Origin of the sequence: Nostoc sp. UIC 10607 (assembly GCF_047228265.1) — a bacterium.
In the GTDB taxonomy this organism is placed as follows: domain Bacteria; phylum Cyanobacteriota; class Cyanobacteriia; order Cyanobacteriales; family Nostocaceae; genus Nostoc; species Nostoc foliaceum_A.
The window spans coordinates 23,438-81,108 of the sequence record NZ_JBIQNW010000018.1; the positions used below are offsets into that span (position 1 = coordinate 23,438).

Annotated in this window: 44 protein-coding genes (1 of these 44 cut by a window edge); 16 read left to right on the forward strand and 28 right to left on the reverse strand. The window is 40.5% G+C overall.

The window, feature by feature from the left end; all coding sequences use genetic code 11:
- The 3 genes from ACEYW6_RS17265 to glcD form a co-directional block, all read left to right on the forward strand.
- On the forward strand, nucleotides 1-829 hold an 829-nt coding region (locus tag ACEYW6_RS17265), incomplete at its 5' end, for a WD40 repeat domain-containing protein (RefSeq protein WP_412980669.1).
- 5 nt (nucleotides 830-834) lie between these two features.
- Nucleotides 835-1,848 (forward strand): AAA family ATPase, encoded by a 1,014-nt coding sequence (locus ACEYW6_RS17270; protein ID WP_412980670.1) that lies wholly within the window; start codon nucleotides 835-837, stop codon nucleotides 1,846-1,848.
- Nucleotides 1,849-1,936: 88 nt separating this feature from the next.
- Complete coding sequence (gene glcD / locus ACEYW6_RS17275; RefSeq protein WP_196511773.1) at nucleotides 1,937-3,409, forward strand: glycolate oxidase subunit GlcD; 1,473 nt, start codon at nucleotides 1,937-1,939, stop codon at nucleotides 3,407-3,409.
- A gap of 745 nt (nucleotides 3,410-4,154) precedes the next feature.
- On the opposite strand, the gene ACEYW6_RS17280 is transcribed toward glcD, so the two are convergent.
- A complete protein-coding gene (locus ACEYW6_RS17280; RefSeq protein WP_412980671.1) occupies nucleotides 4,155-5,948 on the reverse strand; it encodes a WD40 repeat domain-containing protein in 1,794 nt (597 codons plus the stop codon).
- 385 nt (nucleotides 5,949-6,333) lie between these two features.
- Nucleotides 6,334-6,729 (reverse strand): hypothetical protein, encoded by a 396-nt coding sequence (locus ACEYW6_RS17285; RefSeq protein ID WP_412980672.1) that lies wholly within the window; start codon nucleotides 6,727-6,729, stop codon nucleotides 6,334-6,336.
- Nucleotides 6,730-6,926: 197 nt separating this feature from the next.
- On the opposite strand from ACEYW6_RS17285, the gene ACEYW6_RS17290 reads away from it, so the two are divergent.
- Nucleotides 6,927-7,910 carry an alpha/beta hydrolase family protein gene (locus ACEYW6_RS17290; RefSeq protein ID WP_412980673.1) on the forward strand — a complete coding sequence of 328 codons (984 nt, stop codon included), beginning with the start codon at nucleotides 6,927-6,929 and terminating at the stop codon, nucleotides 7,908-7,910.
- An 11-nt stretch (nucleotides 7,911-7,921) separates the two neighbouring features.
- Entirely contained in the window at nucleotides 7,922-8,599 is a 678-nt protein-coding gene (locus ACEYW6_RS17295) for an SDR family oxidoreductase (RefSeq protein WP_412980674.1), read from the forward strand.
- Between the two features lies 1 nt (nucleotide 8,600).
- Here the strand turns inward: ACEYW6_RS17295 and ACEYW6_RS17300 are convergent, their stop codons facing one another.
- The 6 genes from ACEYW6_RS17300 to ACEYW6_RS17325 all read right to left on the reverse strand — a co-directional run bounded on the left by ACEYW6_RS17300 (nucleotide 8,601) and on the right by ACEYW6_RS17325 (nucleotide 14,233).
- A complete protein-coding gene (locus ACEYW6_RS17300; protein WP_412980675.1) occupies nucleotides 8,601-9,653 on the reverse strand; it encodes a Rieske 2Fe-2S domain-containing protein in 1,053 nt (350 codons plus the stop codon).
- A gap of 178 nt (nucleotides 9,654-9,831) precedes the next feature.
- Nucleotides 9,832-10,269, reverse strand: a complete 438-nt coding sequence (locus ACEYW6_RS17305) for a secondary thiamine-phosphate synthase enzyme YjbQ (RefSeq protein ID WP_190892247.1) — start codon at nucleotides 10,267-10,269, stop codon at nucleotides 9,832-9,834.
- 106 nt (nucleotides 10,270-10,375) lie between these two features.
- Entirely contained in the window at nucleotides 10,376-11,545 is a 1,170-nt protein-coding gene (locus ACEYW6_RS17310) for a pyridoxal phosphate-dependent aminotransferase (protein WP_412980676.1), read from the reverse strand.
- A gap of 154 nt (nucleotides 11,546-11,699) precedes the next feature.
- Nucleotides 11,700-11,918 carry a hypothetical protein gene (locus ACEYW6_RS17315; protein WP_412980677.1) on the reverse strand — a complete coding sequence of 73 codons (219 nt, stop codon included), beginning with the start codon at nucleotides 11,916-11,918 and terminating at the stop codon, nucleotides 11,700-11,702.
- Nucleotides 11,919-12,092: 174 nt separating this feature from the next.
- Nucleotides 12,093-13,115: a tetratricopeptide repeat protein gene (locus tag ACEYW6_RS17320; RefSeq protein ID WP_412980678.1), complete on the reverse strand. Its 1,023-nt coding sequence runs from the start codon at nucleotides 13,113-13,115 to the stop codon at nucleotides 12,093-12,095.
- A 689-nt stretch (nucleotides 13,116-13,804) separates the two neighbouring features.
- Nucleotides 13,805-14,233 carry a COG3650 family protein gene (locus tag ACEYW6_RS17325; protein WP_412980679.1) on the reverse strand — a complete coding sequence of 143 codons (429 nt, stop codon included), beginning with the start codon at nucleotides 14,231-14,233 and terminating at the stop codon, nucleotides 13,805-13,807.
- Nucleotides 14,234-14,685: 452 nt separating this feature from the next.
- Between ACEYW6_RS17325 and ACEYW6_RS17330 the strand changes: the two genes are divergently transcribed.
- Complete coding sequence (locus tag ACEYW6_RS17330; protein WP_412980680.1) at nucleotides 14,686-14,883, forward strand: DUF2795 domain-containing protein; 198 nt, start codon at nucleotides 14,686-14,688, stop codon at nucleotides 14,881-14,883.
- 197 nt (nucleotides 14,884-15,080) lie between these two features.
- On the opposite strand, the gene ACEYW6_RS17335 is transcribed toward ACEYW6_RS17330, so the two are convergent.
- The 3 genes from ACEYW6_RS17335 to ACEYW6_RS17345 all read right to left on the reverse strand — a co-directional run bounded on the left by ACEYW6_RS17335 (nucleotide 15,081) and on the right by ACEYW6_RS17345 (nucleotide 16,936).
- Nucleotides 15,081-15,509, reverse strand: coding sequence for a hypothetical protein (locus ACEYW6_RS17335; RefSeq protein WP_412980681.1), 429 nt, complete (start codon nucleotides 15,507-15,509; stop codon nucleotides 15,081-15,083).
- Nucleotides 15,510-15,581: 72 nt separating this feature from the next.
- A complete protein-coding gene (locus ACEYW6_RS17340; protein ID WP_196511791.1) occupies nucleotides 15,582-15,809 on the reverse strand; it encodes a hypothetical protein in 228 nt (75 codons plus the stop codon).
- Between the two features lie 734 nt (nucleotides 15,810-16,543).
- Nucleotides 16,544-16,936 (reverse strand): MAPEG family protein, encoded by a 393-nt coding sequence (locus ACEYW6_RS17345; RefSeq protein WP_412980730.1) that lies wholly within the window; start codon nucleotides 16,934-16,936, stop codon nucleotides 16,544-16,546.
- 160 nt (nucleotides 16,937-17,096) lie between these two features.
- Between ACEYW6_RS17345 and ACEYW6_RS17350 the strand changes: the two genes are divergently transcribed.
- Nucleotides 17,097-17,501 carry a DUF4112 domain-containing protein gene (locus ACEYW6_RS17350; protein ID WP_412980682.1) on the forward strand — a complete coding sequence of 135 codons (405 nt, stop codon included), beginning with the start codon at nucleotides 17,097-17,099 and terminating at the stop codon, nucleotides 17,499-17,501.
- 49 nt (nucleotides 17,502-17,550) lie between these two features.
- Here ACEYW6_RS17350 and ACEYW6_RS17355 read toward each other — a convergent pair whose 3' ends face one another.
- Nucleotides 17,551-18,042, reverse strand: coding sequence for a DUF1499 domain-containing protein (locus ACEYW6_RS17355; RefSeq protein ID WP_412980683.1), 492 nt, complete (start codon nucleotides 18,040-18,042; stop codon nucleotides 17,551-17,553).
- Between the two features lie 320 nt (nucleotides 18,043-18,362).
- On the reverse strand, nucleotides 18,363-18,818 hold the full coding sequence (locus tag ACEYW6_RS17360; protein ID WP_412980684.1) for a DUF2214 family protein: 456 nt from the start codon (nucleotides 18,816-18,818) through the stop codon (nucleotides 18,363-18,365).
- Nucleotides 18,819-19,068: 250 nt separating this feature from the next.
- Here ACEYW6_RS17360 and ACEYW6_RS17365 point away from each other — a divergent pair, with 250 nt between their 5' ends.
- Nucleotides 19,069-19,332, forward strand: a complete 264-nt coding sequence (locus tag ACEYW6_RS17365; protein ID WP_412980685.1) for a hypothetical protein — start codon at nucleotides 19,069-19,071, stop codon at nucleotides 19,330-19,332.
- 470 nt (nucleotides 19,333-19,802) lie between these two features.
- On the opposite strand, the gene ACEYW6_RS17370 is transcribed toward ACEYW6_RS17365, so the two are convergent.
- The 15 genes from ACEYW6_RS17370 to ACEYW6_RS17440 all read right to left on the reverse strand — a co-directional run bounded on the left by ACEYW6_RS17370 (nucleotide 19,803) and on the right by ACEYW6_RS17440 (nucleotide 39,122).
- Nucleotides 19,803-20,783 carry an aldo/keto reductase gene (locus ACEYW6_RS17370; protein WP_412980686.1) on the reverse strand — a complete coding sequence of 327 codons (981 nt, stop codon included), beginning with the start codon at nucleotides 20,781-20,783 and terminating at the stop codon, nucleotides 19,803-19,805.
- Between the two features lie 355 nt (nucleotides 20,784-21,138).
- Complete coding sequence (locus tag ACEYW6_RS17375; RefSeq protein WP_196511776.1) at nucleotides 21,139-21,690, reverse strand: hypothetical protein; 552 nt, start codon at nucleotides 21,688-21,690, stop codon at nucleotides 21,139-21,141.
- 247 nt (nucleotides 21,691-21,937) lie between these two features.
- A complete protein-coding gene (locus ACEYW6_RS17380; RefSeq protein ID WP_412980687.1) occupies nucleotides 21,938-24,130 on the reverse strand; it encodes a GumC family protein in 2,193 nt (730 codons plus the stop codon).
- A gap of 112 nt (nucleotides 24,131-24,242) precedes the next feature.
- Entirely contained in the window at nucleotides 24,243-25,406 is a 1,164-nt protein-coding gene (locus ACEYW6_RS17385) for a DegT/DnrJ/EryC1/StrS family aminotransferase (RefSeq protein WP_412980688.1), read from the reverse strand.
- 13 nt (nucleotides 25,407-25,419) lie between these two features.
- Nucleotides 25,420-26,433 (reverse strand): ATP-grasp domain-containing protein, encoded by a 1,014-nt coding sequence (locus ACEYW6_RS17390; protein ID WP_412980689.1) that lies wholly within the window; start codon nucleotides 26,431-26,433, stop codon nucleotides 25,420-25,422.
- 40 nt (nucleotides 26,434-26,473) lie between these two features.
- Nucleotides 26,474-27,814: a phenylacetate--CoA ligase family protein gene (locus ACEYW6_RS17395; protein WP_412980690.1), complete on the reverse strand. Its 1,341-nt coding sequence runs from the start codon at nucleotides 27,812-27,814 to the stop codon at nucleotides 26,474-26,476.
- A 23-nt stretch (nucleotides 27,815-27,837) separates the two neighbouring features.
- Nucleotides 27,838-28,521 carry a sugar transferase gene (locus ACEYW6_RS17400; protein WP_412980691.1) on the reverse strand — a complete coding sequence of 228 codons (684 nt, stop codon included), beginning with the start codon at nucleotides 28,519-28,521 and terminating at the stop codon, nucleotides 27,838-27,840.
- A gap of 592 nt (nucleotides 28,522-29,113) precedes the next feature.
- A complete protein-coding gene (locus ACEYW6_RS17405) occupies nucleotides 29,114-30,355 on the reverse strand; it encodes a glycosyltransferase family 4 protein (RefSeq protein ID WP_412980692.1) in 1,242 nt (413 codons plus the stop codon).
- An 84-nt stretch (nucleotides 30,356-30,439) separates the two neighbouring features.
- On the reverse strand, nucleotides 30,440-31,585 hold the full coding sequence (locus tag ACEYW6_RS17410) for a glycosyltransferase (RefSeq protein ID WP_412980693.1): 1,146 nt from the start codon (nucleotides 31,583-31,585) through the stop codon (nucleotides 30,440-30,442).
- 3 nt (nucleotides 31,586-31,588) lie between these two features.
- Nucleotides 31,589-32,842, reverse strand: coding sequence for a hypothetical protein (locus ACEYW6_RS17415; protein WP_412980694.1), 1,254 nt, complete (start codon nucleotides 32,840-32,842; stop codon nucleotides 31,589-31,591).
- Between the two features lie 121 nt (nucleotides 32,843-32,963).
- Nucleotides 32,964-34,367 carry an O-antigen ligase family protein gene (locus ACEYW6_RS17420; RefSeq protein WP_412980695.1) on the reverse strand — a complete coding sequence of 468 codons (1,404 nt, stop codon included), beginning with the start codon at nucleotides 34,365-34,367 and terminating at the stop codon, nucleotides 32,964-32,966.
- Nucleotides 34,368-34,406: 39 nt separating this feature from the next.
- The gene (locus ACEYW6_RS17425; RefSeq protein ID WP_412980696.1) at nucleotides 34,407-35,567 is read right to left on the reverse strand and encodes a glycosyltransferase family 1 protein; all 1,161 of its coding nucleotides are present in this window, start codon (nucleotides 35,565-35,567) and stop codon (nucleotides 34,407-34,409) included.
- 13 nt (nucleotides 35,568-35,580) lie between these two features.
- Nucleotides 35,581-36,879: a lipopolysaccharide biosynthesis protein gene (locus ACEYW6_RS17430; RefSeq protein ID WP_412980697.1), complete on the reverse strand. Its 1,299-nt coding sequence runs from the start codon at nucleotides 36,877-36,879 to the stop codon at nucleotides 35,581-35,583.
- Nucleotides 36,866-37,057 carry a hypothetical protein gene (locus tag ACEYW6_RS17435; protein ID WP_412980698.1) on the reverse strand — a complete coding sequence of 64 codons (192 nt, stop codon included), beginning with the start codon at nucleotides 37,055-37,057 and terminating at the stop codon, nucleotides 36,866-36,868. Before ACEYW6_RS17435 ends, ACEYW6_RS17430 begins: the two co-directional genes overlap by 14 nt.
- A 49-nt stretch (nucleotides 37,058-37,106) precedes the next feature.
- Entirely contained in the window at nucleotides 37,107-39,122 is a 2,016-nt protein-coding gene (locus ACEYW6_RS17440; RefSeq protein WP_412980699.1) for a polysaccharide biosynthesis protein, read from the reverse strand.
- 1,014 nt (nucleotides 39,123-40,136) lie between these two features.
- Between ACEYW6_RS17440 and ACEYW6_RS17445 the strand changes: the two genes are divergently transcribed.
- The 8 genes from ACEYW6_RS17445 to ACEYW6_RS17480 all read left to right on the forward strand — a co-directional run.
- Complete coding sequence (locus ACEYW6_RS17445) at nucleotides 40,137-40,289, forward strand: hypothetical protein (protein ID WP_412980700.1); 153 nt, start codon at nucleotides 40,137-40,139, stop codon at nucleotides 40,287-40,289.
- Nucleotides 40,290-40,449: 160 nt separating this feature from the next.
- A complete protein-coding gene (locus ACEYW6_RS17450; RefSeq protein WP_412980701.1) occupies nucleotides 40,450-41,400 on the forward strand; it encodes an RpoD/SigA family RNA polymerase sigma factor in 951 nt (316 codons plus the stop codon).
- A 1,097-nt stretch (nucleotides 41,401-42,497) separates the two neighbouring features.
- A complete protein-coding gene (locus tag ACEYW6_RS17455) occupies nucleotides 42,498-44,648 on the forward strand; it encodes a patatin-like phospholipase family protein (protein WP_412980702.1) in 2,151 nt (716 codons plus the stop codon).
- A gap of 56 nt (nucleotides 44,649-44,704) precedes the next feature.
- Nucleotides 44,705-45,796, forward strand: coding sequence for an isocitrate/isopropylmalate dehydrogenase family protein (locus tag ACEYW6_RS17460; RefSeq protein ID WP_412980703.1), 1,092 nt, complete (start codon nucleotides 44,705-44,707; stop codon nucleotides 45,794-45,796).
- A complete protein-coding gene (locus ACEYW6_RS17465) occupies nucleotides 45,780-47,489 on the forward strand; it encodes an aconitase/3-isopropylmalate dehydratase large subunit family protein (protein WP_412980704.1) in 1,710 nt (569 codons plus the stop codon). The genes ACEYW6_RS17460 and ACEYW6_RS17465 overlap by 17 nt, the downstream gene beginning before the upstream one ends.
- A 185-nt stretch (nucleotides 47,490-47,674) precedes the next feature.
- Nucleotides 47,675-48,067: a hypothetical protein gene (locus tag ACEYW6_RS17470; RefSeq protein WP_412980705.1), complete on the forward strand. Its 393-nt coding sequence runs from the start codon at nucleotides 47,675-47,677 to the stop codon at nucleotides 48,065-48,067.
- 325 nt (nucleotides 48,068-48,392) lie between these two features.
- Nucleotides 48,393-54,962: an amino acid adenylation domain-containing protein gene (locus tag ACEYW6_RS17475; RefSeq protein ID WP_412980706.1), complete on the forward strand. Its 6,570-nt coding sequence runs from the start codon at nucleotides 48,393-48,395 to the stop codon at nucleotides 54,960-54,962.
- Nucleotides 54,963-55,003: 41 nt separating this feature from the next.
- A protein-coding gene (locus ACEYW6_RS17480; RefSeq protein WP_412980707.1) for an amino acid adenylation domain-containing protein crosses the window boundary here: on the forward strand, nucleotides 55,004-57,671 show its 5' portion. 3,929 nt of this gene lie beyond the right edge of the window; 2,668 of the gene's 6,597 nt are visible here — the first part of the coding sequence; it begins with the start codon at nucleotides 55,004-55,006; its stop codon lies beyond the right edge, outside the window.

Below are 57,671 nucleotides of genomic sequence, written 5' to 3' on the forward strand. Positions count from 1 at the left end.
CACCCCTGATGGCAAGCGGGTGATTTCTGCTTCAAATGACAAGACACTCAAACTCTGGAATCTGGAAACTGGGGAGGATGAGCGGACTTTTAAAGTTCATAGCGGCTCGGTATATGCAGTAGCCCTCACCCCCGATGGCAAGCGGGTGATTTCTGCTTCATCTGACAACACACTCAAACTCTGGAATCTGGAAACTGGGGAGGATGAGCGGACTTTTAATGGTCATAGCTACTCGGTAAATGCAGTAGCCTTCACTCCCGATGGTAAGCAGGTGATTTCTGCTTCATTTGACAAGGCACTCAAACTCTGGAATCTGGAAACTGGTAAGGATGAGCGGACTTTTAATGGCCATAGCGACTGGGTAACAGCAGTAGCCCTCACCCCTGATGGCAAGCGGGTGATTTCTGCTTCAAATGACAAGACACTCAAACTCTGGAATCTGGAAACTGGGGAGGATGAGCGGACTTTTAAAGTTCATAGCGGCTCGGTATATGCAGTAGCCCTCACCCCCGATGGCAAGCGGGTGATTTCTGCTTCATCTGACAACACACTCAAACTCTGGAATCTGGAAACTGGGGAGGATGAGCGGACTTTTAATGGTCATAGCTACTCGGTAACAGCAGTAGCCCTAACCCCCGATGGCAAGCGGGTGATTTCTGCTTCAAATGACAACACACTCAAACTCTGGAATCTGGAAACTGGTGAAGAAATTGCCACTTTTACAGGAGAGGCTCCATTTCCTTGCTGCGCTGTTGCAGCAGATGGGGTGACAATTGTAGCAGGGGACTCCTCAGGGAGAGTACATTTTTTAAGGTTAGAGAATGTCTAAACAATATGAACACTTCACCTCGACCCCCAACGCCAATTAATTCTCCCTCCTACCCAACAGAATTTCAACAAGTCATTCTCGAAAAAAGTCAAAACTTTGTTGGTCGCGCCTTCGTCTTCACCGCAATATCCAACTTTCTCCAGCATTGCGATCGCGGTTACTTTACCATAATTGGCGCACCCGGTAGCGGCAAAAGTGCCATCCTCGCCAAATACGTCACAGAAAATCCCCAAGTTCTCTATTACAACGCCCAACTCCCAGACAAAAATCGCGCTGAGGAATTTATTACTACTATCTCCACGCAAATTGAGACAGAAAATTTTGCGTCTCTACATTCTCTGCTTCAGCAAGTCAGCGATAAACTAGAACCCCAGCAAAAGCTTATTATTGCTATCGATGCCTTAGATGCTGTTAACCACACCAACCAAACCCCAGGCTCAAATCTCTTTTATCTTCCCAGATATCTGCCGCGTGGCGTTTATTTCCTTCTTATCCGCCGCCCATACCTGCGAAAACAATCCGGTTTGTTGATAGAAACACCTTCCGAAATTCTCGATTTAGCAGCATACCCACAACAAAACCACGAAGATATCCAAACATACATTCGGCAATACGTCAACAATGACGAAGAACTCATAGCACAGCTAACCGCCAAAAGCGAAAACAATTTCATGTATCTTAGCCAGATATTACCTACTATCTCTAAGGAGGTTGACCGACTCCCCCCTGGTTTAGAGGCTTATTATCAGCAGCATTTGCACAAGATGATTCCCCCTAATTCGCCAAGCCAAGAGAAGGAATTTAAATCATCTGTGCTGAGTGTGTTAGTGCAAGTTTCATCAGTCATATCAGCAGAAAGCATCGCTAGTACAATTGATGCTGATGAATACGATGTTGAAGAAGTTCTGGAAAATTGGCGTGAGTTTTTAACACTCCAGGAAATTGATGGAGAAATCCGCTACAGTCTTTATCATTCCAGCTTCTGGGATTTCTTAAGCAAGCAAGCAAATTTTGGTTAACAGGAAAAGAGTTTGGAGTAGAGACTAATCCCTCAAAACTTGGGGATTGTTTTAAACTCTAAGTTACTAGAGCAAACTTTAAAAAACTATGCTTGCCCAAGATAAAAAACAACGCAACTGGAAACCCATTATCAAAGCATTCGAGGCTGTCCTTGGTAAAAATGGTGTGGTGCAACGCCGCGAAGAACTCATTACCTATGAATGCGATGGTTTAACTGGTTACCGCCAACGTCCGGCTGTAGTGGTGTTACCGAGAACTACAGAACAAGTTGCAGAAATTGTAAAGATATGCAACCAATACTCTATCGCCTTCATAGCACGCGGCTCTGGCACAGGTCTATCTGGTGGCGCTTTGCCACAAAAAGACTCTGTTTTAATTGTAACTTCCTTAATGCGGCAAATCCTGAATATTGATTTGGAAAATCAGCGGGCAATTGTGCAACCAGGAGTGATTAATAGTTGGGTAACACAAGCTGTCAGTGGTGCTGGTTTTTACTATGCTCCTGACCCATCTAGTCAAATTATCTGCTCTATCGGAGGCAATATTGCTGAAAACTCTGGTGGCGTACATTGTCTCAAGTATGGCGTTACCACTAACCACGTTTTGGGATTAAAAATTGTTACACCAGAAGGGGAAATTATTGATTTAGGCGGGCAAATCCCCGAAATGCCTGGTTATGACTTAACAGGTGTGTTTGTTGGTTCTGAAGGCACTTTAGGAATTGCCACAGAAATTACTTTACGAATTCTCAAAAGTCCAGAATCAATTTGTGTCTTGTTGGCAGATTTCACCAGTATTGAAGCTGCCGGAGCAACTGTCTCTGACATCATCAGCGCCGGAATTATTCCTGGTGGGATGGAAATGATGGATAACTTCAGCATCAATGCAGTTGAAGATGTTGTTGCAACAAATTGTTATCCCCGTGATGCTACTGCTATTTTGCTAATAGAAATTGACGGTTTAGAAGTGGAAGTTGTAGGAAATAAGCAACGAGTTACTGAAATTTGTCAAAAGAATGGGGCGCGAAATGTCACTTCTGCTAGTGACCCAGAAACCCGATTAAAATTATGGAAAGGACGCAAAGCAGCTTTTGCTGCTGCTGGGCATTTAAGTCCAGATTATTATGTACAAGATGGTGTAATTCCTCGGACTCAGTTGCCTTATGTTCTGCATGAGATTAAGACATTAAGTGAACAATACGGTTATCGGGTTGCTAATGTCTTTCATGCTGGCGATGGCAATCTTCATCCGCTAATTCTTTATGATAATTCTGTGCCTGGGGCATTAGAACAAGTAGAAGAAATGGGTGGAAAAATTCTCAAACTTTGTGTCCAAGTTGGTGGTAGTATTTCTGGTGAGCATGGCATTGGTGAAGAGAAAAAGTGCTATATGCCACAGATGTTTAGCCCAGTTGATTTAGAAACGATGCAATGGGTGCGGCAAGTTTTTAATCCTAAAGGGTTAGCAAATCCTGAAAAGATATTCCCTACACCGCGTACTTGTGGTGAAGCAGCAAATGCATCGGCACTCAAGCAATTTGAAGGTGTGGAAAGATTTTAAGAGTTAGAAGTTACCTCTCGTTTCCCGGCTCTTGCCAGGGAATGCACCTATCACACGTGTCAACTTAAGCTAAAACGCTTGTCCCATATACGCTTTACCCCTCCCCTTACCAAGGCTACGGTGTACACACATCTTTGTATAAAATCAAAATCGTTGAAGATCCCCCTAAATCCCCCTTAACCGAAAAGTATTGCCTTAAAAAGGGGGACTTTGAAGGGCTTTTGCCCCCCAATTTATCGGGGGGTTGGGGGGATCAAAAGCTTGTGGGGCAATGTTAAAAGACTTGTGTGTACACTGTATTGCAGTCCTTCTGCCCTCTGACTTCTGCCTTCTTCACTTTTTAGCCTGAAGGGCTGACAAAGGGGCTAAAGCCGATGGGTCAAAAACCAATACGGTTCAGTTAAGCGCTACTGGTATAAAATTTTGGGTTTTCGAGACGCGATAAATCGCCGTCTCTACAAGTGTTTTGGTCTTATCTGAACTGTATTGGGTAAAAAACAGCCGACAATCTCAGAACAAACACTGTCAAATGGGACTACAAAAATATGTTGGTCGTCTCAAGGAATTACAGCGATCGCAGCACATACATAGTGTTTTTGGGATCGGTTTGTATGGGCAGTTATGAGTAGGTACAATGGGGTTTTAGGCTAATTTAGCTCATGATTTGATGCGTCTCACACGAATATCAAAGACTGAATAATTACGAATTACGAATTACGAATTACGAATTACGAATTACGAATTATTAACTGCGTTGCCAAATTTTAATCGTCTTATCTAAACTCCCGCTAACCAACATCTCACCGGAAGCTGTGAAGGCTAATGCTGTGACTATATTCCCATGACCTGTAAACGTACCCAGCAATTCCCCGGTTTGTAAATGCCACAATTTGATGGTTTTATCAGCACTACCGCTAGCGATAATTTGACCATCGGGACTTAATGCGATCGCATATACTCTATCTCTATGTCCTTTAAGAGTATGAAGTAATTCCCCAGTCTCCAATTGCCAAACTTTAATTGTTTGATCCCAGCTACCACTCACCAGCATTTTACCATCTGCACTAATCGCCAAGGAACGAACGATGTGAGAATGACCCATGAGGGTATGCAGTGGTTCTGCGTCCTTTAAACTTTGGATACCCGTCTGAGGTAAGGTGCGCCAGACTTTAATTTTGCGATAGCTACCTGTAACTAAAGTTTCCCCGTCTCGACTTAAAACCAGGGAATGAGCAGCTGTATCATCTAAAGAGAGTGCGATCGCAACCTGACGTTGCATCAAATCCCAAAACAGAATTTTTCTATCATCTCCGCCTGTAGCTAACATTCTGCCATCTGGGGTGAAAGCAGCGCACCGCACTACCCCATTATGTTTGTGCAAAATATCTATCAAGTCTAAAGCGCCTACGTGCCAAAGCTTAATTGTGGAATCTGCACCGCAACTCACTAAAGTCTGTCCATCTGAACTAAAAGCCAGGGAATTCACTTCATCCACCAGCCCAGATATCACCCAAGGATACTCTGATAATGTCTCTATTAATTCACCCTTGCTTAAATCCCAGAGTTTCGTCTCTCCACGACTACCACTTGCCAATATGGGTAAGGCTTTGCCATTCTTACACCCGGAACTGAAAGCTAGGCAATTGATGCCTCTGTTGTGCCCTTGCAAAGTCTGCCAGCATTCCCAATCACCAACTATACCTTTAAGGCAATGCTCTGATGGTAGAGTCTGTATTGTATCTGCGATCGCTCTCTCATTAATTAATGGCGATGTGTCTTTTTTGCCAATAAGTGATTCTAAATACCAACTCAACCCCCCTGCATATAACAAGTTACTCGGATTAATGTATATTTTTGGTTCAGTAAGTTCAATTTGATTTGCAGGTAAAAAGCCTGTAATTATGCTCTGTTTTTCGTCGTATCCTAGCTTACCTGTAGATGGATAAAACAAACACAGAAAAATTAATGCTTGGTGCTTTCTTAAATCTTCTTGAGTAACCGACCACCTAATTTTGTCTTTCTTAATACCATTAAAACTTTCTCCGTCAGCAACATAAACTTGAACACTTAGCTGAGGATTATCTTTTAGTAGATAAGAAAATTTGCTTTCGCCACACAAATTTCCCTCATCATCTAAAACCATGTTTTGCAAGGTATCACAAGATACCTTTTTTACCAACTTCCCCAAGCGTTCAGTTATCACTCGGTCAACAATATGCTCCCGCAAAAGATAATCTTCCGCTTGTCGCTGGAAGTATTTGGGGAAAGGTATCGTCCAGTCGGGAGGCTCAGGATATTCAGGCGGTGTCGGCGGCGGGTTTTTGGCGAGAACTTCTGCTTGTTGGCGAGAAACTTCTTGGAGTCTTGCCAATGGCTCGCCCCAAAAAGCCATGATTTCAGTGTGACAGCCTTTTACTTGACTTTCCAGCAAAGATAAGTCATAAGTTTTAGGCTTTTTCACACGTTGAAGGAAATCAGCTTGTTGAGCTTTAAGTAAGCTAATCCAATCCATCTGCATTCCTGCGGCAAACTCTTGCATACCTACGGTAAACTATACCAATGCAATTACTCAAGTTTATAACCTTAGTTAATTAAAAATTCAGTAATGTTAGTAGTCTAATAAAACACAGCCATTGGCAGGTTTTTCCGGGAAAGATAGAGATGGATAGCACTTAGACATTTCATGAACTGATGCAGTTGAAGTATATAGAATTAAATGATGTCAGTCAATTCTAACGGAGATGGAGAACGAGATACTGTTTCCCTAGAAACATTTATAGCCGCAAAGGAAAGTTTAATGTAAGAGGAATTTCAAAGGTTGCCGTAACGATAAGGCAACAAATACCTACACAAAAATAACCTAGTAACGATGATTCTAGGGTTTATCATCTAAAATCGGCATAAATGGTGAAGATTAGCTAATTTTAACTTTTACGTTTTGGCTGTCTGGGCGTGGTACTTACATCAGATGAGTCGCCAAAAGTATCCCTTGCCTCAATCTGTTTAATTTTCATTTGCAAGTTCAAGTCATCACTGCTAACAATTGTTTCTAGATTCGCTAATCTCCGCTCTAACAGTTCTATTTGCTGCTGTTGCAAATAGTTAGTTTTTGATTTTTGCTCATCAGAACGCCAAACAGCAACTGTACCAACAGCTGCCCCACCAATTGCAACTAAAGGAAGAATAGCACCGCTTCTAGTCACTGCTGACAGTGGGACGCAAACTCCGAGAATGGCGACTGTAATTACCCAAATTCTTGTGGTGGCAGATAATCTAACATCTTGGTATGGTTCTATATTTGTTTGAGATTTTTTAGCCATAAGTAAATCCAAAGAAAAGTTATTTGCTAGATTGACACAATTGCTTACTAAAATACTTCCTACAATTGGGTTAAATCTAATTACTTACTACAATTTATGTTATTATTGCCACCACATTATTTCATATCACTAGATCGGCATTGCTAGGAGCAGTTCTGGGCAATATAAAAATTTTCAATGACATCAGGAACAACCAGATGACAGTTCGTGCTTTTTTCCAAGCTGCTAAAGTCGAGGGTTTCCAGTCTCCTTACGATACCATCCACCTGAAAATTTTCTATCCAGTAGAGATGTCAAGGCATAAGGGAGAAAGAAATAGGGAAATTTTGCCAGTTAATTTAGAAAAGGCACCTTTTCCAGTAGTGATTTTCTTCAACGGCTTTAACTGTGATGCTCAACAATATCAATGGTTGGCAGTTAAACTCGCTGAACGTGGACTAGTGGTGATTCTCTTTAACTGGATTACGGAAATGATACCAGGAATAATTAGTCTGAATCCAGGCGTTGATTTTGAAAAGATGAAACCAACAATTTATCGTACTGTTCCCACTGCTTTGGCTTTGCCAACACTGCTAGCGAAAGTGGAACAGTTACAGTCTGAGGGTATTTTAGCTGGAATGCTTGATCTGCAACGAATAATTTTAGGTGGACACTCCGCAGGTGGTAGAGTAGCAATCGAAAATGCTGATCCCCATTTTTTCCCTCAAGTTGCAGCATCTTTTGGTTATGGTTTACACACTATGGCAACGTTATTATTGGGGTATGAAGCAGGTACTATCTTACCCTTACCAGACTCCCTACCACTTCTACTTATGGGAGGAACCTGCGATGGAGTAATTGCGAACAACAGCGATCGCTACGGTGTAAGTCCTGGAAATACTACCACCCCAGTCATCCGTACATTCCAAGAAGCAATTACTGGAGGACGAAATGATAGCTATCTGATACTTTTGGATGGGGCAAATCACTTTTCAATAGTTGATCAGCTAGACTCCACTCTAGATACACCCTTGTTGGACTTTCCCGCCACCCAACCTCAAGAAAGCTTCCGTTTGCTGATGGGTGAAATCATTAGTTTGTTTATTGACACTTATGTTCGCCATCAACCAGAAGCATCTCAGTCACTTGAGCAATTATTAAATACTGGCAATCCTCTGATAAAATCCTTTGAGCGTAAATAGTTAAATTTATTATGACAAGTACATCTTATATTTTTCTGGCTGGGGCAAGTCGCGGTGTTGGTCGAGAAATTGCTCAATATCTCACAGCGCAACAGCTAAAGGTAAGAGCACTCCTAAGAACAGCATCAGTTACTACTGAACTAGAAAAAATCGGTATTGAGGTAGTTCTAGGAGATGCCTTGAATGTTGGCGATGTAGAACGCGCAATGCTGACAGATCAACCTATTCACACCGTTATCAGTACAATTGGCGGTTTACCATCAGAGGGAGAAAGGGCAGATTACCCTGGTAATAGAAATCTGATTGATGCAGCAGTTAAAGCTGGGGTGCAAAAGTTTATTCTTATATCCTCCATTGGTGCTGGCAATAGTGTTGTTGCTCTGTCACCCCAAGTTTTAGCAGCACTGGGAACAGTTTTAGTTGAGAAAGATAAAGCTGAACAACACTTAATTGCCAGTGGACTCACCTATACAATTATCCGCCCAGGTGGACTCAAGTCAGAACCAGCAACAGGTAACGGCGTTTTGACCGAAGATCCGCACATTAGTGGTAGCATCAATCGTGCAGATGTCGCGCAGTTAGTTGGTCGCTGTTTAAATAACGAACGCACCAATAATAAAATTTTGTCAGCGGTAGACCGAAATATGCTATTTGGGCAAAGAGAATTTGCAGAATTTGGCTTGGAGTAATTTAAGCACGCCAGCGGAGTATCTGATCCTTGACAGGGTTCACAAATTCTCGTCGTTCAGCGACAGACCGAGCATACTCCCGCTTTAACTGGTAGTACCACTGCGCCTGCATATCTGAGTCTTTAATCAGCCGTAGCACAGGATTATATTTAAGGCCAATCTGCTGTTTTTCCACAACCGTTCGGTCTTGACCAAGGAAAGTCCGCGCCAGCACATGTAGCAGTGGCTTGAAAAATCCCACCCAAGGAAGTGTCGAGTAAAGAACAAAATTTACCTCAGTTTCTGTGTCTGAAATAGGTGTAACTGCCGTTAAATTAACGACTCGATGCTTGCCAATTGTGGTTTCTTCTATTCTGACTCCAGGTAAACGAAAAGAAATCTCCGTTTCTGGCACACCACCGCCAATCAGCAAGTATAATCTACCCCCATTCGCTGGCAATCGGTGTCGTCGCATCGTGAAGCCGTAAGGCGAAGCATCGAATTGCTTCACTTCTTCATGCAGTTGCTCACTTCGCCACCACCAAGCGCGATGAACGTAGGGTGAATGAGCAGGGTCCATCAGACCTACCACTGCATGATCCACAAAACAGGGGAATCTCATCACCTCTATAAACTGGGGTGAACGCTCATCAAACCCTGGAATTACCGGAATCTCCATCTCAGAAGCAGGTTTAGAATTATCGGGATCAGCCATATATATCCAGATATTTCCTTGGGCTTCCCGGACTTCATAGGAATGTACGTCAAAGCGCCTCAAATCCATTTGCTGCTCCTCTACAAGAGAAGGTATCGCAGTACAGCGCCCAGCCGGATCAAAACGCCAACCGTGATAGCAGCATTCCACCTCCTGCCCATCGAATCTACCACAACTCAAGGGCACACCACGATGGGGACAAATGTCCGTCATTGCAGAAACTTTGCCATCCTGGCTGCGAACTAGCAGCACTGGTTCTCCCAAGAAAATGCGGCTGATCATCATACCTGGCTTGATCTGATTACTAGGCAGAGCATAGTACCAAGTATTACGTAATACAAAGTTATCGTTATTTTTCATAACTAATTGCGTCTGCCTTTGACACAACGAAAGTCTTGGTTTGTGGAAAGGAAGGTTATGCTGAGAAACATTCTTTCTTTAATTGCTGTAGGTAAATTCAACTGATCCGCTTGTTGGTCGTGTTCGTAATTCTCTCAGATTTGGGTTGTTCTGGGAGGATTGCAGGTGTGAAGTTGCATTATTCGCCAGAAATTTGGACAAATACCGTTCTTTTGCGCGGCCCATCCAACTCAAAAAACAACACAGATTGCCAAGTTCCCAAAGCTAATTTACCATCCACAATGGGAATTATCTCACTCGTGGTCAGCATCATTGCCATTAAGTGAGAGTGAGCATTAATCGGCTCATCTTCCGGGACATCTCTTAAATGCAAGTCATTATGCAAATAGCTGTCTGATTCCGGTGCTAATTTTTGCAAGAACACTTTTATATCTTCTAACAATCTGACTTCATTCTCGTTGATGGCTAAAGCTGTTGTTGTGTGTCGAGAAAATACTAAAACTTGTCCATTTTTAATTGATGTTGAAGCAATAAAATCTTTGATTTGTGGCGTGATATTATGAATATTAATTTTTGGTTCAGTTTCAATTTCAATTAACTTATTAATAATTGGCATCTCTGGAATTTGATATTTGGGATTGCGGACGAGGTACGTTAACACAGTCTAACGCCCTCATAAATTAAATATAAACTCTTAACTCCTAACTCCTAACTCCTAACTCCTAACTCCTAACGATAGTTTCCAAACCTTGCACTAATCTTTCTATACCTTCTTTTACCGTCTCTTTTTGCAGCGCACCATAGGCAATGCGTAGGTAGCATCCGTCATCTATGCCAAAGGTTGTACCTGGAATGACTGCTACTTTATGTTCCTGGATTAGTCTTTTAACTAATTCAAAAGCATCCATCTGAGTATTAACTTTGAGGAAAAAATAGAAAGCGCCATTGGCGGGTATAATGCTACATAAATCTTGTAGACGGTTAAGGGAGTTGAGTACTACTTGCCGCACTTGAGCAATCGCACCTATATTACTCTCCAAATACTCCGCTTTTGCTTGCAATGCCCCTAAAGCTGCATATTGGGAAATTACTGGCGGACAAATCAAAATTGTATCCTGGACTTTTTTGATGGCGACAAACAAGTGTTTGGGAATCACCATGTAGCCAATGCGCCAACTGGCAAAACCGTATGCTTTGGAAAGGCTAAAGAGAGAAATGGTGTACTCGCTACTACTCTCAAATGCAGCAGGGGAAACGTGTTTTACCCCGTTATAGGTAAAGTATTCATAGGCTTCATCGCTGATGTGGTAAATGCCATGATCGCCACAAATTTGATTTACTTGGTGCAATGCTGCTTTTGAATAGACAACTCCAGTCGGATTATTTGGTGAAATTGTCACCACAGCCCGTGTCTTGGGAGTAATTGCTTGAGCGATCGCTTCTGGGCGCAATTGGTAATTTTCATCCGTCGCCACTAACACCGGATGACAACCAGCCATTGCGATCGCCATTTCGTGGTTGAAATAGTAGGGCGTATTTAGAATAATCTCATCGCCTGGGTTAGTGATCGCAAGAATGGCATTCATAAATCCCATATTGCTCCCCGCTGTCACGACGATGCAGTTTTCCCCATTGATTTCAATACCGTTAAAGGCTTGCAATTTCTCTGCAAGTGCTGTCAGCAGCGGGGGAATTCCTTCAACTGATTTGTATAAATTATTAGCAGGCTCGGCTAAGAATTTGGGTAAAAGTTCTATCGCTTCCGGTGGCGGATTGTAATAAACAACACCCTGTCCTAAAGAGATTGTTCCAGGAGAGTTTTTAATCAGTTCCCCAACCATAGGAATAATTGGCGACTGTACCGCCTGCATACGAGAGGTTAGGGATTCCATATTTCTTTACCTATCTACTTGGCTTTAGTATCTCTTATATAGGGGAGCAACCGACTAGTACAGCTTGGTGAAAATAAACTACTCCCACACTGTATGCTTGCAACAATGTGGGAGTATGTGACCAAAATGATTAGCCTGATTTGCGATTACTCATTTAGTCAATCGAAATCTGTTGAGGCCCACTTGCTTTGCCATTGTGTCCGTCTGTTGCGGTGCTGGTGTAACTATTGGAGCGGATCTGTTGATCCAGCCAGCTTTTTACAGGATCGTCTGCAAGATTGAGCCGAAGCACACCAGAGAAGAACCCACCCACAAATGAGACTGGATGCTGGATAAATTCTCTGAATATAGGTGACAATTCATCAATGAACATTTAAAAGACTCCTGGCGGTGCCGTAACAAATTATTACTTCTTAATTGATCGTAACCTGTTGAGCAATATCTGGATGACGGTAACGAAGTTGCTAACTTTTTGAGCTTCAACTCGCACAAAAAAATTCCCCATTTCTTCTTAAAGAAGTGGGGAATCCGAGTCTGCTGCATCAAACTACAGAGAATCTATAAACTGCTGTACTTTTTCTAGGAGTGGCTGATGTTCGATTTGCTCTGCTAACTCTTGGGCGTTTTGGTAGCACGATCGCGCCATTTTTTTGCGTTTCGTTGTAGCGTAAAGGCTTCCCATATTCAGCAAAGTCGAAATTTCTCCAAGGCCATCGCCTAGTTGTTGATAAATCGCAATGGCTTGCTTATAGAACTTCATTGCTTGCCGATGCTCTGCCAGAGTGCTATAGGTAAAACCAATGTTATGAAGAGTTGTTGCCTCACCGGAGCGATCGCTGATTGCTCGACGTGTCAAAAGAACTTGATAGTAAAGCAATAACGCTTGTTTCGGTTTTCCTAAATCGCTATAGATTGAGGCAATATTGTTCAAAGTGGTTGCTTCACCAACCAAGTTCTTGACAGCTCGTTGAATTGGAAGGGCTGCTTGAAAAAATTCTAGAGCTTCCTCAAACTTGCCTAAGACGTTGTAAGCAAACCCAATGCCATTTAGGGTTGTTGCTTCACCAGAAAAGTCACCTAACAATCGCCGCATCCTCAAAATTTGGTGTTGTAGCAACAGTGCCCGTTTTGGTTCTCCCAATCGGGTATAAATTAGGGCTACATCATTAAGAGTAGAAATTTCACTTTGAGTATCTTGCGATCGCCTAAAGATTGGTAGTGCTTGGTCAAAATATTCTAACGCCTGCGAAAAGCGTCCAAGACGACTGTAGGTAGAACCCAGATTGCTAAGTGCAGTTGCTTGTGCTGGCGCGTTGCCAATTTCAACAGCAACCGAAAGCGCCTGATGAAAGCGCTCTAATGCTCTTTGAGGTTGCCAGCAACTGAGGTGAGCTAAACCAAGGTCGTTTAATGTATAACCTTCTCTGGCTCGGTCTGGAATTGATCTAGCCAAGTGTAAATTCTTGGTTGCAAGATCGAGAGACTCTTGGAATTTCCCCCGCTGGTAGTAGCGGCTTGCTTCATCACGACGTTGTTCCCACTCTTTGACTCGATTTAAAGATTGCGTCATCTGACCTCAGTTGCATTCTGCGATAAATAGGCAGGACATCTTTTAGGAATGAACCTCTCTTAGGTTTCCCAAATTTTAACCTTTATCTTCTACCTTTAGATATAAGACGTAAAGGGAGAAGTATGGTATTGTTTCATACTTACAGGTATAACAATGACGCAATTGATACAAAAAACATAATAGGGGCAGACATCTGTGCGTCCCTAGGAAATACCTATATTTCAAGTAATTGAAAGGCTCAGACTACCAACTTTTTAGAGAAGTCGGCAATTTTATTGTTATGTGTTGGGTGTGGACAAATCGAGGCAAGCTTTGTATATTTTGGCTGAAAACTGAGTTTTTAATTTAAAAAGCCCTGAAAAAAATTCAGGGCTTTGTTTTATATGCGGTTTATTAAATGCCAGCTAAAAATCTTTGCCAGCGCTTTCTATACACATAATCATCGCTCAATCGCTTGCTTAAAAATAGCGCGTAACTACCCAATTTTTACCCATATTACCTGGGTATCCCCTTAACAATTTCTTTAGATTTCCACACACCTCTATCGTGAAATCACTTATCTTCAGCTTACGTAATTCCTGTTAATGCATTTTTTACCGAGAAAATGGGTTTAAAGCCCCGTGCTTCTAGCACGGCTTTTATTTAACTTCCGAATCATTTGATTAACGGTCAGTTCTTGCATCAGGGCATCATTTTTTCTCAGCGCAACCTTCTAAAATTTTATTCTCCAAGATAAAAATTGCCGAGTAGGGATACTCTTGATCTGACATACCGTCGCTACAGGCATCGACTTTTTTGATGATTAAGATATTGTTGCCTTTGCCCTTAAGTCGATAGACCCGCACTAGGTCTGCGGGACGCGCCTCTGCTTTCAAGGGTGCAACATAAGAGAAGGTTTGCTTTTTTACATCTGGTGAAGAGTAGACAATTCCCCTCTTGCTCACAGTAACACTCCAAAAAGGTTCTGTACCCCTAGCGATGAATTCTTGATTACTAGCAGTCTCTGCAACAACAAGACTATTCCTAGTAATAGATGATTCATTGGCATTACTGGGACTGTTCGCTGGAAAGCTAGCGCCAAATAAGAGCAGAGCAACACAACAGGTAAAAGTTTTCATATATCGAGGTATAGGCTTTACTTTGTATGTTATCGGACAACTGTAACTATACGGGACTCAAAAGGCGGGGAACGGTTCTGCTCCATTACTTTTGGCTTAAGGGGGAAAACGGGAAAGAAAAAACCTTTAACCTTGTCCCCTGAACCCAATTCCGGGTTGAAAATCGCCAAATCATACTTAAGGAGAATGAATTGACGAACAGGTATGCCTCAAGCTGGAGATGGTAGACATGGGAATTTTATGTGCCAATGAGGCGAGTAAATACCTGATTGCGGCAACGAGAAGGCTTGCCAAGGAATAAGACCCTAAATCAAATTGATTCAAAAGCACATTGGCTGAGGATAGTCTTAATTGCTTTGTAACTAACTGTTTTCAATTGTTGCCAAGACGAGTATTAAACTCAATAACCATTTTGTTGAGTAAATATACAATATTAGACATGGAGGAGAATCATGAACGCTACAGTCAATTTATCAAAATTACAAAACAATTTGAATGAAGTTAATTACCCAATCAGCAGAAATGAATTGCTGAAGTATGCGGAAGAAAAAGGTGTTGATGAGGTTGTTTTGCGAGCTTTGAAGCAATTACCTCCAAAACAGTATCAAAACTTAAATGATGTCAATAAAGCTATTGGAGGCAGCGAATAAGTGTTAGTAAAAAAATTAATACTTATTGCATCGCGTCGAGCTTGGCAATACAGAGTGACTATTTGCCTCCCAATCCTTCTCTGATAAGTACTCTTCACCTCTGGTGTGATCCGGGAAAAGGGTAAGGGGTGAATTTAAACCCTTTCCCCTTTAACCGACAAGTATTAGATTGCCGCCTAGCCGTGACATCTTATAGACTATAATGCCTCAGAAATTGGCAATGGTAGTACAGCGTTATGAGGGAAAGCCCAGAAACGACCTTCAAATATAAATAAATCCGTCCATCCATATTCGTTACACCAGTTAGTAGAAGTTGCTAAAACATCACTATCAATTTGCTGTTGGAGGCGTTCTAAACCGTACTTAATTTTGATTTTTGCCAGGAAGGGAACGCGGACTAAATCACCATCACAAGCGCGAAGTTGTAGAGATTGTTGCCATCGCTGGCCTGCTTGGAAACAAGCATTTTGGTAAGTGCTTTGTTCTTGTTCTTTGATAGTCTTAAGCTCAATTAACTCTGTTAAAGAAACAGAGCGGGACAAAATTCGGCAGCTGGGTGGGTCGCTATCTTGTTCTAGCCAGCGTTGAATAATGTCAATGAGGATTTCATGTAATTCATCTATCATAACTCTTATCTTTTTTGGTTCTGATAGCCATAGGCTAAACCTATAAAATAGATGGAGCAGACATTTTAGAGCTTATTGATTTATCCAAAAAGGAATAGATCCTTGTTTGCGCTTAAGTTTATAAATTCTCACAGGAAAATCATCATTACTCCATCCTGGCTCGATTTCATAAGCTTCAATCAGCTCACGCAAAGCCTTGTCGAGAACACTATAACTACACTCAAGGGTATCTTTAAGTTCTCCGGCAGTTTTTCCCCCGGAACGCAGCTGTTCGAGGATAATTTTGTTGATATAATTCATAAATTCTCCAGTTGTAAAATGATAAATTAACTGGATGTAGCAATAAGTTCTTGTCTCAACAGGGTGCTGATGCGTGTAAAGTTGTCTATCTGCCTCGGTTTGTCGCAATCGTTGGGTGCATTCTGAGCAATAAGACTCTTCGCCCATCGAGTACACAAGATGACCACAGTTATTACAATGCTCAGTGTTGCCCAGTTCTGGATTATGTTGCCAATGGCACTGGGAACATATAGATGTATCTGTGATTGTTTTGCTGCGTGCATCAATGGCAGCAAGGGCTTTTTCTTCTGCTTCTACAAGTTGAGTCAGCTTGTCCTGAAGAGTGTTGCTTGCTCTCCAGATTCAGTATTGAGAAATACTAAAAATTTCATCCAGGAGTAATCTAGAACACCAATTCAGTAATCCTGAACTTTTCCCCCAACCCCTCGACCTTGGCGTAAGCCTGCCATTAGATAGCGGAGCGGGGAGTTTGGCGTTTTTGATTACTGAATTGATTCTCTAGCAGAAGTTGTAATCAATCAAAAACTAATAAGATAGCTTTGACTCCAAGATACTACCCTTAGCTCGTGGCTCTGGTTCTACTAAAGGGCATATTCTGTATTTTCTGTGGGAAATTTTTGGCGTACATATCCTGAATCAACTTTTTAATCGCGCGATCGCTCAAAGCCTTTGGACACAACCTCCAAAATATAATTTATCAATTGAATTGCGATCGCTCCCTCAATGCAAATGACTTATGGTCGCACCAAAGACAGGATGATGCCAACCAGCGAACCCAGGAGTAGCACCATACCGCTGAGGGAACTAATGCCAAAGCCAAGCATCCGCTTTTCGGCAGCCTGATAATATCCCCAAGCGTAGGTAATTCGACCAACAAGCCAGATAGCACCAACAAGCGCCCCCCACAATGGGTTGACGTAGAAAGAGAACAACCATAAAGCGGGTAAGAAAAGAACTAACTGCTCTAGGGTATTTTGCTGAACACGCAGCACTCGTTCAAAGCCAGCATCTCCTGTCATTTTAGGAGGTGCTACTTTATACTTAGCTCTGGCTCTACCAACATTAATTGTGATGACCAAATAGAGCAACAGTGTCAAAGCAGTTATAAGACTAATCCAGGGCGACATATTTTCTATCCACGCGTTACCAAAAAAAGTATACTGTATCATCCATTTATCTGCTTTTTAGGCAGTATTCAAGATTTTTATTCATACTTTTTATTTCTAACGGTACAAGACAAATAACTAAAAATAGTGCAACTTAAAAGTAGTGCAAATATCGAAAATTATGGACGCTGCCAAACGCCTTGCTACTCTAAATCGCATCCGCAAACTCAGCCGCTTGATGGATACATCTATACGCATCCCTCTAACAGGTTTTCACATTGGAATAGACCCAATTATCGGTTTGGTTCCAGGTGCTGGTGATTTAATCAGTACAGCGTTTTCAGCTTACATCATATTTTTAGCTACCCGTTTTGGTATTCCCCGTGAAGATTTAGCCAAAATGATTTTTAATGTTGGTTTGGAAACAGTCGTGGGTACTGTGCCTTTAGTGGGTGATTTATTTGATGCTTTCTATAAGTCTAATATTCGCAATTTGACTATTTTAGAGCAACATTTGACAGTGGTTGAACCAGAACTCAAAGAAGTGTCTGATGAACTTTATTCTCGTAAGTTGAGCCAAGTTTAAGTTGGTTGTTATCCATCACTAATCTTGGCACTCCTCACGGCTACTAAAATCAAATGTTTAAATCGCGCAGAGCCAGACGAATTTGCTCGACTCGTCTGCGGTTGACACCGAGATCCGATTCTCCCACGCGAGATGCCGATCGCAGATGAATTACTGATTCATTGGGAGGGAAATAAAACTCTACATCATCAACAAATTTGAAGATGCGGCTTTTAGAAAGAGCATGGATGTAATTAGGAGTCTGTTCTACAATTTCTGTACGGGGAACAACACCGAGAACTTTTAGTAAGATTTCTCTAGCTGTATTGCGGTCTAGATGATAAGTAATCGGGTCAATGGCGTGTTTGGCATCAGCATTTTGACTCACAACACAGTTGTCTGAAGCCGGGCAAGCAGTAAGATAACCATTATCAACTCCCAAGCTAGAAGAAGCAGCCCAAGTAGCCCCAGGAAGTATGAAACTACTAATCAAAGTTAGGAGTATTGCTAAAGTAATACTCCGCAAGAATCGCTGCTGGAACGCTTTTAGCAGATGAGACATGATAAATTTTCCCCTCAAGTTTTAAATAGCACTCATTTATTTTCGGTCATTTTGGGTGAGTGCTGCGCCTTATCGGTTCGCCATACACCGAATCATCCATCCAGCCGTATCCCAATGCACACGCGCAAAAAGAGCATTGTACCGGGCATAGGAGCCATTAAACATCTACGCACTGGGGAAGCTTTTGTATAGTACTAGTGTGCTATCCGTTCCAAGCGATCGCTCCAGGGGTGCAATTTTTTCCTCTCTATGAGATCCTGAATGCGATCGCTTGAATTTTTTAGGTGAGGCGATCTAGAGTGCAACTTTGACTGCCTAACCTAGTTTGTGCCTACTCCCCTTGCCATGATTGCTGCCAATAACGGAATTAGGGTAAAGCCAACCAGTTCAATTCTAATTAGCCAGATTAGACGATTTAGTTTTAGTAATTCCAGCTTGGGTGCTTGCCCCTGTTGCAGACTTTTCAACCAACCAATGAAAGAAAAAGTGGGATAGAGAGATAGCAAACCTACCACGATAAAAACCCCAACTTTGACGTAGAAAACTGGGTTACTCAAATAGTAAACTGTGCCTTTACCAAAGTAGATAACACGCAAAACCCCTGTAACAAGAACAACAGTTGCTGATATGCCATACACTGCATCAGCTATAACAATCTTCCAAGCCTCATTTAAACTCAATTCTTTTTTTAAATTGAATGCTTCTAACACCAGAGCGCCAAAACACAACATGAAGCTTAAATAATGTAAATACGCGACTATGGCACTTACCCACATATTATTTTTAGTTTTTGCTAGTTTACTGTTTTGATATTGGTTTTGAGGTGAAGACCCTCACCATCAAGCCCAAACTAGCACTAAGACAACTAGCCAAAAAGTGACCAATAATTCAGATTTTCATTGACTACGAACCCACAATCATTAGCAGGGGTTGCTACTGTATTCCCTGGTGATTCCAGCTTTTTATCGGTTAAATGGCTGGTATCGGCTTTGTTGTGGCCAACTTTAGAAAGTTTGATGGTTGTAGATGAACATAGGAATAATCGAGTCTTACAGTAACGGGTTTTTAGAAGTTGTACCAGAGAGCGATTATTGGCAGATTGTAGGTATACACATCAATGGCCAAGCCTACTGCCCTACTCCTCGGCTTTATCGTTCAGAAAGGGTAGCATTGGCAAAAGCTGCACAAATTTATGATTGGCTAGCTGACCACGAACACCAAATCAGTGATGGAGCTTACAACTGTTCTGAATTACAACTCATCCTATGGCAGCAACCGAAACTATCTTAGTTGACCTAAGTGTAGGTGCTTGCCTTGAGCAATACATATAGTATTTCTGTATTAATGATTGAGAGTAAGCTTATAGTCCCTGCCTCAAGTGTGGGGATTTTACGAGTCGTAAAGCTTGACTAATTCGCTTATATCGCTGGCTAAGGTCGGAGTGTCGCCACTCCGCCCTTAGGGACTTCCAAATAAAAAAATATACCATCGCTATAGAGGCAGGGGGCAGGGAGCAGGGGGAGGGATAGTCGTAGTGAAGTCCAGAAATTGGATAATTTAATTTCTGGAAGTCCCTTAGCCAGCGTTTTACGCATCACGACTCATAAAAAGCGATCGCACCTATCCCAAGCCTCTAAGTCACCAGAATGAGCCGCCCTTATTCTTAGATAAAAAAATAGAGGAGCATGGTTTACCGCCGCAGGCATTACCTACGCTCATCAAAAGCAGAATTTGAAAAAATACCCCAACACCTAAATGGATCAACGGTTAACAGTACTCATATCAGGGTAACGTTCGCCTGCTGCCACATCTTTTGGTGCAACTGCTTCAAGTCGATTCAACTCTTGTTCAGTCAGGGTAATTTCGGTAGCTGCAACATTCTCCTCCAAGTAAATACGGCGTTTTGTACCAGGAATTGGGACAATATCTTCTCCTTGAGCCAATAGCCACGCTAAAGCAAGCTGACTAGAAGTTACTCCTTTTTCGCTGGCAATTGCCTTAACTTGCTCTACTAATTGCAGGTTCTTATAGAAATTCTCACCTTGAAAGCGAGGAGAATTTCTTCGATAGTCATCAGGTGCAAGATCATCAGGGCTAGTGATTGCACCTGATAAAAACCCTCTTCCTAATGGACTATAGGGAACAAACCCAATTCCTAATTCCCGGACAGTCGGTAAAATTTCATCCTCTGGCTCTCGACTCCAAAGAGAGTATTCTGTTTGCAATGCAGTAATGGGGTGAACTGCCACAGCCCGTCGAATCGTGGTAGGAGCAGCCTCCGAAAGTCCCAAATAACGAACTTTACCAAGCTTAACTAACTCTGCCATTGCCCCTACAGTATCTTCAATGGGTACAGTTGGATCTACACGATGTTGATAATAGAGGTCAATCACTTCAACTCCCAGGCGTTTTAGCGAGGCATCGCAAGCTTGATGGACATATTCTGGCCTGCCACTAATTCCTTTCCAACCACCATCTTCAGTGCGGACATTGCCAAATTTGGTTGCTAACACTACTTGATCTCGGCGAGCTTTAATTGATCTGCCTACTAGTTGCTCGTTGGTAAACGGCCCATACATATCAGCAGTATCGAGAAAATTAACTCCAAGTTCTAATGCCCGATGGATAGTAGCGATCGCTTCTGATTCATCACGGCCACTATAGAACTCAGACATTCCCATGCAACCAAGTCCGATAGCTGAAACTTCTAACCCTTGTTTGCCTAGCTTTCTGGTTTTCATCAAATAATCTCCTAGTCAGTAATTGGTCTTAGGAATTACGTCTTTCAGTATTATCTTTTTCCCAATCACCAAGTCATCTATTATTAGAAGCATTTATTGATACAAGTAGGTTGATTTGCGAGTAATTGACATTTCTATTACCAGCCGTACTGAGGTAGCTTTCTTGTAAAGTAATTTAATTGGTAGCAGTGCGATCGCTCCACCCAATTCAAAGAGGAAACCAAGCGCTCGCCCAGCCCACCCAATCTTGACTCAGAGAACTAATTAAAAAATGCCCCTACTGATGCGATCGCAAAAGTTGTAAACATCGCTCATCAAAGTTTACCAATCGCGTTCAAGCCTAAAAATAAGCAATTTAACCAAGATAAGGATATTGTAGCGGTTTGATTTTCAATAATTCTGTCCAGTAACGTATAGCATTATGTTTGGTGGTTTCTGTGTCACGCGATTTGTGAACTCTGCCTATCTCTATAAGAAAATATGTAAGTTTAATAGCAGTAGGTAAGTGAATCAACCCTACCGCTTTAAAATGTTGTAAAAATAAATGTATCAACACTTGTACTTTCTGTCTGTGACGAAAATACATCCACCATTTCATTTGATGTATGGCGATACTGGTTTGATAAACTAATATAGTTTCTACTTCAGTTAATTTATCTTGAACTTGATGATAAAACTGTATTTCTTTGTCAAAATCACCTGCTTTCTGAGCAAAAGCAGCATCATCCGATAATTGATAAGCCTGACTAATTAAGTTACCTGCCGTTTCTGCCTGCTGTTGAGTATAACCAAGTTTTATATATATGGTAGCTGCTGCTGATGCCAATTCTGAAAACTTTTCAGCATCATGTAACCAATATATTTGTGCTTGTAGTTCCCCTAATGTAGTGGCTAAAGTCTCATTCATATTCAATCTAACTTTTCTTATATAGCGGTTCCCACTCAGATGCGGTACAACATTATATCGCCAAGTGTAGGGGCATGGCACTGCCGTACCTCACGTAAACGAGAACCGCTATAAGGCAATTTAGCAGTGATTGACCACGATATGGTAGCACTTTTGACTTTGTAACTATAGCTTCACTTGAATATTTTTCCAGATTTGGGGCAAACTTAACTGAATCAAACACCCAGTTTCTTAGCAAGTAAAAACTTTACCTTACTAGTGTTTTGGAAGATTCTTGGCTTACCTTTAAATCGTCATCCTCTCTAAAGTAGTAGTAGCTATGAGGTTCGTTTTTAGGAATTACACCATTCACTACCTGTCCCAAGACATTTTGACCAGATTTTTCTAAAAGTTCTTTAGCGAAAGCTGCATTAACCGAATCAACTACTCCTGGACGAACTACGAACAAAACACCGTCAGCCATTTGTCCGAGAGTAGCAGCATCAGCAGCAACATTTAATGAAGGAGCATCAATGATCACAAAATCGTATTTAGCAGCAAGAGTTTTCATCAATGTAGCCATGCGTTTTGAGTCGAGTAAGGATGCTGGACTAGGAGGAACTACTCCAGATGTGAGGACATCCAAATTATTCATTACTTGTTTAATAGCTTCCCTAGGTGTCGCCTGCTCAACAATTAAATTGCTTAGACCTTCATTATTAGTTATTTCCCAAATTTTATGTTGAACTGGACGGTGCAAATCTCCATCTACCAGTAAGACTTTATGCTCCATCTGAGCCATTACTACAGCTAAATTAGCTGCTACTGTTGACTTACCTTCTGTAGGTACGGAACTAGTGATCACGATAACTTTTAATTCCTTATCAGCACTCATAAACCTCAGGTTAGCCCGCAGCATTCGGTATGCTTCACTAACAGGCGATCGCGGAGCATTACAAACCACAAGTCTTTCACTATACAACTCCGGTTCTTCTTTCCAATGAATGGATTTGTTCGACTTACTAAAGGGAGGAATAATCCCTAATAAAGTCAACCCCAACAACTCTTTTGCTTCATCAACAGTCTTAACTGATTTATCTGTTACCTCCAAAATATATATGGCCGTAAAAGCTGCCATACTAGCCAACAAACCTGTACTTAAATACAAAAATATCCGCGAAGAACTTGGTTCTTCTGGAATTTCAGCTTTGGATATAATGCTGGCATTCCCTACATTTTGATTTTCAGCGATGCGACTTTCTGGCTGCTTTTGTAGCAGAAGTGAGTAGGTAGATTGAGCCGCTTGTACTTTACGTTCTAACTGGCGCTGTTGTTGCTCTAATCTGGGAAGATTGTTGAAGCGTTGCTTATAAGAAGTTTGTAACTTGGATAAAGTAGCAACTTGGCTTGCTAAACCCATACGGCTTGATTCAAATTCTACCAGCCTTGCTGAGAGTTGTTGTTGCAATTCTCCAAGTTGAAAGTTCTGATTTATTTGTATTTTATTTTTTCCTGTAACCTGTTCCATCCGTTTTTCTAACAGCCCATTTAAAGAATTTAATTTATTTTCTAAATCTATGATTTGTGGATGGTTATCCTGCAAAACAGTTCGCCTAGCTGCAAGCTCTGACTCTAGCTGTTGAGTTTCTTTGAGAATATCTTGTACCCCAGCAATTTGGCTGAGAGAACTCATCATCACAGCCTGTTGTGAGTTCATACTCAACTGCTTACGAATTTGTTTAGACTGTACATCGACATCAGCAAGTTTAGATTGAGCTTCATTAAGTTGTTTTTCTAACTCTGCAATCACCTCCACTGCTTTAGTTGCTTCTTCTTGTAGGGAAATAACGCGGTACTTTTCTTTAAAACTTGCTAGCTCTGCTTCTGCTTGTCGAACAATTAGTTCTGTATTTGGCAGTTGTCGTTCTATAAAATTACGGGCAGCCGCAGTTTCGGCTCTGAGCGAAAACAAGTTTTGCTCTAAATAGATATCCATTAAGGTATTAACAACCTGTGCAGCCCTTTCTGGATCTGAATCTTTATAAGATATTTTTAGAATATCTGTTTTACTAATAGCATTGACTGTCAATTTTTTCAGAAAATATTTTGGTTTTAAAGGTAATCCTTTACTATTACTCAGCTTAAGTTTCTTGATGGTCTTTTGTATAACTGGAAGAGAACGTAATACTTCTGCTTCTGTATCAAGAGGATTAGTTGCATTATCCTTAGATACTGGTTCTAATTTGCCAATTTCGGTTCCTAATCCTGTTAATGTCGAAGTAGGATTTATTCTATGAAAGCGTAACTTGCCTTCTGCTATATAAAAAGGCTTCTGTAAAAAATTTGACGCAATAAGTGAAATTAAAAAAACAGGGAGAAAGATATTTAATGCAGGGACAAAACGACGTCTTAAAACTTGCCAGTATTTGTCAAAGCTTGAAGAATTTTCTTGTGGTTCCATAATAAAAAAATGTTGATTTAGATTTAAGATAAATGTTGTATAGTTACAGTAGAATTAAGGCATGGCTGGTCATGAATCAAATTGACTCTATATTATCAAATGAATTTTCTAATTAATCTATGAATAGATGACGTTGATATTGTTCGGTATTATGGTGAATTGCTTTAATTCCATTAATAACTCTCTCTAAATCTTTATATGTAAGATTTGAACCAGAAGGCAAACAAAGACCGCGTGCAAATAAATCTTCAGCTACTGCACCTCCAACACTTTCGCACTCAGCAAAGACAGGCTGGAGGTGCAAAGGCTTCCAAACAGGACGAGATTCAATTTGTTGTTCGGCAAGTGCTAGACGGATTTTCTCTCGGTCTGCACCAAAAGCTTGGGGATCTATTGTCAAACAGGTTAACCAGCGAGTAGCGCGTCCATAGCTAGTTTCTGGCATAAATTCTATACCTGGCAGATTTTTCAAAGCAGAAGCGTAAATCTCAAAATTGTGTCGTCTTGCTGCAACTCGTTCACTCAAAACATACAATTGACCACGACCAATAGCAGCCAAGACGTTGCTGAGACGATAATTGTAGCCAATTTCTGAGTGTTGATAGTGAGGAGATGGATCGCGTGCTTGGGTTGCCAAGAAACGGGCTTTTTTTACCAATTGTGGATCTTCGGAAACTAACATCCCACCCCCAGAACTAGTAATAATTTTATTACCATTAAAAGAGTAAATACCAATGCGCCCAAAAGTTCCAGGAGCATGACCTTTGTAGGTGGCACCTAAAGCTTCCGCAGCGTCTTCAATTAAGGGAATATCATACTGATTACAAGCTTTTAGAATTGGCTCAATATCTGCACTTTGACCATACAAATGTACAAGTACCACCGCTTTAGGTAATTTGCCAAGATGGGCGCGTTTTTCCAATGCTTCCTCTAACAATTCGGGATTCATGTTCCAGGAAGTGCGATCGCTATCAATAAATACTGGTCTTGCCCCTAAGTAGGTAATTGGATTAGCGGTAGCTATAAAGGTCAGGGTAGAGCAAAAAACCTCATCTCCTGATTCAACTCCAACTAATTGGAAAGCTAAATGCAAAGCCGCTGTACCAGAACTGACAGCCGCCCCATAGCCGGCTCCAGTGACTTGACAAAATTCTTGCTCGAAAGCATCTACGTGTGGGCCAACTGGTGCAATCCAGTTGGTATCAAAAGCTTCTTTGACAAATTCTAACTCGCGATCGCCCATATGCGGAGTTGAAAGAAGGATTGGTTTATTCATAATTTTTTATTTTTTACCTACGAACAGTGACAAGGCGATCACATTTTGCACTCATTGTATTAGTTTGAACCTTCAGCCATTGCTCGTTAGAATTTTCCCCATTTGCCCAAGCGATCAAGGCTGCTGGAATATTTGCTCCTGCTACATGAGAAAATGGATATCCACCACCAAAACGTGGGTTCATTTCCAACACACACGCACTTTTTTGTCCCACAATTACATCACAGTCTAGGTTGCCAATATGTCCTATGTTTTTGCCTATTTTTTCACCTAGCTGTCTAAGACCTTCATTATCAACAGTTAATGCTCGATCTGTTTCTCCGGCTCGCATACCTAACTTGTGTTTAACAAAAGTAGTGATGTAATTTCCATCTAAATTATTAATAATATCTAAACCATATTCTTGTCCCAATATCTTTTCTTGAATCAGAATATACTCATCAGAATTTGTAGAGCTTATATCTGCCAAAAATGATTTACCTATCGTTTTTTTTACACGACGATATGCAAATTCCAATTCTTCATCATCTTCAGGATATTCAATCCCAATCGATGCACTTCCCCATCGAGGTTTAACGACTAAAGGAAAAGATATTTCTTGATGCTTTATGGCTTCTCTCACCTCTTTAATAGAAAGATAAGTTTTGGGAACAGAAATACCCAAATCAGTTAAAAATTTAAAAGTAGCTAATTTGTCAAAACAAATATCAATTACTTCTGAAGACGAAATTACTGGGATAGTCCCTATCTTGAGAAAGCGATCGCGTTGTTTTGCTAACAGGGGTAATTCTAAATCATTGAGTGGTATCAACAAACGAACTTGATGTTGTTCACAGATATAAAGTAGTTTGTCAAAGTAGTCATCGTGATTTACAGGTGGCAACAAAAAACTTTTATCTGCTTCCTGTAATGCTGGAGCCTCTAGGCTAGCATCCCCAACAAACACTAGACCTCGATTTTCTAAAGCTTCTTGAAAGAACTTTACAAGGTAATTTCGTCTTCCCACACAAGTCAACATGACATTCATAAATATCAACCCTCTGTAGCTGATGGTATTTCTGTAAAACTTAGGTATTAGATGAGGTCAATACCTCTTTTGAGGGATCATATAAGCTAACGATGTATTTTCGCTTGCCAGAATTCAAAACTGGAATTTCGTCAACGTAATCAATCTCAATTTGAGCATCACCTCCTAATATCTGCTTTAGTTTCTCAATAACAGATTCTTCTTCTGAGAATGTTTCGTTAACGCAAAGACGGAGGCGGTAGTGAGTTTTATCCTCCTGAATAAACTGAAACTGCTTCAACATACCTAACCTACTCAATGCCTCAAACATGTCATCAAAAATAAAGGAAACAAGCCGTCGTCCCGCAGTGTCATACACCGAATCAAGGCGACGGCCTTCCAAGGAATTAAGAATAGGAGTGGCAAATTTAGAGCAGTCATTGGGAACTATCGAGCCTATGTCACCAGTGTCATAGCGGATCATCGGCAGCGCATAGTTATAAAGATCGGTAACGACAATACGTCCTGGTGTACCTGGAGATATTGGTTCATCACGATCCAAAGCGAGGATTTCAAAGAAATAGTTAGCAGTGTTTAGATGGAATCGACCACAGGTAGGGCATTCGTAAGCAAGTACACCACATTCTTGGTTGGAGTACCTTGATAAAATCTGACAATCTAAAGCCTTGCGGATGGTATCCCGCATATTTGGGTAAAGTGGTTCTGCAAGACACAGAACTCCCTTCACTCCAAAATCTTCAGGGCTATTTCCTTGGGAGATTATATGACGAGCAAGGTCATAAATAACGGAGGAGTATCCAATGAGTATCTCAACGCGCTTGTCTTTGAGAAGTGTTAAGCGTTGTTGCTCGAAAGAGGTAACATCTTGGATGCGAACATCGAATTCAACTTCGTTTTGCATGAAGAGTTTGACCGAGCTTTTTCTGGAGTTAAACTCTATGGTTCGGAAAAAGGCGTGTCGGATGCCAATACTATAACCAACAAGAGAATTAAAGTAGATCAGTTCTGCCAAAACTCGTTGACGCTTACTTGAATTCTGAACGACTCGAAAAGGAGTTCCTGTCGAACCACTAGTCTCCATTACCTTCAGTTTTTTGCCCTTGAAGACTGTTGACTCAAACCGTTCAAATGATTCCCTAATAATATTCTTATCGACTACGGGAAAGTCTTCAAGCTGACCAGAAGCATCATAGTTTTTATAAAAATCTGTTGTCTGAACTGCATGGGTTAAGAGTGATTTTAGCTGCTGGGCTTGATGTTCACCTAGAAGAGATACATCTGCTGTCACCTGTTGAATATTGCAAAGGTGGGTGTAGATGGGTGCACCCTGCATATAATCTAGTCCCCAAAACAAAGCTTTGCGTGCACTTGTAGTGATCATACAGTCCTTATTTTCTGATTGTTTTAGTGCTTTAGCTCCAAATCTATAGGCTGTCCTAACTGCTGTTGACGGCACTTAGCAAAATCACCTTCTAGATTTGTATCAATATCAATATCGCTACGAACAATTACTTTCCAAACAGTCATGAACAAGATGTAAATATCTAATGCTAAGGACTGCTTCTCAACATACTGGACATCAAGTTCCAGCCGGTCTTCCCACAGCAATCTATTGCGTCCATTAATTTGGGCTAATCCAGTGATTCCGGGAAGAACTGAATGGCGCTGACGCTCTCGTGCCGAATAGTATGGTAAATAGTGAACTAGTAAGGGGCGAGGCCCTACAAAAGACATATCTCCTGTAAACACATTCCAAAGCTGTGGAAGTTCATCGAGGCTAGTTTTGCGCAAAAACTTGCCTAAATTTGTGAGCCTTTCAGCATCAGGTAATAACTCACCATTAGTCCCACGCGCGTTTGTCATTGTGCGGAATTTATAGCAGGTGAAAAGGCGAGTATCTTTACCGGGACGTTGTTGCGTAAAGAGAATTGGGCGACCCATACGAAGATAAATAGCGATCGCAACGCTCAATAGCACAGGAGAAAGAACAATTAATGCGATCGCTGCTGTGACTTTATCTAATACAGACTTGATGAGTCTACTATTCTTTGTTAAACGACGATGGACTGGGAAATTTATAGTATTCATAAATACACCCTTCGCTCCAAGAATCGAAATAAATAGGAAAGAAGATATGCTATACAGGATGAAGTGAAAAGCAAGTATATGCAGATATACACACTGGTTGTTTCAGGGCAAACACAAGTAAAAAATGAAACACTCGCTGGATAAGGATATTGATGAAAAAACAGCCTAAACTATGAAACTTCCAAACCCTTGCTATTAAGGGATTCTTGTATTTTAGATGCGTTTGCCATGCTGGTTGCTTTTTATAAGTTCAAAATTGCCGGAATAGTTTTCGTTGCAATTACTAATCTTGACTAATCATTTTAATGAATAGAAAGTAAGATATAAATTGCTTTATTTTATTTGCGGCGATTACCATTACTAATTAAGTAAGTGGGTTTGATTTTTTAAGCAACTTAAACCAAAAGCTGAATTGGTATTAGTAGTTTTTAGTTGTTAACAATTACAATTAATATAACTGAAATTAGAAAATAAGTGTTGCCAGTTTGGCACTATTCTTAGTTATAGCCAATTTAATTGGCTGGCACGATCTTATCCTAATTATTCTAAACTCAATTGATTTAAGAATCAATTAAGTTTAGTCAAAGATTTTTTAACCTGCTTTACCTACCACAGAATATGGGGTTGCTAAATTTTCTACAAAATTTGCATATTGCTGGTAGATTGTATTTCCATCCATATTATTCTTGGCATATTCCAAACCTACAGTTCCCATTTCATGTAATAACTTGCGGTTTGTATTCGATTGCAGTAATGCATCTGCTAATGATTTGGGATTTCCTGCCTCATACTGCAAGCCAAACTTATATTCTTTTAATATTTTCTGGAAATTACCTTTGATTGAAGAAATAACTGGAATACCCAGAGAAAGATAATCGAAAACTTTATTTGGAAAATTAGATGGCCAATCTGATGTAAATGGAACCAAACCTACATCAGAATGCCGCAAAATAGGTAGAGCAACTTCAAAGTTTAAACGCCCTTTAAAGTTAACATTTTTTACACCTAGAGTCTCGGCTAGCTGCTTAACTTTATCGTAGGTAGTCCCATCTCCAATCAGAGTAAACTTAATTGGCTGGTCAGCACAAATTTCTGCTGCTTTAATCACGGTTTCCAAGTCATAAAAATGACTAAAGTTCCCGATATATGAGACAGTTAAAGGCATTTCAAAGTTCTTTGGTTTCACCTCTGATATTTGTATAAAATTACTGTCAAACCCTAAAGGCAATACTAGAGAACCCGCCTGACCCTGGCACTTTCTAAAGTCAAGTAGATAATCTAAATATTCTGGAGAAACTGCGACTAGTCCCTCGGCAATATCAGCTGCCATTTTCAGATTTTGTTTTAAAGAATGAAGTAGAGTATCGCTTAAAAAATTCCTGATTGAGTGAGGGAATACAGATGTAATTGCCTTTGGCCAAGCATCTTGCATATCCACTATTCCTACAGCATGGGTTGCGGCACAGAATTCCATAGCAACACGAGATGATTCAATAGGAGGAATACTTGCTATAACTACATCAACTGGTTCTGATGCGTGCAGAGATTTTAAAGCCTGAGAAACTCCACTGGCATAGATACGATGGCTAATAATACGTTGCAGAGAAACGTTTTTATAATAAGGGGGCACATGAACAAAAATTACTTTTAAACATTGTCTGTCATCAGTTGTTATTTGGCTCCTATATTGTTTAGTACTGTGATCAAAATCAGCAACAATCCAACTTAATCTATGTCCTCTAATAATGAGTTCATCAACTAGCATAGTGTATCGATGGCGTCGCTTACTTTCCCAAGGTAGTGAATCAAATGGATTAACAATGACAATATGCATTTTTATCTCCTAAAGGTAATTTTTTGGGTTTTTCAAGAATTTATCCAAAATTCTATTGAGCAGCATCTCAACACTTATTTCTCATTAAATGTTTTCGTTGATGATACTTTTATACTCTTTTAGTAACTGCATACTAATGTGTGACCAAGAGTATTTTTTCTCAACTAAATTTCTTGCGGTCTGTCCACGGACTGAAATTTCTGATCGGGCAGCTAGAACGCTAGAAATACCTTCAGCAATAGCTGCTGGGTTTGGTTCAACCTTCCATCCAGCACCAGCGGCCTCCACCTCTTTTGCCATATTTGTCCCAGGCGTAAGGAGGCAAGGTAAGCCATAAGAAAGAGCCTCCAAAACTGCAATTGGATGTCCTTCAAAGCGGGAGGTGTGTATAAACAAATCTGTACTGCGGAAAACTTCTTGTTTTTTCTCCTGCCAAACTGGATCTTTCAGGTGGATAAGATCCTGAATTTGATAATTCTTGCTCATCTCCTGAAGTTTGATCTTACTTCCCCCAATATCAGAACCATATAAGAATATTTGAACTTTAGATACTCTCAATTGTTCTTGAATCATTGCACAAGCTTCTAACAATCGGTCTAATCCTTTATGGTGGATGTCGAGGCGGCCCAAAAAGACAAATTTTAATTCAGTTTTGCTACCAGGTTTAGCTAATAATTTATGGGGTGGTAAATCTACTCCATTACCAACTACAAATACTGGACGATTCCAGATTTTTCTGACATCAAATGCTTCTTCATCGGTTAAACAGTGTAGCGCTGCTGCATTTTGTACCATCCAATTAAAAAATAAAAGGTTACCTACCTTTTTCTTCAGATACTTCTGCTGTTGTGCTCCCTGCGTCATCCCACCGTGAGGCGTAATTACATAAGGGATTTTTCTTTTCACAGCCTCATAGGCCAGTAGAGTATGCTCCCAGATATAGGTACTATGGAAAACAATCAGATCCGGCTTATTCAAAGGTTGAGGCATTGATGCGATCGCAGGGTAACGCGGCAGATGCCGGATAGAATTAACTGGATAGAGTTCAGGCTTTTCGTAATACCCGTGTGTAGAAGTAGTTAAAAGCCCAGTTTGTATACCTAGATTTAGAAGGCTATTAATAGATGGAGGTATAGCAAATGCTAATCCTGAAATCTGATTGTGAGTAATAGGTGCAATGTGTAGGATAACAGTTGACTGCATTTGTCGTTTCTCAACGAGAAGACTCATCAGTTACTCCTTTGATAATTGGTAGATATGGACATCTCCTGCTTGAATCAACCCACTCAGCTTTCCATCTTCAAAAACCATCCCTGATGGTCGTCCTGGGAATACTGGTTGTGCCAAACCTCTTGCTTTAGTAGGAATCATAATGGAAGCATTTATACTTTCTTTTGGAGAAGTATTGAGTACCACAACATAAACTAAGTTTCCGTATACCCACTCTCCTACGTACAAATCATCAACTTTGGTATCAAGCTGAGTTAATTTTCCTTCTAGGAATACTGGACTGAGTTGTTTGATTTCGGGTACTAACGACTTCATTCCATTCCATAAATCAGTATTTTGCGATAAGTCCCATGAATTTTCTCCAATAAAAAAAGAGTAATAAATAATGCCTTTGACACCAGTGACTATTGCTCCATAAGTCATGTTGTATATTTCTTTAAAGGTAGGAGGACGTGAATTTTCCCAACTAAAAGTTTGTAGATTTGCAATAATGGAACGATTGTGTGGCGTACCATCTTCATTTTTAGTGGCATTCAACATATTGTAATAATTGCGACGTAATGGTTTTTTATCATTGGGATTGTTAGATATCGGATAAGATTGAAAACCAACGACATCCACAGAGCCAATAAAATCTATAATCCTATCAGAAAAACCACTAATATATGTAATATGATTTGTATCCAATGCCTTGATTTTATTGTGCAATTTTTGTATTTTTTGAGGAGTATAAGCATTGGACGGAGCATCTACATCATCTGCAAGATACCATCCTAACAGTGCAGGTTTGTGCTTATATTTATTAACAATATCTAAAAATTTTTGATTATTAATCTTTGGATGAACATAATGTGGGAGAACATAAAGTTGCAACCGTTCGGCTTCATCCAGAACTATTAGTTCATCATCATAATCGTCAGTGATGTCAGCATGAATAACATTGAATCCAGCGGCAGCAATATTTTCTAAATCGGTTAAGCGCTTTATCTTATTAGCAGAATACCAATCATGATAGAAGCCTAATGGAAAAAATGGTTGATCATTAACCATTAGTGTAGCATCGCTTCGTGTATAAATATGAGAAATATTGCTCCTTGTGTTTATCAAGCTATTTGATGCTATTTCTGGTCTACTATTATCTGCAATAACTTCAGCTAAAAACCTATTGTCCATATAATTAGCTAGCTTGTAAGTAAGTGTAATCAATATGCTTAAAAATAATGCGATTACTATTATATTTTTCCAGCTTATCTTCATGCTTGCTCTTTTTGAAATATTAAAAAGTTCTAATTTATATATGCTTTAGAGATGGATGCAATTAATCAGAGATAAATTGCTAACTGTAAAGAATGTAAATGTTATAAGTAATTTCTGAATACTATATAATTTTCATATTTTTCAATTTGTTAGTTTCAGAATTACGCAGAGCGATGGCTACAGAACACAGATACAATCCTAGAAAGTGACCAAAAGCAGGAACTGGATAAAATGTTTCTTGCGTTGACGAAGAAAGTAACAGCCCAATTGTCGACCAAAAAATTGCTTTTTCTGCAATTTCATATTTGTATAATAAGTAGAGTATTTTATAAAACAAAAAACAAAATATGAATAAACCTAAAATGCCATTTTCTATAATTACATGGAGAGGTAACATATGAGCGCTCTCTCCCGATCCCCAATAATCCCATGCTGCTCCAAAGCCTATTCCAGTTATCGATAACATAGGCTCTTTGCTCAAAAAGTTAAGGCGTTCTTGCCAAATTTCGTCTCTTCCGCTTAAGTTATCTGCATTGCTAGCATCTAATATTGTTGATTGGCGTTCCAAAACTGAGCTTTCAGTAGCGTTCAAACCCACCAAACTTATATTTGGTGAACTAAGAACAAAACCAAAACTTATAAATATTACTGCTGTTATCGTAATTAAAATGCCAGTATAAGCTGGTTTTTTCAGCATATATATTGTTGCAAATATTAAAATTGTAAAAAAACCAGCACGTGATTCACTGAAAAAACAGCATATTAGTGATAATAATAGTAAACAAAAGTTCAATATTACTTGTTTACCTTGCGCTAAATGTATTCTTAAAGTTACTAACATGACTACCTGAACTGCTACATAAGCATGGTTATAACCTATAGTTCCCCAACCTTTTCCTCCTGCCTTTTCTGCCAATACATAGTAATACCACGGGCCAGACCCATCGAGACTTTGAGGTAAATGTGCAATCAAAAGCCCCATAGGAAAAATCCCAGAAAAGGTAAGTAAAATTGACAAACAAACAAATATCAAAATAAAGGTAGTAATTTGCTTTAAAAGCTTAATTCTTTCTGTTGTTAAAGGAATCTTGGATGTTGCCCAAAATATACACACAAATTGCACTAGACGATATATTTGATAAATACCTAATTTTATTCCAAATGCATCACCATCTACTAAATTACTAAGATACCCAAGATGTGACCAAATACTCAACACCAAAATTACAATTAAAATCTTAATTAGCTGCTGATTACTGCTTGAAGCAAGGAGATTTTTCTGATTAATATTTAGTAAAAATGTTAATACTATTAACAGTACGCCCAAATCGGAGAAGTTTGGCCAAGTTGCCCAAGGGCCAATTGGTAATATGGGAATTGTAAAGCCTTGGGATATTAAGTAAAAACATAAAGCAAAAAATAACCACCTAGTTTTTTTGATCTGCCACTGGAAAATATCAGAATTCTTTTCCCCTTGGGGATAATTTATGTAATTCTGGTTTGCTTTTTTGATTTTTTTTAACATATTTTTCTTGTATTTGTTAACACGATAAAATTGAAAAAGTTATATCAGATAACCATATTTTTGAGGCAGCTTTAAATAAAAATTCTCTAATTCTCGACCATTTTTTTGAATGTTAAATTGGCTTTGCTCAACCAAACTGAAGGCTTCCGTATGCATAATTTTTAACTTTGCCTGTCTGGCAGCAAGAATTACTTCAGCCCAGTTAACAGATGGTTGCGATAGAGAAATTCGATGCATCAAAGGCTTAATCAAATCTGCTTCCTTCGGGACAATATCCGATAAAACACATGGTACTCCTGCCGCTTGTGCCTCAATTAACACTAGTCCCAATCCTTCATAAAGGGATGGAAAGAGAAATAAATCCATAGCGCCTAGCATGAGTCGAGGTACATCAGTACGAACGCCTGTGAAAATGACACGGTTTGCTAAACCTATCTGAATAACTTTTCGCTCAATTTCTGGTCTTAGAGAGCCATCGCCTACTAATAAAAGGTGCATTTTTGGTTCTCGCTTGGCAATCTCTGCGAAAATCTCTAAAAGAAATTGATGATTTTTTTGTTGCTCAAATCTGCCAATATGACCAATTACGAGGGCATCTATCGGTATACCAAGTTCAGTACGCACAGTAACTGGATCAACAAGAGCCTGGAATGGTTTTAAGTCAACTCCACAGTAAAGAGTTCGCCAACGTGGATCAGTTTGCCAAGCAAGACCGAATAAGTCTGCGGCTGCAATGCTACTAGCTGCGAGTCCTGTTGTTGCGTAGCGGGCAATCCACCGTTTCATTAAATCTATATAAAACCGCTTTTTCCATCCTGCTTTAGCCTGAATTGAGGAGGTATCAAGGTGGCTATGGGCAATGCGAACAGATACACCAGCTTGTTGTGCTAGACGAAGGACATACCCACTAAAGTGATGAACATGACTGTGAACAATGTCATAGGGGCCATAATCACGTAATATACGCTTGAAATTATGAGCGTATAACCAGGGTCGTGATGGATGAGGACAGGAAATTACTTTGCTACCAAGGGCGCAAATTTCTTGATCGTAAGCGCAGGGTTGGGTTGTGTGAACTAAGAAGTCCATCTGGAAGCGATCGCGATCTATGTGCCGTAAAATATGCATCAGCCAAGTTTCAATTCCACCTCGATTCATCTCACCAACGACATGAAGGATTCGCACTGAAGGTTGAACCATTTCTTGATCCTGCTTATATGCTTTGCTTATGTCTGCGGAAAATTTGTAAAGCATGAAAAATTACTCCCAAGGTTAAAATTATGCGAACTATTTCCGCTATCATCATTACGATCGCTGCTCCTACTAGTCCATTTGTAGGGATCAACCAAAAAGAAGCGATCGCACAGATACTAGTGACTATCACAAATAAAGGGATTTGAACGCGGAAGTATCTAGCAGCTGTCATTCCCTCTCCTAGAAAGGAGGATATATATCCAATCCCAGCAGTAACCATGAGCCAGATCAAAATGTCTGCATATTTGGCATACTCTGGTTGGTAGACAATGCTCAGGATTTCCTGACCAGCAACATAAGCCACTAAGATGCTCGCCAAACCCAACAGGCAGCCAATCCCTACCAACTGGAGAAGAAGTTTTTGGTATTTGGTAACATTCCCCGCAGCGTAGTATTTTGCCAGCCTAGGACGAGCCGCACCGCCTAATGCACTGACTACCATGTTTCCTGCCACTATCAGGTAGGCAAGGGCAGCAAATACGCCCAGTTCTCTTGTGCCCAAATATTTCTCCAGAAAATAACGGGGAATATTAGCATTCAAGGAAATCAACATCATCACTAGACCTAGAGGTAAAGCCAGCCATATTAAATTTCTGACTGTTTTTAACTGCCAACGAGGTCTTAATGTCATTCCTTTCAGGGAATCTGCTATTTCACCCTCTGATGTACATTTATTAATTAGCCATTGACAACTAGGGATATCCCAAATAAAGAGAACAAAAGCCCAGGCAATTACTAATCCCACTACTCCCCACAGAACACTACCTGATATGTAAATGCCCATACTAAGCATTAGCAAGGATAGAAGACCTTTCATCATTACGGATAAGGCCATGCGATCCATTTGTTCGTGTTGCTGGAGTAGCCCATAAAAAACATCACTGATTGATTCTATTGCCTTACCTAAGCCAATCAGGATTATGACTAGCGCTGTCTCACCTCGATATCCTGTAGCCAAAGTAATTCCTACAATTGTGGGCAATGCTAACCCTGTCATCATCAGTCTTAAACCCAAGTAGTCGCTGAAAAGATAATGATTTCTAGCATCTGTTGATTGGATATTTCGTAGTTGTAGGTTGGTTAACATCACTATCGGTGCTGTTACTGCCAGTCCCAAGGTAAACTGCCCCACCATTGCTGGACTACCAAGTTTAGCCAAAACCACTAACATTCCCCATTGGCAACCTGAATAAACTAAATTACCAACAAAAGTCCAATAAAAATTATGACGTAGGGCTATGGGCTTATTTTGTTGCATTGGCTTTAGTCATGATTTGAATTTGCTTTTGGTGCTCCATACCAAACACAAAAATTATTTGACAACCATCTACATAGGCCATCCATTTACTTAATAAAGAAAAGTATTTTCTTTCTAGTAAATCCCGCCGATTTGATTTCTGCATTTTATTGTGATTAGGCTCATGAATTCTATTCATGTGTTTATCCAGTTTAAGTTAATGAATAGCAGGCACAGTAATTCTAAAATTATGCCCCTTTTGTTTTTAACTTAGACATCACAGTTAATTGTGCAGTTGACATGTTGGCATATTTGATGGGACTTTCCAAAGATTTATGTTTGTAACCTGGCACCACTTGCAAGAGTAATAGCATAAGTAAATCAGTATCATTTTTTGATGCCGCTCTTAACAAGGCTTCTACAGTATTATGCAAATTAGTGGGAATGATTTGGCTTGCATTTTTGACAAGAAATAATTTTTCATGCTCGGTATTTTCATAATTTTCCCCCTCAATAAATAGCTCTTCAAACAGTTTTTCTCCAGGGCGTAATCCTGTAAATACAATATCTATGTCTTTATTGATTTCATAACCAGAAAGACGAATTAATTCCTTCGCCAAGTCAACAATTTTCACGGGTTCGCCCATATTTAGCATCAATACTTGACCACCACGATTCAATACCGCAGCCTGTAAAACAAGTTGCACTGCTTCCGGGATGGTCATGAAATAACGACAGATATCGGGATGGGTAACGGTTACTGGCCCACCTGAAGCAATTTGTTTTTTGAAAGTGGGAACTACACTACCGCGACTACCCAAAACATTACCAAAACGTACAACAACATAGGGTTTACCGCTTTCTCTTGCAGCTTGCAGCACTAACATTTCAGCAACTCTCTTACTAGCACCTATGACATTAGTGGGATTAACAGCTTTATCTGTGGAAATCATCACAAAATTTTGAACATTGTATTGCAGCGCCATGTCCAATAAGTTTTTTGTTCCAAGCACATTGTTAGTGATTGCTTCTGGTGAATTTAATTCCATCAAAGGGACGTGCTTATGAGCAGCCGCATGAAAAATCACATTAGGTTGAAATTGTTCAAAAGCTTGTTTTAGGCGATCGCTATAACGAATATCGCCAATGAAGGTACAAATACGAGGGCTGTATCGCTGTGCTTTACGATCATTTTTGAGTATTTGGATCAGTTGTTCTAATTCTTGTTGGATATTAAATACAGAATTCTCCCCGTGTCCCATAAGTATTATTTCCGCAGGATGACACTTGAGAATTTGACGGCAAAGTTCACTACCAATTGATCCTCCTGCACCTGTAATCAGTACTATCTTACCTTTGATAAATTTATGCACTTGCTCAATATCAGTTTGTATGGGTTCTCGCCTGAGCAAATCCTCAATTCTGATATCTCGAATGCTATCTACCCGCACACGATCATTGAGGATTTCGTATATTCCAGGTAAAGTACTAGTTTGTGTTCCAGTTGCTTTGCAAATATCTACGATTTCTCGAATGACATGACCAGCAACCGTAGGCATAGCAATGATAATTTTGTGGATTTGGAGAGATTTTAAAGTATCAGGAATTTGGTAGCGATCGCCTACTACTGGGATACCACGAATTTGTACATTTAATTTCCGTGGATCGTCGTCAATGAAGGCAACAGCATGAAAGCCTAGTTTGGGGTTGCTTTGCATGTCTTGCACAAGGGAAACTCCGGCACTACCAGCGCCAATAATCAATACCCGTTCCCGTGGATTAAATACTCCTTGACGTTGGATAAATCTTTCCACAACTCGAAAACTGAAACGTAGCATTCCTATGAAAATACACGACAATAATCCATCAATTAATGGCAGCGATCCCGGTAGTGTATCTATTACAAAAGGCAATATGTGATAAAGAACATTAAATGCCATGTTTTGGATGACTATGGCAGCTACCATCAACATAGCTATATATGTCAGTTCCTCAACACTGGCATAGCGCCAGTAGCGCCTATAAAAACCGAAACTCCAAAATACAATTAGTTTAACTACTAAAAATAGTAGAGTTGCAATTCCTAGTTGTGATATGTGTGCTTGAAGAGCGAGAGAACCGTCTAAACGGATAATCAGCGTTAATAAAGGAGTAATTGAAAAAATAATGATATCAAAAACTAACAAGTGCGTATTTTTTAGCTCAAGCAGCTTTTTCAATAAATTGTGAATAAATTTTTGAAAGATTCTAAGTAAGAGTTTCATATCTTCAAAGACCTCCTAAGCAAGCTACAGAATCATCTTTTTTATGCCTAAATATTCCTTTAGAGAATATTTAATCTCGTCAACCAACTTAAAAACGATGTTTGTATGCCTGGAACGTACTATTGAATAATCCTTTCTAATCCAAAGAATTCAAAGCGGTAAATTTCTTGGTCATTTATTAATTTATAAATGAAAAATAATTTAATTTCTAAATCAATTCTTAGCTTCTAATTTTTATCACTATATTACAGTTTCTTTGTCTATCAATGGACATAGTTAATAATCAAAGAAATACCCATGCAAACAATTTAGTTCAAGATATGTACAACCTTAATGCAACAGATATTCCAATGATTTGAAGGGACAGAGAGGATTTGCTCCTAGCTACGGGACTTAGCTGGATGCATGGCGCAACTCGGATATTTGCACTAGTTTGTATTTATGCTTGAGTTGTCTTAAGCAATTGTTTAATTGTTAGAGTTTACCTTGGTAATTCTAGACAAGTTATGTCCTGAAAAATCGGATATTTAAACTAATCACTTCTGGTATCGAGCACCACACAGTAGTTTTGATTGATTATTTGTTTTGCAAGTTATTGACAACATTATCTTCATGCAAAGGTGAATATCATATCTAAAAATGTATACCTAATAACACGACATCGATAATTGAGAAGAGTTCAAATTTGTGTAACCTAAAACTTAAAACTAGTAATAACTACTTTGTATATAAGTAAACGTAGCTATTGTTATTACTATATTGAACTATAAAATCTATACCAAATTTTAGTTGCATACGTCATGCCAAGTTGGCACAACTTTCATGGGAAACGCATTTAATTTTTTTTTTGAAAAAATGTAACTTATATGATATGAATGGAAAAAAAAGGGAAGTATTTTCAGGTTAGTATCAATGTAATAGATAAATAAACGGAACTATTATCAGGTTAGTATCAATGTAATAGATTTATGCAAAGAAGATTTGATTATTTACTCCATTAAGATAGATCAAGCTATGCCTAGGTTAGGTTACGCCTACGTGGGCACTGTTCGAGTCCATGTTTCAACAGTGGAACGGACACGAGAGAGATTTGTCATCGGTGGGCTAGATTTTGCCCTTAAGGATGAACCTCATCCACCAAAGCTTCGTAGAAAGGAAAAAGCGTAACTGAAAAGCTACAGCTTGTTCTGAACCACCGTCCGGAAGCTTACCTTGTGGTGAGATCCGGGCAATTCGCATTATCCCATCCATTTAAATCAAAAAAATTGATTCGATTATTTGATTTATACTTTTAAATTCGTCTAATTATCAAAAAAAGTTAAGTTGTATGTCCAGCCTGAGTTCAGACATGGTTCGTATCTATTTGCAAGAGATTGGTCGTTACCCAATGCTAACCGCAGACCAAGAAATTGCTTATGGCAGGCAGGTACAGCAAATCATGGCAATTGAGCAAAGAAAAAATGAACTCACCCAACAACTAGATCGAGAGCCAACAATGGTCGAATTAGCTGTTGATATTGACAAAAGTGAAACCGAAATAGCTCAAATACAAAAGCTTGGTCAACGAGCCAAACAGAAAATGGTAACAGCAAACCTGCGTCTGGTGGTTTCGATTGCCAAAAAGTATCAGAAGCGCAATCTCGAATTCTTGGATTTGCTGCAAGAAGGGGCCATAGGTTTACAAAGGGGTGTGGAGAAATTTGACCCCAATCGCGGCTATAAGCTTTCCACCTACGTATACTGGTGGATTACGCAGTCAATCACACGAGCGATCGCAGAGAAATCCCGTACTGTACGCTTGCCAATTCATATCACCGAACAACTCAACAAAATTAAGAAAGTACAGCGAGAACTATTTCAGACACTGGGTCGTCCAGCCAATGTTGTAGAAATTGCTGAAAGTTTAGACTTACAACCAAGCCAGATTAGGGATTTTCTCAGCAACTCTCGTCAGCCAATTTCTCTAGATGTAAAAGTCGGAGATAACCAAGACACAGAACTCAATGAACTTTTACCAGATGAGGGCATATCTCCAAACGAACATATCACCAAAGAACTTCTGCGCCAAGACATGAATAATTTGTTAGCATCACTTAAACCAACTCAGCGTGAAGTATTAGTTTTGCGCTTTGGATTGGAGAATGATCAAGAACTAACTTTGGCTCAGATTGGAGAGAAGTTGAATGTGAGTCGAGAACGAGTTCGCCAAATCCAACAGCAAGCAATCACTGTTCTACGTCGTCAAAAAACTGAAATTAAACAGTATTTATTTTCCTGAAAGATGCCTATTAACGAATATTGCCTAATTCACAGGTTGCAAAATTTTTCTCCCCACCAGACCAAGATGATTTGTCACCTTTAGCACCCAATTTCAATTACCCTACCGTATATGCTGTACTTGATCCTAAATCTTTTGTGAGCAAGCTTTTCAAGGCTTAACGGGAAAAGTCAAATTCTGTGGACAAATGCTTGATCGCAATCGGGTAACGGTTCAAACATGGTTACGACCATATTGCGATCAAGCAATGGAAGAGTTGTAAGAGAAAAAGCGATCGCTAGAAAGACCTAGAACAATACCAACTTAGGTACAACAGGTACTCGACAAGCAATTAAAAAACTCACAAGGGTTTGATAGTTACGGTGCAATCACAAACAGTTAGGAACAGTTTTGGACACTAGACTGTCTGGAAGGCACTATAGATAGAGGCTTCTACCCTTTCAAGCGCCATCGTGTAACACGTCAGATATCACAAATTTGTTACCAAGGCAATTGAGATAGTGGAATATCAACGTTTTCACTGCTAATGCACTGACTGCGGTATTGTTTGTGCTATCGAATGGAGCTATGAAATAATACCTAGGCAGTTTGGTTACTTCAGTATTGTATGCCGCTCCATGTGCTAATAATCACTCATACTAAACAGATTACTAATTGTGCGGCTCTCTACATATAAAGAAGTTACACTTGGTAATTATTTTTTATTAACTGTTTTAATTATTTTAAATATTTTAACTATTTGCTTAACTGTCTTAACTGTCCACTTAAATGTCTTAACTGTCTTAACTGTCCATTCAAATGTATTAACTGTCTTAACTATCGACTTAATTATTTGCTTAACTGTCTTAACTGTCCACTCGGATTGTTTTATCTGCTATTGCATTTTATTGATAAAGCTGACATTATTTGAAAGTATAGTTAAGCAATATTGGTTTTAAAAAGCTAGCTTACTTAATGAAGATAATGAAAAAAAATAATTTTTGACTTTAATAAATACATTCTAATTTACTATATTTATCTATCGCATTCATTAGATAGCTAGCTATTTACGCCTTGGCGAGTATTATAAATTATCTTATTTTGGAGATTAAAATCTCGTGAAAAACCAGGTATATAGCCAATCAGTCCTGACATTTGATGGTCAAGATGATTACATAGATTTTGGCAAAAACGATTTAGGTGGTGTTTTTGCTCAAGGAAGTTCAGCCTTTACGATTTCAGGATGGGTGAATCCTCATCAGCTAACAGATAAAGCCACTACATACGGGACGCGCAATGTTTTTTTTGCCCGTTCTTCAGATCGATATAGTGATAATTTTGAGTTTGGCATCAGTGAATCAGGAAACCTAGATATATACATTGATGAGAACGTTGCAAAGGTTATCAAAACTTTTGGTAATGGAGAATTAACTATCGGACAATGGCACTTCTTTGCCATTGTTTTTAATAAAGGTCAACTGACCATATATCTTGATGATCATGAGTATTTTGGCTATTTTACAGGTGACTCTTTAAACAAAGCAACTAGTTCTCTGACTCTGGGTGCAACTTTACACAACAACATATATTTCACAGGTCAATTAGCTAACCTTAGCGTCTGGAATTACCCTTGCCCCCCAGTGGAAATCCAAGGGCATCGCTATCAGCCTCTAGTCGGAAATGAACAAGGATTAGTAGCTTACTGGACATTAAACGAAGGACAAGGGGCAACTATAAAAGACCAGACTGAAAATGGTCATGATGGAAAATTGCGTGGCAATCCCAGTTGGGATTTAGCACAACTTCCATTTGGAATTACACAATCATCCAACGAAGAACAGACAGCCAGTAGTTCTGAGGAAGAAAAACCTGCGGAAACTGTGGTGCTAGAGGAAGAAAGCCAGTTGATTGCAGAGGTTGTCTCCGTTGAAGTAACTGCGATCGCCCAAGCCGACTTGCAGCAAAAGTCCGTTGAGGTTCCCCCAATTGTAGAAACTGGCATTCCAGCCCAGACAACGACTGTAAATTCCAAAGAAAAAAAAGGGACAAAGAAGCAAAGCGAGAAATCTGCCAATATTCAAACTCCCCAGCCAAAGGGGGAGAAAGCCGAAACAGCTAAGGAAAGTGAAGTTCCAGCCGATATCCAACAGCAGGAACAACCGCAAACATCAACTCAGGAGCGATCGCAAAAAACTATGAATACAAAAGCCAATCCCAAATATAAAATCCTTGCTATTGATGGTGGCGGTATTCGGGGCATTATCCCAGCACTGATATTAGCAGAAATTGAAAAGCGGACACAAAAGCCGATTTTTAGTTTGTTCGATTTAATTTCTGGCACTTCCAGCGGAGGAATTCTGGCACTCGGATTAACTAAACCCCGATTAGATTTATTAGATTTAGAAGCAACTGATACTTCGCCCACCGCTCAATATAGTGCTGAGGATCTGCTGCAAATATATCTTGAGTATGGGGCTGAGATATTTTACGAACCATTCTGGGAACAAGTACTCGGTCAGTTAGAGGATATATTCGTCCAACCAAAATATTCTTCTGAAGGCAGAGAAGAAATTATCAGGCAATATTTTGGTGATACTCCTCTAGAAAATAATCTCAAAGAAGTTTTCGTAACTAGCTACGATATCGAGCAGCGAATCCCGATATTCTTTACTAACAAACTAGAAAAACAACAGACAGAATCGAAAAAGTTTCGCAAGTTATGCGGAGGTTTTACGCTTACAGATGCGGCATTGGCAACTAGTGCAACTCCGACTTATTTTGCTCCCCATCGCGTTGCCAGTTCTCATAATACCAACGGCTTTTATACTTTAGTCGATGGCGGAGTAGTCGCTAATAACCCAGCTAATTTGGCTATTTTAGAAGCACAAATTAGCAAACAAGAAAACAAACAAGTCCTGAATACAGAGGATATCTTATTAGTATCCTTGGGTACTGGTTCATTGACGAGTGTCTACCCTTATGACGAAGTTAAAAAATGGGGACTATTGCAATGGGCAAAACCACTGTTAAATATTGTGCTTGACGGTGGGAGCGAAGTAGTAGCTGGAGAATTAGAACGGTTGTTTGAGGCTAAGAATAAAGGCAATAAAAACTCTTATTATCGATTCCAAACATTTTTAAAAAGTGAACTCGAAGCGATAGATAATGCCAAGCCAGAAAATGTGCGGCAGTTACAACTTTTAGGTAACACACTGATTCAAGAAAAAAGTCAAGAAATCGATGAGTTGTGTAGTATTTTAACAACCTAAATCTGAGGTTTTAGGAATAAGTATGTAAAACAACCAGGTATTGGAGTTATAGCTAAATGGGGTTTTTAAGTAAACCATCTTATCGGATCGTCGCTATTCCTGGGGAAGGGATTGGGCCAGAAGTTGTGGAAGCTTCCTTAAAAATTCTGCAACACGTCGCTAAAATTGAAGGATTTACCTTGCAGGTAGACTATGGCTGGCTTGGTACAACTGCCTTTGAGGAATTTGGTAGTTACTTCCCTCAAGCCACCGCCGAATTGTGCGATGGAGCCGATGGGATTGTATTTGGTGCAGTTACTAAAGGTGGACTGCTAGAACTCCGAAAGCATTTTGACTTTTTTTGCAATCTTCGCCCAATCCGTAGCGTTAAAAGTCTTCTGCATAAATCTAGCCTTCGACCAGAGAAAATTCAAGAACTTGATATTCTCATTGTTCGAGAACTGGTCAGTGGAATCTATTTTGGCCCGTCTGGACGCTCCTCAGACGAACAAGGAAATTATGGATACCATACAATGCGCTATTACGATGAAGAAATTCGTCGGATTGCTCGCAAGGCTTTAGAACAGTCGCAATGTCGGCGAGGATTACTCACCGTAGCCCACAAAGAAAACGCCTTACCTCATTTGCCTTGGACTCGTCTAGTTCAAGAAGAAGCTACACAGTTTCCCGGCGTTGTTGTCGAACCTATGCTGGTAGATAACTTAGCCATGCAAATGGTTCTGAATCCCCAACAGTTTGATGTAATTTTGGCGGCGAATCTGTTTGGAGATATTCTCAGCGATATTGGCGGTGCATTAGTTGGCTCCATTGGCTTATTAGGATCGGCGAGTCTTAACGGTAATGGATTTGGTTTGTACGAGGCCATTCATGGTACAGCCCCAGACATTGCAGGTTTAGGAATTGCTAATCCCCTCGGAACCTTGGAAGCCTGTATTTTAATGCTTCAGCAATGGGGGGAAGTGCAGGCTGCTCAACGGATTATTGCAGCGCAAGACCGAATTTTAGCTAAGGGATACCGAACAGCTGATTTGTTTACCCAAGGGGAGGAAATTTTAGTTAACACTGCAACCTTAGTTGGCCTTTTGCTTGAAGAACTTTCAGTGGTGCAACATTCTCAATTAGGAGTACTTCATGAGTCACACAAATAATGTTTTGCACCTTGGAGATGATATCAATACCGATGATATTATTCCTGCTAATCGGGCGACCAATGATCACCCCGATCGCTTAAAAAACTATGCTTTAGAACATGTTATTGGCGAAGGTGAACTGCTGAAATACGATGTGATTGAAGCAGGAGAAAATTTCGGGTGTGGTTCCAGTCGAGAAGTTGCCCCCATTGCCCTGCAAGCTGCGGGAATTAAAAAGATTCGGGCGCGATCGTTCGCCGAAATTTTTTATCGTAATAGCATCAATATTGGACTTTCCCTAGAAATTCTAGGGGAAAAACAGGAGAATCCTGTAGTTGATGCGATCGCAGCAGCAGGTGGGTTAATGTCTTTTAATCAGCTGCGTCGTCAGGGACAGATCACCATTCCTCGTAGCCTGACACCGCTACGCCCCATGACTTTAGTAGAAAAACTCTTAGCTAAAGCCTCTGGAAACTCCTACGTTCAGCCAGGAGAGGTGGTTTTTGCTCAAGTCGATTTAGCCTTATCCCATGATGCTGTTGCTGGCCCCGTAGCCAAGACATTTTATAAGCATTATGGAGAAGAGGCAAAGTTATGGGACTCCCAACGGGTGGTTTTGGTAGCCGATCACTTTATCCAAGTCAACGACATCCGTGCTGATGACAAAGCTCATATCATGTATGAACAGATGATTGAGTTTGCCAAAGTCCAAGGATGCCACCTGTTTGATGTGGTTTCCCCAGGCGAAGCAGCAGGCATCTGTCATGTTTTACTCCCAGAAAAAGGGTTTGTCCGGCCAGGAATGGTAATTGCCGGTACAGATTCCCATACCTGCACATACGGGGCATTAGGAGCCTTTTCCACGGGTGTAGGAACCACCGATATGGCTAATATTTATGCCACAGGAGATATGTGGATTCGTGTTCCTCCAACTCTAGTATTTGAGTTGTCTGGAACCTTGCCTGCTAAAATCAGTGCCAAAGATATTATCTTATTTATCCTGGGAAAAATCGGCTGTGCTGGTGCAACCAGTAAGGTAATGGAGTTTAGAGGCTCAATCCTCGCACAACTGCCATTTGATGAACGGTTAACTCTAGCCAATATGGCTGTGGAGTGTGGTGCAATATGTGGTTTGATTGTTCCTGACGAAGTAACCCGTGATTATCTAAAAAACCGAGTTTCAGAAGAATTTGTAGAGGTTATTGGCGATGCTGATGCTGAGTACGAAAAGGTTTATCAATTTGACCTCAGTGATTTAGAACCGCAAGTTGCACGTCCCCCAAAACCGGATCAAGTAGTTGCCATTAGTCAGTTAGAAGACATTCCGATTACCAAAGCTTTTATTGGCTCTTGTACTGGGGGTAAACTCTACGATCTAGCTCAAGCAGCCGAAGTTTTGAACGGTCGCCAACTGGCAGACGGTGTAAACTTGTTTATTGTACCGGCAACCGTTGAAATCCGAGAACAAGCTCAAGAGTTGGGCTATCTCGACATTTTTGAACAAGCAGGGGCGCAGATTCTCAAGACAGGTTGTGGGGCTTGTATAAATTCTGGGCTTGGGGTTTTGGCAAAAGAAGAAACAGGAATTTATGCAACCAATCGCAATTTTAAAGGACGCAGTGGCGATCCAACGGGCAAAAATTATTTAGCCTCACCAAGAACAGTGGCTATCTCTGCTGTAAATGGAAAAATTAGCGATCGCTTTGATTAAAGACTGAACTATCAGATCAGGGTCAATAGAGATAAAACTCAAAAAATATTAACCCAATCTAAGCGCGAATGACTCTTATTGAGCTTAGTCTAGGTTTTGAGATAGGTTTCTTTATTTACAAAGACTCCATTCTCGTACCCTTATTAATGTCTTAACCAAGAAAAAAAGGATTTTAGGTAATTACAATGGACGAAATCGTTAAAAAACTTGCTGGTCTGGGTCTTCCTGGCATAATTCTCGTGATTTTAACAGTCACATCAGCAGGTAGTAATGCTGCTATTGTTGCTGCCCTCACAGCCTTGGGAGGCCCCTTTGGTATTGTTGGAGGTATAGGATTGCTTGGTCTGATAACGGTTGTAGGGGATACTGTAGCGGGATATGGAATTGAAGCTGTTCTCAAGGCTATCTATACAGAACGTAGTAAAACTGAATCCGTGAGATTCCTCCTCAAAGAAATTAAAGATTTACCCATTTCAGAGGAGCTAAAACTCAAACTGAAAAATGAACTGAGTCCAGAAATCAATATTGATGTGGAAGAAGTTCAGCCGCCAAAAACAATTGAAATTGTCGAGGAATAATTTCACTATTAGATTCTTTGAAATTCCAGACACAATGGGATTAAATTAAGTGCGATCGCGCTTAATTCATCTCAACGAAAAAAATGGCCTCTGAGTCCGATTGCACCGGAGTAAACCCTCAAAGGCCATCATTCAAATTCATACATATAATGCCCCATCCCTGTAAGGATCTCTAAAATTCGGCAACAGATTCAAACCTATAAATTTAGATAAAATCTGACTTTTGTAATTACATCTAATTACAAAATAGTTGAAAAGTTTGTCAAAAGAAGAATTTGATTCACTTCTGAAAATTCTAAATCAGCATTCAGCAAATACTTAGCTTATGTTTAAACAATGTATTCATCAGTTATTTGAAGCCCAGGTTGCGCGAACTCCGCAGGCTGTAGCTGTGGAATCTGGACAGAACCAACTGACATACCAGGAATTAAATATTAAAGCTAACCAACTCGCTCATCATTTGCAAAAATTAGGGGTGGGAGCCGAGGTACTGGTCGGAATCTGCGTCGATCGCTCCCTAGAAATGATTGTAGCTTTGTTGGGAATTCTCAAAGCTGGAGGCGCATACGTACCGCTAGATCCCGCTTATCCAGCCGAACGATTGACCTACATGGTGCAAGATGCTCAAATCTCTGTTTTGGTAACACAAGAAAAATGGTCTAGTTTAATATCTGATTATTCAGGCCAAGTAATTTGTTTAGATACTCAACAGGATGAGATTGCTAACGAGAGCGAGTGCAATCTTTTTAACACAGTAAAACCAAATAATCTGGCTTATGTCATCTACACATCGGGATCAACCGGAAAACCCAAAGGGGTAATGATTGAACATCAATCATTGGTGAATTTTACCCAGATGGCGTTGGCTTTGCCCGCCGCAGGCATCGCTCAATACAAAATCTCCGCGAGCGATCGTATTCTTCAGTTCACCTCAATGAGTTTTGATGTATCCGCAGAAGAAATTTATCCGTGTCTTAGTTGTGGTGCAACTGTAGTGCTACGAACTGAAGAAATGGCAAGTTCTCTAGCCTCATTTGTACAGCAATCTCAAGATTGGCAAATAACTGTATGGGATTTACCCACAGCTTACTGGCATTTAATAGTAAATGAATTAGTCACTGGTCAAATAAAATTACCCCAATCATTACGCTTGGTGATTATTGGCGGGGAACGGGCGCTTCCAGAACAAGTTAGGATGTGGCTCAAGTTTGTAGGGAATTTCCCTGAGTTGATTAATTCCTACGGCCCCACTGAAATTACTGTTGCAGCTACAATTTGTACTTTATCAAATTTGAGTGCCACCGAACTAGAGGGGACAGAAATACCCATTGGCAAACCAATTGGGGATAACATTCAAGTCTATGTTTTGGATCAAAACCTTCAAATAGTCCCCACTGGAACAATAGGAGAAATATACATCGGGGGTGCTGGACTAGCACGAGGCTATTTGAACCGCCCAGAATTGACCGCAGAAAAATTTATTCAAAATCCTTTTAACAATTCCAAATTATATAAAACTGGAGATTTAGGACGCTATCTACCAGATGGCAACCTAGAATTTAAAGGACGGATTGACAATCAGGTAAAAATTAATGGCTTTCGCATTGAGTTAGAAGAAATTGAATCCGTTCTCAATCAACATCCCCAAATATCTCAAACCGCAGTCATTGTTCGTGAAGACACCCCTGGAAACAAACGTCTGGTAGCTTATGTTGTCCCCTACCAAAAGATGGAGATTAACTGCACAAATCTGCAAAGCTTCTTGAAAAACAAGCTACCTAGCTACATGGTGCCAACAATCTTTGTTGACCTAGACACTTTACCTCTCAACCCCAATGGGAAAATTGATCGTCAAGCACTTCCCGCCCCCAAACTTCAAGAAAACTTTGTCGCCCCTCGTAATGCCCAGGAAGAAACTCTTGCAAAAATCTGGTGTCAAGTTTTCGGCTTAGAACAGATTGGAGTCGATGACAATTTTTTCCAGTTAGGTGGTCATTCCCTAATCGCCACTCAAATTCTGTCTCGGATACGGGATGTTTTTCAAGTTGAGGTATCCTTTGGGCAACTCTTAGAAAACCCAACAATCAACCATTTAGTTCAGGTTATTGTCCAGCAACAGCAATTAAAACAGTCATCCCCCTTAGCTAAAATTCAGCCAATTTCACGCGAGGGTTACTTACCTGTTTCCTTTGCCCAAGAGCGGGTATATTTCATTGAGCAATTAGCTCCCTCCATGAGCGCTTACCAATTTCAAGAGAGTTTGCGTTTCAAAGGATATTTGAATATATCTATCCTTGAACAAAGTCTGAGCGAAATTTTGCGCCGTCATGAAATCTTCCGCACCACGTTTCCCGCGGTAGAAGGAAAGCTGGTACAATTAATCCACCCTCCTCAAGCAGTTGTTTTAACAGTTATCGACCTGCAAAACTTTCCTAAAGCCGAGCAGGAAGCTGAGGTGGAAAGATTAACTGACGAAGCGATTCAAAAGCCTTTTGATATTAGTCAATTACCCTTAATTCGTTGGAAATTATTAAAGTTAAGTGACCAAGAATATGTGTTGGTTCATGTTGAACATCACATGGTGCATGATGGTTGGTCATTCAATTTATTTTTGCGAGAATTATTAACACTATATCAAGCATTCTCTGAAGGTAAACCGTCACCTTTAGCTGAACCCTCACTACAGTTTGCAGATTTTGCCCATTGGCAGCGAGAGTGGGTATTAACAGAGCCAGCACAAGCCCAATTGGACTATTGGAAACAAAAATTATCTGGCATTCCGCCCTTATTAGAATTACCTGGCGCTCCGCGGCCAGCAGAACAAAGTTATCAAGGCGGAATGCTGCGGATGGAGCTTCCCCTAGATGTCTGTGAAGCCCTGAGAAACATGGGTCGCCAAGAAGGCGTAACCTTATTTATGAGTATGTTTGCGGTTTTCGTAACCATGCTCTACCGCTACACAGGACAAGAAGACCTTTGTGTGGGTTCTGGGGTAGCTAATCGTCGTTGGCGGGAGACAGAAGGGTTAATTGGCATGATTGTCAACAACATCGTCCTACGCACAGATGTTTCTGGTAATCCCACCTTTCGAGAACTTCTGGCTCAAGTACGTCAAGTAACCCTAGAGGGTTATAGCAACGAAGATTTACCTTTTGACAAGGTAGTAGAAGCTCTTAAACCAGAGAGGAATCTGAGCTATAATCCGCTATTCCAGGTGATGTTCAGCTTTCATGATGCTCTTTTACCTGATTTGAATCTACCTGGATTGACCATTAAACAGCATGAGGCACTCAACAATAAATCAGCCAAATTCGATCTTGATGTTGTGGTTATGCCACGTTCTGAACAACGGGTAGGGCGCAATTCCAAAGACGAAGCCAAAGGAATAGAAACAGAAGGTATAACTCTTGTTTGGGAATATAACAGTGACCTATTTGATGCCGCCACCATTGAGCGCATGATGGGTCAATATCAAACATTGGTAGAAGGGATTGTGGCTAACCCCGATCGACGAATTTCCCAATACCCTCTACTAACGCCACAACAGCAGCACCAGTTATTAGTTGATTGGAACCAGACTAAAGCAGCTTATCCCGAAGGGAAATGTATTCATCAATTATTTGAAGAACAGGTAAATAAGACCCCTGATGCAGTAGCAGTGCAATTTGAGGGGCAAAAACTCACCTATCGGCAATTGAATGAACAAGCTAACCAACTCGCTCACTATCTGAAAAGCTTGGGGGTAAAACCTGATTGCTTAGTTGCAATCTGCATTGAGCGTTCCTTAGAGATGATAGTGGGACTGTTAGGAATTCTCAAAGCTGGGGGTGCTTATGTTCCCTTAGATCCCGCGTATCCAGCCGAACGATTGAGGGATATAGTCAATGATGCTCACGTGCAAATTCTAGTGACGATGCAGCAATGGGCAACCGTGGAAGCTGAACATTGCCTACAAATGGTTTGTTTAGATACTCAAAAGGCTTTGATTTCAGGCCAGAGTCGAGAAAATCCTGAGTCTAAGGTAGTAGCGAGTAACTTAGCCTATGTTATCTATACATCAGGTTCCACAGGAAAGCCCAAAGGCGTACTGATTGAACATCATTCTTTAGTTAATTTTACGCAAACTGCGATCGCTGAATATAAACTGACAGAGTGCGATGCCTACGGCGGGCAAAGCCAACGCATTCTTCAATTTGCCTCAATTAGTTTTGATGCTGCCGCCGAAGAAATTTATCCCTGTTTAAGTAGCGGTGGGACACTGCTGCTGCGTAACGAGGAAATGTTGCAGTCTGTGTCAGCATTTATACAGCAGTCAAAACAGTGGGAATTGACTGTATGGGATTTACCAACAGCTTACTGGCATTTGTTAGTAAGTGAATTAGCCAGTGAAAATTTATCATTACCTGATTCATTACGACTGGTTATTATCGGCGGAGAGCGAGTGCTACCCGAAAAAGTTGCAATGTGGCATCAATTGGTGGGCAATAATCCTCAGTTGGTTAATAGTTATGGGCCAACTGAAACCACTGTGGTGGCAACCTTATCTGATTTGTCAGAAAACGCTCTCAATCGTCAGGAAGTATCTATTGGAAAACCTATTAGTAATGTTCAAGTATATGTGTTAGATAAATATTTGCAACCCGTTCCTATTGGAGTACCAGGGGAACTCCATATTGGCGGTGCAGGTGTAGCACGGGGTTACTTGAACCGTCCAGAATTGACCGCAGAAAAATTTATTTCTAATCCTTTTGAGAAAGCAGAAGAGAATAAGTTATACAAAACTGGGGATTTAGTGCGTTATCAACCCGATGGCAATCTAGAATATCTGGGACGGATTGATTCTCAGGTGAAGATTCGCGGTTTTCGGATTGAACTTAGTGAGATTGAAACCATCTTAGATCAACATCACCAGGTGACTCAAGCTGTTGTGATTGCCCGTGAAGATATCCCTGGTAATAAGCGTCTCGTAGCTTATGTGGTTGGAAATGAAGGACAAGTTAAAATTGATGAAATTCGCCAATTCCTCAAACAGAAGTTACCCCCGTATATGGTTCCTTCTGCCTTCGTTACATTGGATCAGCTACCGATTACCCCTAATGGGAAATTAGACTATCGTGCTTTGCCTGCCCCAGATACTTCAGACAGAAATTTAGACTTAGGGGTTGTTGTTCCTCGGACTCCGATAGAGGAAAGATTAGCGGCAATTTGGGCTGAAGTGTTGAGGCAACCAAATATCAGCATTTACGATAATTTCTTTGAATTAGGCGGCGATTCAATCATCAGTATTCAGATGATTTCTAAAGCAAATCTTGCCGGGTTACAGCTAACTCCAAAACAACTGTTTCAATATCAAACCATTGCTGAGTTAGCTACCGTTGTCGGCACAACCAGTCAAATTAAAGCCAATCAGGGGTTAGTAACGGGTTCAGTACCGCTAACGCCGATCCAACATTGGTTTTTCGAGCAAAATTTACCCGATGTTCACTACTTTAACCAGTCAGCCTTGCTAGAAATTCCATCAGATACACAACCGGAGTTATTAAAGCAAGTCTTGCAACAATTATTATTGCATCACGATGTACTGCGATCGCGCTTTGTCTTAGAAACGAATCCCCCGCAACAGATTAATGATGCGCCCCAAGAAACAGTGCCTTTCACCATTGTGGATTTGTCGGCACTTTCTCCAGAAGCACAACAAACTGCAATTAAAGCAAAAGATGCTGAACTTCAAGCTAGCCTAAATCTGTCATCAGGCGAAATTGTACGAGTTGCGTTGTTTCATCTGGGGATGAATCAACCAAGTCAGTTACTATTTGTTATCCATCACCTAGTGGTAGATGGGATCTCATGGCGAATTTTGCTTGAAGATTTGGCAACAGCTTATCAGCAAGTTAGCCGTGGCGAAGCAATCAAATTGTCCCCTAAAACTAGTTCTTTCCAAGAGTGGGCCAATCGACTCCAAGAATACAGTAAATCAGAACCTATTGCCAGAGAACTTGATTACTGGTTATCTAGCTTTGAAAGCAATATTGCTCCTTTACCGATAGATTATCACTTCGACTTCTCTGCGAGACGCTACGCGAACGCTCAGTACAAGCCATTCGAAAAAGAAAGCAATAAGTTATCCTCAAATGATTCTTTTACCCTCTTTTTAAATGAGGATGAAACCCGCGCCTTGCTCCAAGATGTTCCTGCTGCCTACAATACACAAATTAACGATATTTTGTTGACTGCTTTAGTACAAAGCTTTAGCCAATGGACAGGAAAAAAATCGTTAGTTGTTGATTTAGAAGGACATGGACGGGAAGACTTATTTGAAGATGTAGACTTGTCCCGTACCGTAGGCTGGTTTACAACCTTATTTCCTATCCAATTAGAACTGAGTTCTGTTGATCAGTTAGGAGATTTAAAATTAGTTAAAGAAAAACTGCGTCGCCTTCCTAAACACGGTATTGGTTATGGTATATTGCGATATTTAAATCAAGATGCGGCAGTTCACAATAAATTCCAGAATTTGCCTCAAGCAGAAGTCAGTTTTAATTATTTAGGTCAATTTGACCAAGTACTATCTGCATCTGCAATGTTTGGATCTGTCAAAGAGTGGAAATCAGAGCAGAGTAAGCGAGGATATCGTAGCCATCTCTTGGCAGTAAGCGGATTGATTCATTCAGGAAAGCTAGAAATCGACTTTGCTTATAGTGACAAACTTCACAAATGTTCGACTATTGAAAAGTTAGCTTTTGGATTTATGAAAGCATTAAGAAACCTGATTGCTCGTTGTCAATCAACAGAGTCACAAGGATATACCCCTTCTGATTTCTCTGCTGCCAAACTTAATCAAAAACAACTTGATAAATTTATAGCTAAAATCAACAAAAAGAAAACTAACCATTAAGTGAATTACTAGTTGAATATCGCAATTTATATACTAAGGTTATGAAAGAAATTGTAATTAACTCTACTCAATCTATTGATGATATTTCTGCTTTAACTGAGCAAGATCGACATGAAATATTAATTGAATGGAATGATACAAAGGTAGATTATCCTAAGCACTTATGTATACATCAGTTATTTGAAGCACAAGTAGAAAAAACTCCCGACAGTATCGCTGTTGTCTTCAAAGAGCAACAACTAACTTATCAAGAGTTGAACTACCAAGCCAACAAAATTGCACATTATCTACAAAGTTTGGGTGTAAAACCAGAGGTGTTGGTAGGGATTTGCGTTGAGCGCTCCTTGGAAATGGTAGTGGGATTATTGGGCATCCTCAAGGCAGGTGCAGCTTATGTGCCACTAGATCCAACGTATCCGAAAGAGCGTCTAAGCTTCATGCTGTCAGATTCACAAGTGCAGGTGTTGTTGACCCAGCAAAAGTTCATTGAAGAGTTTGCTGGTAGCGTAACAAAGTTGGTTTGTCTGGATACTGATTGGGAATCGATTAATCACCAGCAAGAGAATCCGACTAGCAACGCTACATCTGAAAATCTGGCTTATGTCATTTATACCTCCGGTTCTACAGGAAAACCAAAGGGAGTAGCTGTGCCGCATCGGGCTGTCAATCGGCTAGTATGCAATACCGACTACGTGAACTTTGTACCTAGCGATGCCTACGGCGGTCAACTACGCGTTGCTCAAGCCTCAAATACTTCATTTGACGCAGCTACATTTGAAATTTGGGGATCTCTCCTTAACGGAGCTAGGTTGGTCGTAATTCCTCAGAATGTTGTGCTTTCGCCCCAGCATTTCGCAGCCTACATCCGCAAACAAAGGATTAGTATATTATTTTTGACGACAGCCTTATTTAATCAGTTAGCCAGCGTTGTGCCCCACGCATTTAAAGAACTCCGACACTTGCTGTTTGGAGGCGAGGCTGTAGATCCTAATTCAGTCAAAGCAGTTTTAAGGAATGGAGCGCCACAGGGATTGCTACATGTATATGGGCCGACTGAGAGTACAACATTTGCTTCTTGGTATCTAGTGCAGGATATTCCAGAAGGGGCTACAAAAGTGCCGATTGGTCGCCCGATTTCCAATACACAAATCTATATCCTTGACTCCAAACTTCAACCAATTCCTATTGGTACTCCTGGTGAATTATATATTGGTGGCGACGGCTTGGCTAGAGGCTACCTAAACCGTCCAGAATTAACTAAGGAAAAATTTATTACCCATTTCTTTGAGAAAGCAGAAGCGAGTAGATTATACAAAACTGGTGACTTAGCCCGCTTCTTACCAGATGGCAACATTGAGTTTTTGGGGCGAATTGATCATCAGGTGAAGATTCGCGGCTTCCGTATTGAACTCGGAGAAATTGAGGCGCTTTTGAGTCAACACCCGGATGTGAAACAGGCAGTGGTAATCGCTCGTGAAGATATCCCTGGTGATAAGCGTCTTGTCGCCTATATTGTGCTTAACCAAAAATTTGATGCGAGCGCGACTACCCTCAAACGCTTTCTTCAAGAAAAGCTACCCTACTACATGGTGCCAGCAGTCTTTGTAATCGTAGACTCCTTGCCTCTCACCCCCAATGGTAAAGTTGATCGTCAAAATCTTCCAGCCTGCGATCGCACACGCCCCGATCTTGAAGAAACCTTTGTCGCAGTTCGTAACCCAATTGAGGAGAAATTAGCGGTCATCTGGGGCCAGTTACTCGCACTTGAACAGATTGGAATCAATGACAATTTTTTCCAATTGGGTGGCCATTCCCTCATCGCCACTCAACTCCTTTCTCGCGTGCGCGAAGTTTTCCAAGTCGAGTTGTCCTTTAATCACATATTTGAAAAACCCACCATAGCTGCTCTAGCTCAACTAATTGAACAGCACAGTCAGCTAAAGCAGCAGTTGCATCGTCCTGCCATACAACGAATTGGGCGTGAGGGACTCTTGCCAGTCTCTTTTGCTCAAGAGCGAGTGTACTTCATCGAGCAATTGGCTCCTGAAAGTAGTGCCTACCAATTCCAGGCAACTATGCGATTTAAGGGTTATCTCAATGTGGCGGTATTAGAACAATGCCTCAACGAGATTGTGCTACGTCATGAAATTTTTCGCACGACTTATCCGGCGGAGAATGGACGGCTATTTCAGGTAATCCACCCAGCCCAACCAATCAGCTTCAGAGTAGTTGATCTCCAGAGATTCCCTGAATCTGAGCGGGAAGTAGAAGCTCAGTGCCTAGTTGAGACAGAAGTGCAAAAGTCGTTTGACCTGAATCAACTACCATTAGTTAAGTGGGTTTTATTGAGGTTGAACGACCAAGAACATCTGTTAATCCACAGTGAGCATCATATAGCTCATGATGGTTGGTCATTCAACGTATTCCTGGGTGAGTTGATAGAACTTTATCAAGCTTTCTATTCGGGTAATCCTTCCCCGCTTCCTCAACCACTCCTCCAGTTCGTGGATTTTGCCCATTGGCAGCGAGAGTGGGTCAAAAGCCAGGAAGCCAAAGCTCAATTGGCCTATTGGCAGCAGAAGTTATCCGGTAGTCCACCCTTGTTGGAATTACCCTATGATCGCCCGCGACCGACAGAACAAACTTACAATGGCGATCAAATCAGGGTGGAACTTCCTATTAAGTTGTGCGAATCTCTGCGAGTTCTGA

What these genes read in the sequence shown, in the direction of transcription:
- ACEYW6_RS17270 (WP_412980670.1), top strand. Translation starts at nt 835, where the DNA reads ATGAACACTTCACCTCGACCCCCAACGCCAATTAATTCTCCCTCCTAC.
- glcD (WP_196511773.1), top strand. Translation starts at nt 1,937, where the DNA reads ATGCTTGCCCAAGATAAAAAACAACGCAACTGGAAACCCATTATCAAA.
- ACEYW6_RS17280 (WP_412980671.1), bottom strand. Translation starts at nt 5,948, where the DNA reads ATGCAAGAGTTTGCCGCAGGAATGCAGATGGATTGGATTAGCTTACTT.
- ACEYW6_RS17285 (WP_412980672.1), bottom strand. Translation starts at nt 6,729, where the DNA reads ATGGCTAAAAAATCTCAAACAAATATAGAACCATACCAAGATGTTAGA.
- ACEYW6_RS17290 (WP_412980673.1), top strand. Translation starts at nt 6,927, where the DNA reads ATGACAGTTCGTGCTTTTTTCCAAGCTGCTAAAGTCGAGGGTTTCCAG.
- ACEYW6_RS17295 (WP_412980674.1), top strand. Translation starts at nt 7,922, where the DNA reads ATGACAAGTACATCTTATATTTTTCTGGCTGGGGCAAGTCGCGGTGTT.
- ACEYW6_RS17300 (WP_412980675.1), bottom strand. Translation starts at nt 9,653, where the DNA reads ATGAAAAATAACGATAACTTTGTATTACGTAATACTTGGTACTATGCT.
- ACEYW6_RS17305 (WP_190892247.1), bottom strand. Translation starts at nt 10,269, where the DNA reads ATGCCAATTATTAATAAGTTAATTGAAATTGAAACTGAACCAAAAATT.
- ACEYW6_RS17310 (WP_412980676.1), bottom strand. Translation starts at nt 11,545, where the DNA reads ATGGAATCCCTAACCTCTCGTATGCAGGCGGTACAGTCGCCAATTATT.
- ACEYW6_RS17315 (WP_412980677.1), bottom strand. Translation starts at nt 11,918, where the DNA reads ATGTTCATTGATGAATTGTCACCTATATTCAGAGAATTTATCCAGCAT.
- ACEYW6_RS17320 (WP_412980678.1), bottom strand. Translation starts at nt 13,115, where the DNA reads ATGACGCAATCTTTAAATCGAGTCAAAGAGTGGGAACAACGTCGTGAT.
- ACEYW6_RS17325 (WP_412980679.1), bottom strand. Translation starts at nt 14,233, where the DNA reads ATGAAAACTTTTACCTGTTGTGTTGCTCTGCTCTTATTTGGCGCTAGC.
- ACEYW6_RS17330 (WP_412980680.1), top strand. Translation starts at nt 14,686, where the DNA reads ATGAACGCTACAGTCAATTTATCAAAATTACAAAACAATTTGAATGAA.
- ACEYW6_RS17335 (WP_412980681.1), bottom strand. Translation starts at nt 15,509, where the DNA reads ATGATAGATGAATTACATGAAATCCTCATTGACATTATTCAACGCTGG.
- ACEYW6_RS17340 (WP_196511791.1), bottom strand. Translation starts at nt 15,809, where the DNA reads ATGAATTATATCAACAAAATTATCCTCGAACAGCTGCGTTCCGGGGGA.
- ACEYW6_RS17345 (WP_412980730.1), bottom strand. Translation starts at nt 16,936, where the DNA reads ATGTCGCCCTGGATTAGTCTTATAACTGCTTTGACACTGTTGCTCTAT.
- ACEYW6_RS17350 (WP_412980682.1), top strand. Translation starts at nt 17,097, where the DNA reads ATGGACGCTGCCAAACGCCTTGCTACTCTAAATCGCATCCGCAAACTC.
- ACEYW6_RS17355 (WP_412980683.1), bottom strand. Translation starts at nt 18,042, where the DNA reads ATGTCTCATCTGCTAAAAGCGTTCCAGCAGCGATTCTTGCGGAGTATT.
- ACEYW6_RS17360 (WP_412980684.1), bottom strand. Translation starts at nt 18,818, where the DNA reads ATGTGGGTAAGTGCCATAGTCGCGTATTTACATTATTTAAGCTTCATG.
- ACEYW6_RS17365 (WP_412980685.1), top strand. Translation starts at nt 19,069, where the DNA reads ATGAACATAGGAATAATCGAGTCTTACAGTAACGGGTTTTTAGAAGTT.
- ACEYW6_RS17370 (WP_412980686.1), bottom strand. Translation starts at nt 20,783, where the DNA reads ATGAAAACCAGAAAGCTAGGCAAACAAGGGTTAGAAGTTTCAGCTATC.
- ACEYW6_RS17375 (WP_196511776.1), bottom strand. Translation starts at nt 21,690, where the DNA reads ATGAATGAGACTTTAGCCACTACATTAGGGGAACTACAAGCACAAATA.
- ACEYW6_RS17380 (WP_412980687.1), bottom strand. Translation starts at nt 24,130, where the DNA reads ATGGAACCACAAGAAAATTCTTCAAGCTTTGACAAATACTGGCAAGTT.
- ACEYW6_RS17385 (WP_412980688.1), bottom strand. Translation starts at nt 25,406, where the DNA reads ATGAATAAACCAATCCTTCTTTCAACTCCGCATATGGGCGATCGCGAG.
- ACEYW6_RS17390 (WP_412980689.1), bottom strand. Translation starts at nt 26,433, where the DNA reads ATGAATGTCATGTTGACTTGTGTGGGAAGACGAAATTACCTTGTAAAG.
- ACEYW6_RS17395 (WP_412980690.1), bottom strand. Translation starts at nt 27,814, where the DNA reads ATGATCACTACAAGTGCACGCAAAGCTTTGTTTTGGGGACTAGATTAT.
- ACEYW6_RS17400 (WP_412980691.1), bottom strand. Translation starts at nt 28,521, where the DNA reads ATGAATACTATAAATTTCCCAGTCCATCGTCGTTTAACAAAGAATAGT.
- ACEYW6_RS17405 (WP_412980692.1), bottom strand. Translation starts at nt 30,355, where the DNA reads ATGCATATTGTCATTGTTAATCCATTTGATTCACTACCTTGGGAAAGT.
- ACEYW6_RS17410 (WP_412980693.1), bottom strand. Translation starts at nt 31,585, where the DNA reads ATGAGTCTTCTCGTTGAGAAACGACAAATGCAGTCAACTGTTATCCTA.
- ACEYW6_RS17415 (WP_412980694.1), bottom strand. Translation starts at nt 32,842, where the DNA reads ATGAAGATAAGCTGGAAAAATATAATAGTAATCGCATTATTTTTAAGC.
- ACEYW6_RS17420 (WP_412980695.1), bottom strand. Translation starts at nt 34,367, where the DNA reads ATGTTAAAAAAAATCAAAAAAGCAAACCAGAATTACATAAATTATCCC.
- ACEYW6_RS17425 (WP_412980696.1), bottom strand. Translation starts at nt 35,567, where the DNA reads ATGGTTCAACCTTCAGTGCGAATCCTTCATGTCGTTGGTGAGATGAAT.
- ACEYW6_RS17430 (WP_412980697.1), bottom strand. Translation starts at nt 36,879, where the DNA reads ATGCAACAAAATAAGCCCATAGCCCTACGTCATAATTTTTATTGGACT.
- ACEYW6_RS17435 (WP_412980698.1), bottom strand. Translation starts at nt 37,057, where the DNA reads ATGAATAGAATTCATGAGCCTAATCACAATAAAATGCAGAAATCAAAT.
- ACEYW6_RS17440 (WP_412980699.1), bottom strand. Translation starts at nt 39,122, where the DNA reads ATGAAACTCTTACTTAGAATCTTTCAAAAATTTATTCACAATTTATTG.
- ACEYW6_RS17445 (WP_412980700.1), top strand. Translation starts at nt 40,137, where the DNA reads ATGCCTAGGTTAGGTTACGCCTACGTGGGCACTGTTCGAGTCCATGTT.
- ACEYW6_RS17450 (WP_412980701.1), top strand. Translation starts at nt 40,450, where the DNA reads ATGTCCAGCCTGAGTTCAGACATGGTTCGTATCTATTTGCAAGAGATT.
- ACEYW6_RS17460 (WP_412980703.1), top strand. Translation starts at nt 44,705, where the DNA reads ATGGGGTTTTTAAGTAAACCATCTTATCGGATCGTCGCTATTCCTGGG.
- ACEYW6_RS17465 (WP_412980704.1), top strand. Translation starts at nt 45,780, where the DNA reads ATGAGTCACACAAATAATGTTTTGCACCTTGGAGATGATATCAATACC.
- ACEYW6_RS17470 (WP_412980705.1), top strand. Translation starts at nt 47,675, where the DNA reads ATGGACGAAATCGTTAAAAAACTTGCTGGTCTGGGTCTTCCTGGCATA.
- ACEYW6_RS17475 (WP_412980706.1), top strand. Translation starts at nt 48,393, where the DNA reads ATGTTTAAACAATGTATTCATCAGTTATTTGAAGCCCAGGTTGCGCGA.